At 42.3% G+C, this 57,671-nt stretch carries 50 protein-coding genes and 1 tRNA gene (2 of these 51 cut by a window edge); 25 read left to right on the top strand and 26 right to left on the bottom strand.

From position 1 onward, the window contains the following. The 3 genes from ACIGBM_RS04970 to ACIGBM_RS04960 all read left to right on the top strand — a co-directional run. Positions 1 to 334: the 3' portion of a hypothetical protein gene (locus ACIGBM_RS04970; RefSeq protein ID WP_397476955.1), read on the top strand. The gene continues 278 nt to the left of window position 1, outside the view; only the last 334 of its 612 coding nucleotides appear in the window; the start codon falls outside the window, past its left edge; the stop codon is at positions 332 to 334. 274 nt (positions 335 to 608) lie between these two features. Next, positions 609 to 2,024 carry a deoxyguanosinetriphosphate triphosphohydrolase gene (locus ACIGBM_RS04965; protein WP_397476954.1) on the top strand — a complete coding sequence of 472 codons (1,416 nt, stop codon included), beginning with the start codon at positions 609 to 611 and terminating at the stop codon, positions 2,022 to 2,024. 104 nt (positions 2,025 to 2,128) lie between these two features. Then, positions 2,129 to 2,809, top strand: a complete 681-nt coding sequence (locus ACIGBM_RS04960; protein WP_057759356.1) for a TetR family transcriptional regulator — start codon at positions 2,129 to 2,131, stop codon at positions 2,807 to 2,809. A 21-nt stretch (positions 2,810 to 2,830) separates the two neighbouring features. Here the strand turns inward: ACIGBM_RS04960 and gspK are convergent, their stop codons facing one another. From gspK to tsaA, 8 genes are all read right to left on the bottom strand, one after another. Beyond that, complete coding sequence (gene gspK, locus ACIGBM_RS04955; protein ID WP_397476953.1) at positions 2,831 to 3,898, bottom strand: type II secretion system minor pseudopilin GspK; 1,068 nt, start codon at positions 3,896 to 3,898, stop codon at positions 2,831 to 2,833. A gap of 48 nt (positions 3,899 to 3,946) precedes the next feature. Then, on the bottom strand, positions 3,947 to 4,804 hold the full coding sequence (gene gspJ, locus ACIGBM_RS04950) for a type II secretion system minor pseudopilin GspJ (RefSeq protein WP_397476952.1): 858 nt from the start codon (positions 4,802 to 4,804) through the stop codon (positions 3,947 to 3,949). Next, positions 4,801 to 5,271 (bottom strand): type II secretion system minor pseudopilin GspI, encoded by a 471-nt coding sequence (gene gspI / locus ACIGBM_RS04945; RefSeq protein ID WP_397476951.1) that lies wholly within the window; start codon positions 5,269 to 5,271, stop codon positions 4,801 to 4,803. The genes gspJ and gspI overlap by 4 nt, the downstream gene beginning before the upstream one ends. A gap of 38 nt (positions 5,272 to 5,309) precedes the next feature. After that, entirely contained in the window at positions 5,310 to 5,939 is a 630-nt protein-coding gene (locus ACIGBM_RS04940) for a prepilin-type cleavage/methylation domain-containing protein (protein WP_397476950.1), read from the bottom strand. 405 nt (positions 5,940 to 6,344) lie between these two features. Continuing rightward, positions 6,345 to 7,028, bottom strand: a complete 684-nt coding sequence (locus ACIGBM_RS04935) for a TetR/AcrR family transcriptional regulator (RefSeq protein ID WP_057759351.1) — start codon at positions 7,026 to 7,028, stop codon at positions 6,345 to 6,347. Between the two features lie 233 nt (positions 7,029 to 7,261). Continuing rightward, the gene (locus ACIGBM_RS04930; RefSeq protein ID WP_179798865.1) at positions 7,262 to 8,050 is read right to left on the bottom strand and encodes a TatD family hydrolase; all 789 of its coding nucleotides are present in this window, start codon (positions 8,048 to 8,050) and stop codon (positions 7,262 to 7,264) included. A 158-nt stretch (positions 8,051 to 8,208) separates the two neighbouring features. Next, positions 8,209 to 9,996 carry a GspE/PulE family protein gene (locus ACIGBM_RS04925; RefSeq protein ID WP_397476949.1) on the bottom strand — a complete coding sequence of 596 codons (1,788 nt, stop codon included), beginning with the start codon at positions 9,994 to 9,996 and terminating at the stop codon, positions 8,209 to 8,211. Between the two features lie 59 nt (positions 9,997 to 10,055). Next, a complete protein-coding gene (tsaA, locus tag ACIGBM_RS04920) occupies positions 10,056 to 10,925 on the bottom strand; it encodes a tRNA (N6-threonylcarbamoyladenosine(37)-N6)-methyltransferase TrmO (RefSeq protein ID WP_397476948.1) in 870 nt (289 codons plus the stop codon). 426 nt (positions 10,926 to 11,351) lie between these two features. Between tsaA and ACIGBM_RS04915 the strand changes: the two genes are divergently transcribed. Both ACIGBM_RS04915 and ACIGBM_RS04910 read left to right on the top strand, forming a co-directional pair. Beyond that, positions 11,352 to 12,125, top strand: a complete 774-nt coding sequence (locus tag ACIGBM_RS04915; RefSeq protein ID WP_101205461.1) for a ferredoxin--NADP reductase — start codon at positions 11,352 to 11,354, stop codon at positions 12,123 to 12,125. Positions 12,126 to 12,277: 152 nt separating this feature from the next. Next, a tRNA-Leu gene (locus tag ACIGBM_RS04910) sits at positions 12,278 to 12,364 on the top strand. 83 nt (positions 12,365 to 12,447) lie between these two features. Here the strand turns inward: ACIGBM_RS04910 and ACIGBM_RS04905 are convergent. Continuing rightward, complete coding sequence (locus tag ACIGBM_RS04905; protein ID WP_201572470.1) at positions 12,448 to 12,693, bottom strand: hypothetical protein; 246 nt, start codon at positions 12,691 to 12,693, stop codon at positions 12,448 to 12,450. Positions 12,694 to 13,199: 506 nt separating this feature from the next. Between ACIGBM_RS04905 and dinB the strand changes: the two genes are divergently transcribed. The 7 genes from dinB to infA all read left to right on the top strand — a co-directional run bounded on the left by dinB (position 13,200) and on the right by infA (position 21,721). After that, complete coding sequence (gene dinB, locus ACIGBM_RS04900; RefSeq protein WP_397476947.1) at positions 13,200 to 14,285, top strand: DNA polymerase IV; 1,086 nt, start codon at positions 13,200 to 13,202, stop codon at positions 14,283 to 14,285. A gap of 167 nt (positions 14,286 to 14,452) precedes the next feature. Further along, positions 14,453 to 15,655, top strand: a complete 1,203-nt coding sequence (gene queA, locus ACIGBM_RS04895; protein ID WP_397476946.1) for a tRNA preQ1(34) S-adenosylmethionine ribosyltransferase-isomerase QueA — start codon at positions 14,453 to 14,455, stop codon at positions 15,653 to 15,655. A gap of 110 nt (positions 15,656 to 15,765) precedes the next feature. After that, complete coding sequence (locus ACIGBM_RS04890; protein WP_397476945.1) at positions 15,766 to 17,529, top strand: peptigoglycan-binding protein LysM; 1,764 nt, start codon at positions 15,766 to 15,768, stop codon at positions 17,527 to 17,529. 51 nt (positions 17,530 to 17,580) lie between these two features. Next, positions 17,581 to 19,239, top strand: a complete 1,659-nt coding sequence (locus ACIGBM_RS04885) for a FimV/HubP family polar landmark protein (RefSeq protein ID WP_397476944.1) — start codon at positions 17,581 to 17,583, stop codon at positions 19,237 to 19,239. 162 nt (positions 19,240 to 19,401) lie between these two features. Next, the gene (locus ACIGBM_RS04880) at positions 19,402 to 20,502 is read left to right on the top strand and encodes an asparaginase (protein WP_397476943.1); all 1,101 of its coding nucleotides are present in this window, start codon (positions 19,402 to 19,404) and stop codon (positions 20,500 to 20,502) included. A gap of 43 nt (positions 20,503 to 20,545) precedes the next feature. Beyond that, positions 20,546 to 21,379 carry a tRNA pseudouridine(38-40) synthase TruA gene (gene truA, locus ACIGBM_RS04875; protein WP_397476942.1) on the top strand — a complete coding sequence of 278 codons (834 nt, stop codon included), beginning with the start codon at positions 20,546 to 20,548 and terminating at the stop codon, positions 21,377 to 21,379. 120 nt (positions 21,380 to 21,499) lie between these two features. Beyond that, positions 21,500 to 21,721 (top strand): translation initiation factor IF-1, encoded by a 222-nt coding sequence (gene infA, locus ACIGBM_RS04870; RefSeq protein ID WP_021814850.1) that lies wholly within the window; start codon positions 21,500 to 21,502, stop codon positions 21,719 to 21,721. A 260-nt stretch (positions 21,722 to 21,981) separates the two neighbouring features. Here infA and ACIGBM_RS04865 read toward each other — a convergent pair whose 3' ends face one another. From ACIGBM_RS04865 to leuC, 5 genes are all read right to left on the bottom strand, one after another. Beyond that, complete coding sequence (locus ACIGBM_RS04865; protein WP_397476941.1) at positions 21,982 to 23,103, bottom strand: L,D-transpeptidase family protein; 1,122 nt, start codon at positions 23,101 to 23,103, stop codon at positions 21,982 to 21,984. 363 nt (positions 23,104 to 23,466) lie between these two features. Continuing rightward, on the bottom strand, positions 23,467 to 24,570 hold the full coding sequence (gene leuB / locus ACIGBM_RS04860; protein ID WP_397476940.1) for a 3-isopropylmalate dehydrogenase: 1,104 nt from the start codon (positions 24,568 to 24,570) through the stop codon (positions 23,467 to 23,469). Between the two features lie 63 nt (positions 24,571 to 24,633). Beyond that, positions 24,634 to 25,353, bottom strand: a complete 720-nt coding sequence (locus ACIGBM_RS04855; RefSeq protein WP_397476939.1) for a hypothetical protein — start codon at positions 25,351 to 25,353, stop codon at positions 24,634 to 24,636. A 137-nt stretch (positions 25,354 to 25,490) separates the two neighbouring features. After that, complete coding sequence (gene leuD / locus ACIGBM_RS04850; RefSeq protein WP_057759322.1) at positions 25,491 to 26,141, bottom strand: 3-isopropylmalate dehydratase small subunit; 651 nt, start codon at positions 26,139 to 26,141, stop codon at positions 25,491 to 25,493. Between the two features lie 142 nt (positions 26,142 to 26,283). Then, positions 26,284 to 27,702 carry a 3-isopropylmalate dehydratase large subunit gene (gene leuC, locus ACIGBM_RS04845; protein WP_057759320.1) on the bottom strand — a complete coding sequence of 473 codons (1,419 nt, stop codon included), beginning with the start codon at positions 27,700 to 27,702 and terminating at the stop codon, positions 26,284 to 26,286. Between the two features lie 374 nt (positions 27,703 to 28,076). Between leuC and ACIGBM_RS04840 the strand changes: the two genes are divergently transcribed. Beyond that, on the top strand, positions 28,077 to 28,949 hold the full coding sequence (locus ACIGBM_RS04840; protein WP_057759318.1) for a LysR family transcriptional regulator: 873 nt from the start codon (positions 28,077 to 28,079) through the stop codon (positions 28,947 to 28,949). A 458-nt stretch (positions 28,950 to 29,407) separates the two neighbouring features. After that, complete coding sequence (putP, locus tag ACIGBM_RS04835; RefSeq protein WP_201566873.1) at positions 29,408 to 30,907, top strand: sodium/proline symporter PutP; 1,500 nt, start codon at positions 29,408 to 29,410, stop codon at positions 30,905 to 30,907. Between the two features lie 567 nt (positions 30,908 to 31,474). Here the strand turns inward: putP and ACIGBM_RS04830 are convergent. From ACIGBM_RS04830 to ACIGBM_RS04820, 3 genes are all read right to left on the bottom strand, one after another. Beyond that, positions 31,475 to 32,899 carry an outer membrane protein transport protein gene (locus ACIGBM_RS04830; RefSeq protein ID WP_397476938.1) on the bottom strand — a complete coding sequence of 475 codons (1,425 nt, stop codon included), beginning with the start codon at positions 32,897 to 32,899 and terminating at the stop codon, positions 31,475 to 31,477. Positions 32,900 to 33,275: 376 nt separating this feature from the next. Then, positions 33,276 to 34,496 (bottom strand): OmpP1/FadL family transporter, encoded by a 1,221-nt coding sequence (locus tag ACIGBM_RS04825; RefSeq protein WP_397476937.1) that lies wholly within the window; start codon positions 34,494 to 34,496, stop codon positions 33,276 to 33,278. A gap of 222 nt (positions 34,497 to 34,718) precedes the next feature. Next, positions 34,719 to 34,976, bottom strand: a complete 258-nt coding sequence (locus ACIGBM_RS04820; protein WP_394124228.1) for a SlyX family protein — start codon at positions 34,974 to 34,976, stop codon at positions 34,719 to 34,721. A 240-nt stretch (positions 34,977 to 35,216) separates the two neighbouring features. Between ACIGBM_RS04820 and ACIGBM_RS04815 the strand changes: the two genes are divergently transcribed. The 6 genes from ACIGBM_RS04815 (at position 35,217) to ACIGBM_RS04790 (ending at position 41,589) form a co-directional block, all read left to right on the top strand. Continuing rightward, entirely contained in the window at positions 35,217 to 37,160 is a 1,944-nt protein-coding gene (locus ACIGBM_RS04815) for an ATP-binding cassette domain-containing protein (RefSeq protein ID WP_397476936.1), read from the top strand. A 521-nt stretch (positions 37,161 to 37,681) separates the two neighbouring features. Beyond that, a complete protein-coding gene (gene petA, locus ACIGBM_RS04810) occupies positions 37,682 to 38,266 on the top strand; it encodes a ubiquinol-cytochrome c reductase iron-sulfur subunit (RefSeq protein WP_057759305.1) in 585 nt (194 codons plus the stop codon). A gap of 7 nt (positions 38,267 to 38,273) precedes the next feature. Beyond that, positions 38,274 to 39,494 (top strand): cytochrome bc complex cytochrome b subunit, encoded by a 1,221-nt coding sequence (locus ACIGBM_RS04805; protein ID WP_371531454.1) that lies wholly within the window; start codon positions 38,274 to 38,276, stop codon positions 39,492 to 39,494. Next, positions 39,494 to 40,210 carry a cytochrome c1 gene (locus tag ACIGBM_RS04800; RefSeq protein ID WP_298807958.1) on the top strand — a complete coding sequence of 239 codons (717 nt, stop codon included), beginning with the start codon at positions 39,494 to 39,496 and terminating at the stop codon, positions 40,208 to 40,210. Before ACIGBM_RS04805 ends, ACIGBM_RS04800 begins: the two co-directional genes overlap by 1 nt. Positions 40,211 to 40,404: 194 nt before the next feature. Further along, the gene (locus tag ACIGBM_RS04795; protein WP_397476935.1) at positions 40,405 to 41,019 is read left to right on the top strand and encodes a glutathione S-transferase N-terminal domain-containing protein; all 615 of its coding nucleotides are present in this window, start codon (positions 40,405 to 40,407) and stop codon (positions 41,017 to 41,019) included. Positions 41,020 to 41,151: 132 nt separating this feature from the next. Further along, entirely contained in the window at positions 41,152 to 41,589 is a 438-nt protein-coding gene (locus ACIGBM_RS04790) for a ClpXP protease specificity-enhancing factor (protein WP_397476934.1), read from the top strand. Between the two features lie 149 nt (positions 41,590 to 41,738). Here the strand turns inward: ACIGBM_RS04790 and dcd are convergent, their stop codons facing one another. The 8 genes from dcd to ACIGBM_RS04750 all read right to left on the bottom strand — a co-directional run bounded on the left by dcd (position 41,739) and on the right by ACIGBM_RS04750 (position 49,586). Further along, complete coding sequence (gene dcd, locus ACIGBM_RS04785; protein WP_057759295.1) at positions 41,739 to 42,314, bottom strand: dCTP deaminase; 576 nt, start codon at positions 42,312 to 42,314, stop codon at positions 41,739 to 41,741. A gap of 154 nt (positions 42,315 to 42,468) precedes the next feature. Further along, on the bottom strand, positions 42,469 to 43,629 hold the full coding sequence (locus ACIGBM_RS04780) for a DUF2804 domain-containing protein (protein ID WP_397476933.1): 1,161 nt from the start codon (positions 43,627 to 43,629) through the stop codon (positions 42,469 to 42,471). Between the two features lie 12 nt (positions 43,630 to 43,641). After that, positions 43,642 to 44,079, bottom strand: a complete 438-nt coding sequence (locus tag ACIGBM_RS04775; RefSeq protein ID WP_298807968.1) for a hypothetical protein — start codon at positions 44,077 to 44,079, stop codon at positions 43,642 to 43,644. A gap of 64 nt (positions 44,080 to 44,143) precedes the next feature. After that, on the bottom strand, positions 44,144 to 45,367 hold the full coding sequence (apbC, locus tag ACIGBM_RS04770; protein WP_397476932.1) for an iron-sulfur cluster carrier protein ApbC: 1,224 nt from the start codon (positions 45,365 to 45,367) through the stop codon (positions 44,144 to 44,146). 196 nt (positions 45,368 to 45,563) lie between these two features. Further along, a complete protein-coding gene (locus ACIGBM_RS04765; RefSeq protein WP_397476931.1) occupies positions 45,564 to 46,364 on the bottom strand; it encodes a 3-hydroxybutyrate dehydrogenase in 801 nt (266 codons plus the stop codon). Positions 46,365 to 46,505: 141 nt separating this feature from the next. After that, the gene (locus tag ACIGBM_RS04760) at positions 46,506 to 47,135 is read right to left on the bottom strand and encodes a 3-oxoacid CoA-transferase subunit B (RefSeq protein ID WP_341608942.1); all 630 of its coding nucleotides are present in this window, start codon (positions 47,133 to 47,135) and stop codon (positions 46,506 to 46,508) included. A gap of 141 nt (positions 47,136 to 47,276) precedes the next feature. Then, a complete protein-coding gene (locus tag ACIGBM_RS04755) occupies positions 47,277 to 47,990 on the bottom strand; it encodes a CoA transferase subunit A (protein WP_397476930.1) in 714 nt (237 codons plus the stop codon). A 255-nt stretch (positions 47,991 to 48,245) separates the two neighbouring features. Then, on the bottom strand, positions 48,246 to 49,586 hold the full coding sequence (locus tag ACIGBM_RS04750) for a short-chain fatty acid transporter (RefSeq protein WP_397476929.1): 1,341 nt from the start codon (positions 49,584 to 49,586) through the stop codon (positions 48,246 to 48,248). A 409-nt stretch (positions 49,587 to 49,995) separates the two neighbouring features. On the opposite strand from ACIGBM_RS04750, the gene ACIGBM_RS04745 reads away from it, so the two are divergent. Both ACIGBM_RS04745 and metG read left to right on the top strand, forming a co-directional pair. Further along, a complete protein-coding gene (locus tag ACIGBM_RS04745; RefSeq protein WP_397476928.1) occupies positions 49,996 to 51,411 on the top strand; it encodes a GntP family permease in 1,416 nt (471 codons plus the stop codon). Between the two features lie 339 nt (positions 51,412 to 51,750). Next, positions 51,751 to 53,826, top strand: a complete 2,076-nt coding sequence (gene metG / locus ACIGBM_RS04740; RefSeq protein WP_397476927.1) for a methionine--tRNA ligase — start codon at positions 51,751 to 51,753, stop codon at positions 53,824 to 53,826. A gap of 97 nt (positions 53,827 to 53,923) precedes the next feature. On the opposite strand, the gene ACIGBM_RS04735 is transcribed toward metG, so the two are convergent. Beyond that, on the bottom strand, positions 53,924 to 54,325 hold the full coding sequence (locus ACIGBM_RS04735) for a hypothetical protein (protein WP_191115023.1): 402 nt from the start codon (positions 54,323 to 54,325) through the stop codon (positions 53,924 to 53,926). A gap of 620 nt (positions 54,326 to 54,945) precedes the next feature. Between ACIGBM_RS04735 and ACIGBM_RS04730 the strand changes: the two genes are divergently transcribed. The 3 genes from ACIGBM_RS04730 to ACIGBM_RS04720 all read left to right on the top strand — a co-directional run. Then, positions 54,946 to 55,995, top strand: coding sequence for an ABC transporter substrate-binding protein (locus tag ACIGBM_RS04730; protein ID WP_397476926.1), 1,050 nt, complete (start codon positions 54,946 to 54,948; stop codon positions 55,993 to 55,995). A 77-nt stretch (positions 55,996 to 56,072) separates the two neighbouring features. Next, positions 56,073 to 57,113 (top strand): ABC transporter substrate-binding protein, encoded by a 1,041-nt coding sequence (locus ACIGBM_RS04725; RefSeq protein ID WP_160020900.1) that lies wholly within the window; start codon positions 56,073 to 56,075, stop codon positions 57,111 to 57,113. Positions 57,114 to 57,554: 441 nt separating this feature from the next. Then, positions 57,555 to 57,671 carry the beginning of an ABC transporter permease gene (locus tag ACIGBM_RS04720; RefSeq protein WP_101204314.1) on the top strand. 783 nt of this gene lie beyond the right edge of the window, so the window shows 117 of its 900 coding nt (coding positions 1-117); the start codon lies at positions 57,555 to 57,557; its stop codon lies beyond the right edge, outside the window.

Below are 57,671 nucleotides of genomic sequence, written 5' to 3'. Positions count from 1 at the left end.
ACATGCGCACGCAGGTCACGATCATGCAGCTCATGCCAGCAGCACTCCTTTCTCTTGTGAGCCTACTGCTACTATCGGCGTTTCTTATCATAGCGACAGTACACCGCAGACAGCGCATTTGCTCATCGATGGTATCGAATACGATTTAACAGCTACTGCTAATAGTGAAACTGATGCTGATAAGGGCATCTATATCAGCGATATTGGATTAGACGATACCCACGGCATCATATGGCAAGTCAATGGAGACAAAGCGACGTTGCTTAATAAGACACTGGACAGCGATGTAGCTATCGACAAGGAAGACGTACTTTTTAACTGTCAAAAGTCTTAATATAGTCGTTTCAATATAATTTGGATACAAGCAAGGCGAGTGAAATTACTACCAATAGTAGGCTAAGCAAAACTGACATCGTATCCAATTTATAGGGCATTAACTCTAGTCAAAGAAGTCTAAAACGGGTATAAAGCAGCTGATTGCAGATTGTACAAATAGTACCTCTAAGGAGGGTAACACCGTAGCCGTTTAGTAGTTCTCTGACTATATAGCTGTACCAAGGGCGCTATTTTGCTATGCTAGAGACTCCCTTGGTTCCGGATGTTTCAATATGCTAAGTACACCAACCTCTTTGCCGTCCCCTACCACACAATGGTCACATCTCCTCAACTCACAGCGTCTTGGTGCTTCCAAAAAATTTAACGCCAATACCAGTACTCGCTCTCAGTTTCACAAAGACTATGACAGACTGGTATTTTCTCACTCTTTTCGCCAGTTAAATCAGAAAACACAAGTCCATCCATTGACCAATCAGCTCGGTATTCATACGCGCCTGACTCATTCGCTAGAAGTTTCTTCTATTGGTCGCTCTTTGGGAATGATGGCCGCCGAAAAAATCCATGATGCATTAGGTAGCGGCCTACCAGCAGGAGTTTCACCAGCAGACGTCGGCGTGATCGTACAAGCAGCTTGTCTCGCTCATGACATTGGCAATCCGCCTTTTGGCCACGCTGGAGAGTATGCGATTCGTGACTGGTTCAGACAGCCTGAGCCGCAAGCAGTTTTGCGAAATTTAAGCAGCAATGAGCGATTAGACTTACTGGCATACGAGGGTAATGCTCAAGGCTTTCGCCTATTGGCACGTAATGAGCATCATCCTGATAAGGGTGGTATGCGGCTCACCTGTGCCACGCTAGGCGCCTTTATGAAGTATCCGTGGTTGGCAACTCACAGTAACGATGTCAATGACAACCATTATACCGTGCAGAAATTTGGCTGCTTTTATAGCGAGGCGTCTCAACTAGAAGAGTTAGCTGCGTGTTTGCATTTACCGCGCTCAGAGCAACACGATGGCTTTGCGCGCCATCCATTGGCTTACCTGCTAGAAGCGGCAGATGACATCTGTTATGCGCTAATCGATTTAGAAGATGGCATCAATCTGAATATGCTAACCTATAGCGAAGTTGCCACGATATTTTATGAGCTGATTGGTGAACGTCCGAGTAGCGTAAACTTGCCAGCGCATATGTCTGTCAGACAAAGCCTCGCCTCCCTGCGCGCACGAGCCATGATGCGTTTGGTCAATACAGTTACCGATGCTTTTGTAGCCAATAGTGATGCATTGCTAGCTGGTACACTTCAAGGCAGCCTATTTGCCCATTGCGATACCAGCGTACAGAATGGTATCAATCAAGCTAAGCAACTGGCACGCGAAAAAATATTTAATCATCCGAGCAAAGTAAGAATGGAGCTTATGGCTAATCAATGTTTGCATAGCCTATTGAATGCCTTTATGCCGCTCGCTTGGACTGGATCTCAAACTGCTACTATGCAGCCGCCGATGTCTTTTGAGCAACAACGTCTGTTAAGATTACTACAGCCCCATCTTGACGAACATCGCCGCATCTTGTCTGACGATATCTATCATAATGTCTTAAATATTTTGGATTTTATTACAGGTATGAATGACCATGAAGCTTATCGACTGGCGCAAGAACTGCAGGGTCATTGGGGCACAGTGGTTTAAAAGACCAGTGCAGGTTTAGTAAATTAACACGAATGGCGTATTTCAGTCGTATTTATGCGTTGAAATGAGTATGATAAACACCTACCGGACAATTTTGAAATATTATGAGCAGTCGCGAACAAAAAAAACTTCAAACTCGGCACGCCTTTTTTAATGCTGTGCTCGATTTATGTATGACAGGGCAATCTTTTAGCTCTATCAGTCTCAGACAAGTAACACGCGAGGTTGGCGTTGTGCCGACTGCGTTTTATCGCCATTTTGATGATATGGAGTCACTCGGGCGCGCTTTGGTCATTGAGGAATTGGGCGGTACGTTAGCCACGTTAAGTGATAGCTTGCAGATTGGCCGTAAACGTAGCTTTGATCGTCAAATCGCAAAAAGCATTCAGCTGTTCTTGTACATGGTCAGCGATCAGCCTTATTACTGGCAGTTCTTGGTCAGTGAGCGTTATGGTGGGTCAGAAGCAGTAAGAAAAGCCATTAATGAGTTGATTAAGATACATGCTCAAGGGTTGGCCGACGACTTAGCGTTGCAGCCAGCGTTTACCCATATCAACGCTTATGACCGTCGTCTATTGGCTGAGGCTGGTGTGAATATGTTTTTCTCTTGGATTATTGATTGGCTAGAGCTGACCTACACGGAAGATCACGATGATGAGATTGATCTCAACGAAATCGAAGAGAACAAACAGCTAATGCTACATAACTGTACTCGTCAAGCACAGATGCTTTTTTACGGGGCTTATAACTGGAAGTCTAGCGAAGAAACACGCCTCAAAGACTAAATACGATCTCAATACCATCTGCTAAAAGCTCGGACGAAATGCCCATAGTCGCTGTGTCACTACTTTGACTTCCTTGGGCATTTTACTGTCTACCTCACTACTATTACTCGCCTGATTATTATTAGCAGCCTCACTACTATTAACTACTTGATTATTATCAACGACAGTTTTACTAATCAAAACAGTAGCAAAACGCTCTTTCGCCTGACCGACAGTTGCATTATCAGTCGCTGTGATAAGCACCATAAATGCTTGGCTATCAACTGCGAGCATGGGTGTTAAGGCTTTTCGTTGCTCATCATTCACACTGCCAAATATCGGTAATTGCCATACTGCATCAATAGACGTCAGCGCCTGCTGCGCGCGCATATCTACCAGTGATTGCATCTGTTGGCTGTTAGCACCATCAACTAGTGCGGCTAACAATACGGGACTGGCAGTATTGATATTAATAGGCACATAATAAGGCACCGCAGTAAGATAAGGCCGTAATACTGATAATGTTTCAGCGCTCACCCCTTTTACTTCTAGTAGCTGATCGATACTAACAAAAGACTGATTTGGCAAAGCATTTGTTGCTACAGCGTTTGACTGCTGCGCATATACCGTACTTTCGTCACCGCCATCTTGGTATACCTCGTCGTCTGCATCTTGCCAATCAAGTATAGCAATAGCAATATCAGGCTCTAGATTTAGTTGCGTGAGTAGTCGTTGGAATACTGCTAAAGCAGTGGTATTGGCCGACCCATCTTGATACAAATTATTGATGTTAAAACGACCAGACTCATCGCGTAGCTCGATGCTGACACTGTGACTAGCCAATGTATAAGGTGGTATAGGCTGCGCCCAGATATCTTGCGCACTATCCGTATCATTGAGGTTGCCATCAGCGCGAATCATCGTCACTGCTAACTGTTGACCTGCATCGATATCTTGCAGCAACTGATTTTGATCGAATAACAGACCACTACGCCTAATTGCAATTTTTTGGCTAGCAAGCATCGATCCTGCAACCACAGTAATACTTACTACCAATAATAAGATAGTCAGCAGTGCAACACCGCGTTGAGAGTTCGCAGTCATTGACATACATAGCCTTTGTTGTTGAGCAATTGATGCATTTTAACTACTACCTTCTCAATTATTCGTTCCTAAATTGCTATTATCCGCACTACTATTATTGTCACTACCATCACTACCGCTGTTGTCATTATTAGCATTATCATTGCTGCTACTATCTGTGTTATTGACTGTGCTTTGACTATTGCTATGCGCTATCGGTTGTGGAGCAAGTGCCCATTGCCAAGTGATTGGCATGTCTTGGTATGTAAAGCTAACCGCGATTCCTTTCGGTAATAAAACAGCTGTGGGCTTAGGACTAGCTGGATTCGCTGATTGTCTCACCGCTGTATTTGTACTACTGTTCGCGTCATCGCTTGGAAATCTGGTACTTAGCTCTGGTAGATAAGCTTGCCAGCTTCCTGCTGTGACACCTTCGAGCAATACGCTGTCTAGGCTGACGCTGTCTCGCCCGCCTTCCATACTGGTATACTGGCGACGTATCAAACGCTCATCCGCAAAAATATATTCGATACGTTGGAGGCTATTGCTATTCTGATATCGTGGATCAGGATCGGCAAAGCGTACAAAGCTGATATGCTCGCCATCTAAACTCATAAAGGGCTCAGGCGCTATTTCGTTTATTTGTTCACTTGATTGGGGTTTGTTGTTCGCGTTAGTACTATCGCTTGGACTGTTATTCGCTACACTAACACTCTGGGTAGTAATCTCTTGATAAGGGATAATTTGACCCATGTCTTGCTGTAACTGTAAATAAGCGTACTGCAAGACAGCCAGATTGCCAGCATGAAATTGTGCGCGCTCACGAGCACGGTTGACCCCATCAAACACTTGCCAGCCTGCAACGGCTAGCATCGCAAATATTGCCATCGCAACCATTAGCTCAAGCAGTGTAAAACCACGCTGATGCCTCACAGACCGCCCCCTGCTTGCCCGCTATCACCTGTTGTGCTTAGAACACTTAAATCCAAACTGCCCGTATCTTGCTCAGCATTACTTAGCATCACAGTGATATCAGTGACCGATGTGCGTATCTGTCCATCTATAATAGGCGCAACTGCGATATTCACTTCTTTTAGGGCAGGTGTGATGGCGTCACCGACTGTCATTACTATTTGCCAATCATGCCCTTGAGCATTAACGGTTTGGGTGCGGTTGGCTGTCAGCCACGTCTCTTGAATACGCAAATCAGCGGCGGCATTTTGGGCGACGAAGTGAGCAAGCGTACGAGTACGCAATATATCAACCGAACCAAGGTATGCACTACTGGCACGGCTCGCCGCGACGGCTACCACTGCTAAAATAGCCAGAGCAACCATCACTTCGATAAGGGTAAAGCCGCTCTCGCGTCCACACTTGAGTGATATAGATTTTGGTGACATAGGCTGGCTTGTCATAGGAGGTTTATATAATTTAGCCACTATAACCCCTGTCCGATTCGCATGCTGCCATCTGGCATTATGGTAATCACCTCGCCTACTAAACGCGAATCGTGAAGTACTTCAATGGTAACGGGCGTTGCTTGTCCCGTACCAAACCACAATACCTGCGGTACGTTTTGATCGCTAAACCAAGGCTGTAACGTTTGGGTTCGTCCCATATTTTGTAAACCGCTAGAATCCAAATTTTGAACTCTAATACTCACGCCAGTGGGTAGTTCAGGCAAGCTAATACCCGACTCGACCTCCCAACTTGGCGTTGGTTTTTGCTCATCAGTAGAGTCTGATAAACCAGCCACCTCTGCCGACAGCTCCATAGCATTCTTAGGCTGACTGTCGATACTATCTGACGTCATATTAGTTGTCTGATACGCAACATATGGATTTGATAGGGTAACAATGACTGACTCTACTTGTCCTTGCTTATCTGCCTGCATACGCAAACCCATCGGCTTCATACGTTCAGCCGACAATAGGCGAACGTAGCTCAACGAATCGGTAAGATGCTCATAAAAAGCGCGGTTTTTGCGGGATTCACTGCTACCGACAGACAAACTCATTATGCCAGCAAATATAGATAAGATAACCACTACCACCACGATTTCTACCAATGTAAAACCAGTCTGTGTCCGACTGTTTATTGATGAGAATGATGATAAGTGATGGGTATCAGTTGATATGGAGACGCAGCTTCGACAACGGTCTGTAGGTCTTGCATCTAAGCAGTTTGACTGAGACGTTTGACTAATTAAAGTGAAAGAGCAAGTAGCCGCTGAACTGGACTGAGTCTTGACAGTGACCGGCATATTGCACCTATAAGCCCAATTTTAATTGTCGCAGAATGAGAAAGGGTTTTGAAGAATATTAGAAGATATATAAATTCATAATACAAATCGTGCTGCAATAGTACGCATTACAACACGATTTATTAAAACCAAGAAAGGTTCATAACCCAAAAATTACTTGCTAGTTTATTAATAATTACTTTACTAAGGGTTACTTTACCAATAACTACTTTAGTAGTTGGTATTGCGGTGCTCTTCTGATTCAGTATCGATTTGCTCTACCAGCTCTTGCATATCCTCATCCATGACCTCTTCATCATCAGCAGGATAATGGCTTGGCAACTCTAGCACTTGCTGAACAAAGGCGTAACGCAGCGTATCACGGCGACCTAAGTAGCGTTGGTAAAAGCTTGAGTTTAAGAGCCCTGCACCGCCCTGACCAATCGCCCAAATAGACGATAGATAATCACGAGTACTCAAATTGCTGTGCTCATCTTTTAGGTATGCACTAATAATATCAATCAAACGCTTCATGCGCTGGCGACGGATATCATATAACTCACCAAACAAACGATTGAGACCAGTTACTGATGCTGCCAGACGCTCTTCGATTTGGTTCAAAAGCATGGCTTTTTGCGGGTTGAATAACTGCTGGAAAATCATGCGGGCCACACCTGCCGAGGGGCAGTCATCAATACGGTTAATCTCAAACAATTGCTCTTCGTAACGAATAATAATACGCAGATAAAGCTCATCTTTACTGGAGAAATGCTTGTACAGGGTGCCTTTAGCCAAATCGAGCTGATCTGCCAAACTGTCTAAAGTGATATCACCATCGCCTGACTCAAGTAGCAATTGTTCTGCCATCGCTAAGATGTTCTCTTCTCGTGCCTTGAACTGGTGCTGACGACTCATAATCTCTCCTAAAACATGACAAGATTAAGCATATGACCATCAATTATGTGCGTACATTTGGCAATGAGCGTATAAAACTATACAAGAACTGCTGAAATACCATAAAAGGGATATGCTTATATTTACAAATAGTCATTGATAATCATATAGTTACATTTAGTAAATTAAATACTAAAGGGGATTGAACTATACGACTATCACATAAATGACTGACTGGTCATAGCATAACCATTTTAGCGATACTGTGCCAGTAAATTTTCAAAGTTTTTTGCGGTTAATGCTCCGACCTCGTTACTATCACAACCGTACATATCTGCGATAAAGCTGGCAACATAAGGTACGTAGGCAGGCTCATTGGGACGACCACGCTTAGGCACAGGCGCCAAATATGGACTGTCGGTCTCAATCAAGATTCTGTCTCTAGGCATGTGCCTTGCAGCATCTTGGATATTTTGGGCACTTTTAAAGCTAACAATACCTGAGAAAGAGATATAAAATCCTAAATCTAAAGCACGTTTCGCAGTCTCCCAATCTTCAGTGAAGCAATGAATAATACCATGCTCAGCGCCTTCACTTTTTAAGATATCGATCGTATCTTCTTTTGCGTCACGCATATGTATAACAAGCGGTTTTTTTAGTTGCTGACTGGCATGGATATGACGTGCAAGACTGGCTTGCTGCTCTTTTTTATTTTCTGTAGACCAGTAGTAATCTAGCCCTGTTTCGCCTATTGCCCATACATGGTCTTTATCAGCAGTCTCTATTAGACGCTCAACCGTCGCTGATTTCAGTACCTCGATATCTTCACAGGGATGAATCCCTACACTCATCCCTAGATTTAGTGTCTCGTCACCGTAGGTGCTCACAATATTGGCAATCTCGTCATACTCCGCAAAATCACACATGATCGCCATCGCACGGGTAACATTAGCAGTTTTCATGGCGTCAATCGCGCCAGATAATTTACCATCATATTTCGTCAAATCTAAACGGTTGAGGTGACAATGAGTATCTGTAAACATAAATAATCTCGTTGTTAAAACTTTCTCAATTAAAAGTCTGGGAATTAAAAATTTAAATCTTATTTGCATTGATTGCTGTGAAGGAAGCTGTTTTCAAGTGGCATCGTATTTTCTACTTTTAAAAACCTATTCACCAATCCTCGTCCTAATATATGAGACTAATTAAGAGGCACGACTCGCATTACCTCTTCTATGGTTGTCACACCTTCACTAATACGTTTTGCCCCCGATAGACGTAATGGCTGTAGACCTTCACGATAGGCTTGTTGTTTGAGCACATCTAAGTTTGTATCGGCTGCGACCAGTTTTTTTAACTCGTTAGACAATGGCATAATCTCGTATAGGCCGACTCGTCCCTGATAACCAGTGTGTCGACAATGCTCGCAACCTTGAGCCATATAAATTTGTGCTGGGGCAGGCGCGCGCCAAGGCTGTACCAACTCCTGCCATTGAATGGCAACCTCGCTGTCTGGCACAACGTCTACCGCTTTTTTGCAATGCGGGCATAGTGTACGTAACAAGCGCTGTGCCATTACGCCTAAGATAGTCGCTGATGTCAAAAATGGCTGAATACCCAAATCATGCAAGCGAGTGATTGAACTTGGCGCATCGTTAGTATGTAGTGTCGAGAGCACCAAATGTCCTGTCAATGAAGCTTGTACTGCCATATTGGCTGTTTCAGCATCACGAATCTCCCCCACCATAATAATATCAGGATCTTGACGCATCAAAGAGCGAATGCCATCAGCAAAGTTTAAATCGACACCTGGATTCACTTGCATTTGATTAAATGCAGGTTCAATCATTTCAATAGGATCTTCAATGGTACAGACATTGACTTGTTCAGTTGCTAACTGCTTGAGAGTACTATACAAGGTCGTGGTTTTACCTGAACCTGTAGGCCCAGTGACCAAAATAATCCCATTTGGATGAGCAGTCAATTCATGCCACGTTTCAAGCTGCTTGCCCGATAGACCAAGCTGAGCAAAGGAACGTACCAGTACTTCAGGGTCAAATACCCGCATGACTAGCTTTTCACCGAAGGCGGTTGGCATAGTCGACAAACGAAGCTCTGTCTCTAGTCCCTTCGGCGTTCGCGTTTTTAAACGACCATCTTGCGGCTTACGCTTTTCTGCGACATTTAGCCGTCCTAAAATTTTGATACGTGCGGTCACCGCGACGATGATTGCCAATGGCATCTCATACACCGTATGTAGCACACCATCAATACGGAAGCGTACCTTACCTGTCTCACGACGTGGCTCTAAATGGATATCACTAGCTCGTTGCTCAAAGGCATATTGCAGCAGCCAGTCAACAACTCTGACAATATGCTGGTCATTGGCATCAGGGTTGGTATTGTCACCCAATTGCAATAAGGCTTCGACATTAGTCACATCGGCAGCTGCACGCTTATGGACACTATTTGCGCCTGCAATCGCTTGGGTGACTTGATAGAACTCTTGCCGATAGCGTTTGATCTGCTCAGGATTGATATAGACCGTACGATAGCTTTTTGATTTGATCAATTTTTCAATACTCGAGTGCCAGTCAGTATAAAAAGGCTGATCCGTTCCAATAATCACTTCGTCTACAGCGACCTCAATCGGTAGAATATGCTGCGAACGTGCATATTCAAATGACATCAATTGTGTGACTGCAGGGACATCAACTTTTAGAGGGTCAATACGAACGAAAGTCATGTCTGCTTTAGCTGCCAACCATTGGTTGAGCCAAGCCAAAGTTAATTTATTTTCAGCGCTATTGTCCGTCGCATGGCCATTCGGCAAGCCAAATTCACTAATCGTGAGCAAAGGATGCTGCGCTTTGTCGCGACGGCTAGTAATGACTAGGTTATAGCCGCGTTGGTCAATCACTTTATCTGCCAATAGCTCATCTAGACACCAACGCAAATCAATCACTATCGAGTACTGTTGAGCAGACATATCTCTCTTCTTCTATTGTTTTAAAATGTGTTGTCAAAAACGCTATCGATGCAAGCCAGCTACACCGTAACCACAGCGATTATCTGTAGCTGTCCTGATTCTATCAACTGAAAACTCACATCAACGGATTTATAACGCATAACAAATGGTGTGGCTATCTCTGTTCGTCGATAAGCTGGACGCGGGTCTTGGGCAATTAGCTCTTTGATAATGCTCATATCTGAGCCTATCAATTGACTTTGTATATGATGAATCGTAGACACAACTGTCGCATTATTCAATCCAGTGTTTGCGTCATTGATGCTTGTATCATTGTTGCTTGTATCACTATGAGCATTACTAGGCTTGCCTGCGCTTACTAGCATCATAAACTGCTCGTTAGCTGCATCGGTCACGGTCACAGTTAATAATTCTGGAGCGGTTGGTGCAAATCCACTCTCTGCCTGAATCAACGCATCACTATAGGCCACATATGGCTTTATATCGATGATTGGCGTGCCATCTATCATATCAGCACCTTTGATAATCAATAATACACGACCTTGAACTATTTTGACTTGCTCGAGCTTGACGACAGATAGGCCTAACCCCGAAGGACGATACATGCTTCGACTGGCAAATACCCCTATTTTTTGATTACCGCCCAATCTCGGTGGTCGTACTTGAGCGCGAAAGTCACTACTGGTTTTATTATTGTTTTTATATCGATAATTATGATGAAACTGCCAACTCACCCATATATGGCTAAACTTATCCAAACCATCAAATGCAGCTGGCGTATCATATGGCGCTAACATCTCAATGACACTAGTCAGGGCTACTAGGTTTGGCTGGCGCGGCGCACCGAATTTTTGTGAAATCGGCGCACGGTGATAGCCAATGACAGGAGCTTGATGGTAGTTATCTAACAGGGGATTCTCATCAAGCATATACCAACTCCAGTAATACAAAACTGTCTTGATAAAGCAGTTTTGCCAAATGATACAAAATTACTCACTAACGATATTCCATTTTATCATGCTAGACAAACACTGCTAGACGGATTTTTATTTTAAAGTTTGGTATTATGAGCAAGAAATTTGATGAGAGTCATTTACATTTGGGCGATATGACCGGTAATGCTGTCATCGTTGACGCAAATTTACTATGTCTAATGACGTAATAGCTGGCTATATATAAGCTGATAAACCAACTCTATTACGCTTACTCATCATTTACTCGTTCATAAAAATAGCAGTTTCGACAACGATTAAAAGACTGATACGTTTTTATAATGTTCAATTTAACATTGAAAATTCTGATTTAATACTTATTCAAACTCAACACACAAATAACAACTTATTAACGAGGACTTTATGTCAAAACTTCGCACCGAAACGGTCACAGAGGTTCATCACTGGAATGATTCTCTATTTAGTATCAAAACCACTCGTGACGATGGCTTGCGCTTTCGTAATGGCGAATTTGCGATGATTGGACTTGTTGTTGATGGCAAGCCATTATTACGCGCTTATTCAATCGCCAGCCCTAACTATGAAGATCATTTAGAGTTTTTCTCTATTAAAGTTCAAGATGGTCCATTAACTTCGCGCTTGCAACATATCAAAGTAGGCGACGAGCTGTTAGTCAGTAAAAAACCAACGGGCACACTAGTATTGGACGATCTGCTACCAGGTAAGAATCTGTATATGCTCTCTACTGGTACTGGCCTTGCTCCGTTCTTGTCACTAGCACGTGATCCTGAAGTGTATGAGCGTTTTGACAAAATCATCTTAGTACATGGCGTACGTCATGTTCATGATTTGGCTTATCGTGAAATGTTTGAAAATGAGCTGCCTAACGATGAAATCTTTGGTGAATGGTATCGCGAAAAATTCATCTATTATCCAACCGTTACACGTGAAGAGTTTAGAAACCAAGGACGTGTCACTGATTTGATGAAATCAGGCAAATTGTTCGAAGATATTGGTTTACCGCCAATGAATAAAGATGACGACCGTGTCATGCTTTGTGGCAGTATGCCGTTTAATGCTGAGGTTTCTGCTATTTTAGATGACTTTGGCTTGACTGTTTCACCACGTATGGGTGTGCAAGCAGATTACGCAGTTGAGCGTGCCTTTGTCGGCTAGAATGATGCTATTTAGCATCATTAGAATAAATGAAAATTTGTATAAAATAATACTTGACGCATGTAAATAGGCTGCTATAATACGCAGCCTATACAGTCAACACTGTAGCCCAATTCGGTAATATTTAGTCAATAACTATTATCACCTAACATGCCAGTGTGATGGAATTGGTAGACATGACGGATTCAAAATCCGTTGCCTTTAAAAGCGTGTCGGTTCGAGTCCGACCACTGGTACCATTATTTAGTACAAATTAGCCTCCTTTATCGGAGGTTTTTTTGTGCTTATTATTTATATTTGTTTTAATAAATTCCGAGCTCGCTTATATCGATACTTCAAATGGCATGACAGCGCTTATCTTAATCGGTACCGCATAACTCCATGGCATGCCAGCACTACAATAAAAATATCCATCATTAAATGACACAATATAGGCTGTAAAATCATTACCACACTGATCCATCATCGCTTGTTCATCGCTTTCATCACACACTGCGCACCATATCTTTTTATCACCCCGCGCTAGCATTGCTCGTGTTAAATCGCTCCCTTTTAATTCATGACTCATCATCAGCTCCTTAATTATCTTGAACTTTCTCATTACTATTTTTTTAGAAAGTTAATTTACCAGTACTCAATTTATAAGTTTGGTATGAGCTATAAACAATGTCTTATCAGGTAAATACAATCCCTATAAAAGACCATTTATTACTTTCATAACTATTGATTATCGTGGTTAATATATTGTAAAACGATAGCATTAGAACTGTAACATATAACCATAATATTCATGATGGAAGGCGATAATATTCAGACAGGCGGTATAGAAAATCTAAAAAACTTAAGGTATATACAATACTGAACATCTTTTAGTGAACATATGTTAACTATATTAAATTTGCTAGTGTTTTAACGCCATATATCTCTGACTATTAACCTTACACTATATTTAATTATTGATATATAAATTATTCACATATTGCCATATTTTTATGGTTCTATATTCAAAAAATCCTTTTACCGTTTAATAATCGATACTGAAATGAAAGTATTGAGTGATGTAAAATATTAATCATGAAAACTCCTACAGCATCCAGTCCACGTAAAATCATTCATATAGATATGGATGCGTTTTATGCCAGTGTAGAACAACGTGACTTCCCAGAATTACGGGGCAAGCCACTAGTGGTTGGTGGAGATCCAAATGGTCGCGGTGTTGTAGCAGCAGCTAGCTATGAGGTACGTCAGTTTGGAGTGCGCTCAGCCATGTCTTGTTATGAGGCTCGCAAACGTTGTCCAGAAGTCATATTTGTCAGACCACGTTTTGAAGTATATCGAGCTGTGAGCAGCGATATTCGAAATATCATGTACAGCTTAACGTCTCATGTTGAGCCATTATCACTAGATGAAGCTTATCTCGATGTCACTGGTCTTACTGTACATAAAGGCTCAGCGACATTGATGGCCAACTGGTTAAGAGCACAAATATTACAACATACAGAATTGACCGCTTCTGCTGGCGTGTCCTTCAACAAAATGTTGGCCAAGATTGCCTCTGACATCAACAAGCCTAACGGCACCGCGATTATCACACCAGAAGACGCTGATGCTTTTATCAGTACACTGCCTATTGAACGATTTCATGGGATAGGTAAAGCAACGGCAAGACGATTACATGCGATGGGCGTGACTAACGGTGCTGATCTACGCCGTATGTCAGCCGAAGTATTGATTAATGAGTTTGGTAAGCGAGGACAGTTTTATCACGATATCGCTCATGGTCGGGATGAACGCGCTGTCAAATCTGAGCGCCTGTATAAGTCTGTTGGTTCGGAGACTACTTTTAGAGAAAACCTAAACGATGACACGGCGTTACGTGTACAAATCTATGAACAAAATGCGGATGCCTTCGCGCAACTGCACAAAAAAAATCTCATCGCTCATACTATAACACTCAAGGTTAAGTATGCCGATTTCACTCAGATTACCCGTACGCACACGCTGACCACCGCTTTTAGTAGTGCTGAATCTGCTCATTACTGGTTAGATAAGTTATTCTTAGATATTCCGCGCCAGCTTCCTATTCGATTAGTCGGGGTCACTTTTTCGTCATTGACACCTGCAACCCAATTATTGCCTCAATTAAATTTATTTGAGTAAAATAAGCAAAGACTAACGTAATAAACATTAGAACAGTTGAAAACTATTACTTTTGCTTAGGCTATTCAAATATGTTTTGTGCACGGTGACTACTTAGTAAAGCAACCTTTTATAGCAGTATTTCTGCTACAATTATGCCAAAATTTCTATCCATTTAAAGACTGATTATGACCAACGCTCACACTGCATCTTCCGATTCTAATACTCCGCTTGATACCAATAACAATAGTGACGTCTTAGATTATCTAAGCGTAGAAGATTACGACTATGACCTACCAGATCGTTTGATTGCGCGATATCCATTAGCACAACGTTCTGCTTCAAAACTCTTGTACTTGCCTGCTCACACTGACACAAATGCTACGCTTGTAGAAGACTGTTTGTTTTCTGAGTTGCCTGAATTGTTAGACGATGGAGACCTGATTGTCTTTAATGATACAAAGGTTATGAAGGCACGCCTATTTGGTCAAAAAGACACTGGCGGTAAACTTGAGGTTTTGATTGAGCGATTGGTTACTGTCTCAGACTTAGATATAACGACACTGCATTTAGAAGATTCAAATAATGAATCAGTCAACCAAGAACATATTGCCCTTTGCCATGTAAAAGCCAGTAAAGCACTGAAACTTGGTCAACGTTTTCAACTTTCTGATGGTCATATGAGTGGCGCGATGATTGGTCGTCAGGACAACTTGTTTATTTTAGCCTTTGATGCGCCAATTTTGCCTGATTTAGAACTCTACGGCGAGCTACCTATCCCGCCTTACTTTGAACGTCATGCTGATGACACTGATAATACTCGTTATCAAACGGTTTTTCATGATCCTGCTAAGCTTGCAAGTGTCGCTGCACCGACAGCAAGTTTGCATTTCGATGAATTGGTGCTTAATAAACTGGCAGAAAAAGGCATCAATACTGCTTTTGTGACATTGCATGTTGGCGCTGGTACCTTTGCGCCAGTTAAAACAGACAACCTGCTCAATCATACTATGCACAGTGAGTATGCACATCTGCCACAAGCAACTGCTGAACTGATTAATCAAACGCATGCAAATGGTAATAAGGTCATCGCGATTGGTACCACGGTGACTCGCGTCCTTGAAACGGCGTATCAAAAAACGGCTATTAATGGACAAGTACTCTCTAGCTGGTCAGGGGACACAGACATCTTTATTTATCCAGGATTTAAATTCGGTGTCATTGATCGACTGTTAACAAACTTTCATTTACCCAAATCGACATTGCTAATGTTGGTATCAGCTTTTTCTGGCAAAGCAGCGATTGAACAGGCCTATCAACATGCTATTCAAAAAGAATATCGATTCTTTAGTTATGGCGATGCAATGTTACTTGACAAGAAAATAAGCTGAACATTAAATAAACATTTACGCATTGGACGCAACAGTTGTGAAATAAACTGGTAAACTAAACCGTACTTTGTTATAACAGCAAAGATAACTTATTTTGTAAAGGACTGCTCATGTCTTGTCATTTATCTCGTCGCTTGACTCCTGTACATCGCGCGGTATCGATGGCATTACTTTATTCTGTAGGTTTGGCCGCTATTATTCCAAGCGCGCAAGCGGCAAATATCGGTAAGACAGTCGTTAATTCAGCTCAACATGAACCTTTAAACGCAAGTATTGTGGTTACCGACATACGAGCGGCTGACTTTTCAGCGAGCTTGGCCAATCCAGTTATCTATCAACAGATGGGATTGACGCCGACTGATTCAATGCAGGTGCGTTTTCAAGCAACTTCAGCGACCAGTGGTCAGGTATTAATCAGCACATCGCAGCCTGTGTCCAAGCCTTTTGCTGATTTGGTCTTATCGATCAATGATAATGGGCAGCAAAATGTCGTACCAAAAACATTATTAATGCCGTTAAGCGATAGTCTACCGATTAATAAGACTCCAGAAAACATTGTCAAAGGTACAAAAAAACCTAATTTACCTAGTGTTTCTGCAAGCACAGTCAAACCGTTAACCGTAAGAAAAGGTGCGCCGCCGCCACTAATATCAGTATCTAACACTGCTGAAAACCAACCAGCTCTAGCAAACATAGCAGCAGTTGATTCTTCTATTTCCAGATCAGTATCTAACATACAAGCCCCGACAGTGACAGCTACTTCGCAGACTAGCAATCTTACTTACGCACCTAGTCGGCTTGATAATGGGCGTTTAAATAGTGATTCTGATATAAAAAATACTATCAGTAATGCAAAGAATACTGATAACGGCCTTAGTTCATCAAACCGTTTAGATAGCAGTGCTTTGAGTGCGAATAACAGCACTGAACCTACGAAAGCTATTGACAACGATAGCGATAAGGCAAGTATAAAAAGCACTCCAATATTAGATAAAGTATTAATTGATAAACCACTCGACACTCTAAATATTCAAGTCATACGGCAGATACAGCCGAGTCGTAAGAAAACAGATGCTGATACATCACCCGTACCTACTCCAACTACTAGCATCATAGCAAGCAATACTGAGAACAATGATACTAGCGTCATTGCAGCTTCTATTGACAATACAACTTCGAAAACTCCTAATAGCGCTATTAATAATACCTCTTCAAATGACATAGCAATAGATAGTTCGACAGTTAATCAATACCAAGTACAACGTAACGATAGTCTATGGATCATTGCCCAACAGATAGCGCAAGAAAATAACCTAGATACTTCAACTGTGATGAAGCAAATTCAAACACAAAACCCTGATGCCTTTATCAATAGAGATGCGGACCAATTAAAAGCAGATGCTAAGCTCAGTCTACCCAGTTACGATGTCATACCGTCACAGAAAAATCTAGAAGCGGCCATCGATGCACAAAGACAATATATTCGTAGAGCAAATACAGCGGCGATGCAAAAAACCGTTCAAAAATCTATTAAGAAACCATCCAAAAGCACTCAAGCAGTCAAGGCCAAACGTCCTAAGAAAGTAGTGATTACTAAAACGCAAATGTTACCAAAAGCGCAGTTTTCTGTGCTTGCGCCTGGGCGAGACGGTAATGCAGATGGAACTCAAACGAAATCAGCTTCAAATACTGGGAATGGTTTGAGTACCGACATACTGGCAACTCTGAAAGCCACAAGGCAGAAAACTGCAGCACAAGCTCAGCGTTTATCAAGTACTAGTAACGCTCTTAATAGTTATACTAAAAAGCTTCAACTACAGAATCAAAAACTGGCTGAGCTACAAGCTCGTCTTAAAAAATTACGTAATCAATAATTGTCTGGTTGATCAACACAATAGATTGTGATCACAGGCGTAGGAGTAACTATGGACAATATGCTATATATCATCGCTGGATTGGTACTTATTTTATTAGTAGCTGGTTTTTTATTACGCAAAAATAAAGCTCAAAAATCGTCAGCACAATTGCCTACAAATTCAGAAAGAAACACAATTACTCCAACGTCAAAAGTAGATTATGGTGCTCCTACCCAAAATATTGCAATTGATGAGAATAAATTTGATCACGTTACCATTGCTCAGCGTTTTATGGATCAGCAACGTTATGATAAAGCAATTGAAACTCTCAAACGCGGTTTAAGTGACAAACCTAATGATGGAGCACTTTCTCTTAAGTTACTAAGCATATACGCTACGATAGATCAGCCAAAAGACTTTAATAATGTTTATGAGTCTATAAAGACTCATAATGATAGTCAGACTATCGCTCAAGCAGACGAGATAAGAAATCTATCTTTCGATGAATTAGAACCTGCCGCTGTGCAAACGCTAGCAACAGATAATGCTAACAATGATTTTGGTGGCATCGACTTCGATTTGCCTGTTAGTCAAACTGATAACATCGATGCAGCAAGCCATCAGTCAATTGAAGAAGGAGAAAATAATGATATTGCAATAAGTGAGCCTATCGACAGCTTAGAAGTGTCAGACGAAGTTAACAGTGTCAATCCTACTACCGAAACTTCGAATGATAGCTTTGATCTGACCCTCAGCGATTTAGAGAACGATGTCGCTGCGCCTAATACGACCAGTGAAACGCCTGTCATACCATTGGACAATGTAGATAACGACGTTTTAGAGACTTCTACTAACGATAATGTTAGTAATAACGAAGATAACGAACTCAGTGACTTTGAGTTTGACTTTGATTCATTTGATGATACTTCGAATGAATCATCTATAGACACTAACCTCTCACATAATGATAATGAGAAAGCAGCACTAGAAGAAGATTTTATCTTAGACTTCGATGATTTAGCAGACGATACAGATAATGTCGTAGCTAATGACGTCTCTACGAATTCAGAACAACACTCTATTGATACTATTCAAAACAGTGAAGATGACTTTGCTTTATCTTTGGGCAGCCTAGATACATCAGATAATATCAATACTGTCTCCAATGATGACCTATCTACGACTGAAAACGACAGTGATTTCGACAATTTTATTCTGGAAAATACTGATTTTGGAAATAATACTTCTGAGAGCATGACCCTTGAAGAAGAGAGCTTTACAGATATTAATCTCGAGGAACCATTACTCAAGGATGATATCGAGGTTAATGATGTTAGCGATGTTGAAGAATCGAATATTGCACCTGCTGCACCATTAAGATTTGATGACAATACGCTGATAGACGATGATTTTAATATTGACGATGCTGATTCTCTATTTGACGCTCCCTCGACCACTACCCCAGTCTCTACAGTTGCGCCAGTTGAGAGTGACACTTCTATCACGCCTCAAGAGACTGAATCAGCAGAAGACTTCTCATCACGGTTCGCAGCAGATTTTGATTTCGTAAAATCATTAGACAGTAATCAAGTCACGTTAGACTTGGCAGATCAATATCTACAATTGGGTGAATACGACAGTGCAAAGCGTTTACTCAATGAGGTGATAGCTCAAGGTACTAATGAGCAGAAACAGCAAGCACAGCTATTACTTGAGCGTACTGCGTAGTTAATAGTCTAGTCTCTCATCAGCAAGTACTTCCGAATCACGGGATGCTTGCTGATTTTTTTGCATTTAACTCTAATACTATCTATTATTAAACCCTTCAGCCATCGTTGGTCAATCCTCCAGCACCTCTTTTCTTCCATACTTGTTTACTGTGTTGATACTATGCCATCTTCTGTTATGCTCAAAAATCTATCCGATCCTATTCAACTGATTTATGCTGGTGGTACCTTTGGTAGCTACGGCAGACCTTTAGCGCCATTATCAGCAGAAGTGTTTTTACCTACTCTACAAAAACTTTTATCTGCACAAGATAGTACGAATAACTTACCGACAGTCTCATGGTTAGAAAACGCCCTGATCAAAGACAGCAGCCAGCTTACCCCTAGCGACTTTACGCATTTTTATCAACTACTCCTGAATGCTTATACTAAAGGTGATAGACGCTTTCTGCTCATCACTGGCACGGATACGTTGAGTTACTTAGGCGCATTTTTAGCAGAAGCTTTTGCAGGTAGTGATATCTGTATTGTTTTGACCGCAAGTATGCGCCCATTATTAGACAGTGAGATATTGCATTCCTATAACATCGATGAACATAGCGATGCTTGGGGCAATCTCAACGACTCATTAAAACTAGCCGCTGCTGGTGAATCAGGCGTGAAGGTTAGTTTTGGCGGCGAATCATGGCCTGCTCAAACGGTACAAAAAATTCACAGCCATGATCTAATGGCATTTACTGGTCATTCTCGCGCCGCTTACCCAGCCAATAGCTATATAAAAAATCTACCTGACACTCGTAGGCAACATTGGCTTGATGACCAACAAGACTTGCTATCCAGTATTCAAACACGCGCTGAAAACGCGAGTGTTCATGCGCTATATTGCCTACCTAACGATGTTTCGATGATAAACAACCAGCTACAAGCTTTATTGTCGCAGCCACCATGTGGCATCATTCTATTGGGATTTGGCGCCGGTAACATCCCTTACTCAGCTGCACTAGCAGAGACACTGACCCTTGCTCATGAGCGTGGACATATGGTGATATCAGCCAGTCAATGTCCGTTTGGTGGCGTCAGCGATAGCTATGCGGCGGGCAGTTGGCAGTACGAGCATCATGTGATTGCTGGTGGGCGTCTGACAATACCCGCTATTTATGCCCGGTTACTATGGTTGTTACTTCGCTATGATAGTCCTGCCAGACGCAGACAGCGTTGGTTGAATAATGTCAATCAAACCGGCACTAACATCAAAAAGCGATAAGCGACTTTTAATTAATTCCAATTTTATAAGTTTAGAAACCCTAATGTCTGAGACTGAAATTATTGAAACTGAACCAACCTACACTTTAGCGATTGCTATTGAGTTCTTAGGAACTCATTATCATGGCTGGCAACGACAACGAGAGGTTTTGGGTGTACAAGAAGCCTTAGAGACAGCTATCGGCAAAGTTGCCAATGAGCCTATAGAAGTCATCGCAGCTGGGCGTACTGATGCCAGCGTCCATGCGAGCAATATGATTGCCCATTTTACAACTCATGCGTATCGCCCTACTCATAACTGGTTACGCGGTGTGAACAGCCTACTTCCCGATGATATTGCTCTACGCTGGATACAACCTATGCCAGCTGATTTTCACGCGCGTTTTGGTGCTATTGCTCGTCGCTATCGTTATATTACGCTCAACCAAGCACAGCGTCCTGCCATACTAAATCATCAGGTGACTCATATCTATGAACCGCTTGATTTGAAAGCCATGCAGCAAGCAGCAGCTGATATCGTAGGTACACATGATTTTAGCAGTTACCGTGCTGCGGCCTGTCAATCCAATCAGCCAGTGCGCACGATTAGCCATGCCAACCTCTTTGCTCATGGTCAATTTATCGTTTTTGATATACAAGCAGATGGGTTTTTACATCATATGGTTCGCAATTTGATGGGCACACTATATGCCATTGGTAGACATGAGCTAGAGCCAGCAGATTTTTTAAAGATTTTGCATAAAAAAGATAGAACGATTGCACCGCCAACTGCTTCAGGTGATGGATTGTATTTTATCAATGCTTATTATCCTGAACGTTTTCAAAGCTTATTGCCAGATGCACCGCTAACACCTGTCTGGTTAAATTTGCCTGATTAAACGTTATGGTTTGGCATACATATCACTTACATGCTGTCAAGTCAAAAGCAGGTTCGTATTGCTTTAATCCACTAACTTACGTATAATATGGGCTTATTTTTTAATTGATTGATACAAATTATGGCAAAAGACGATATTATTGAATTTGAAGGCGAAGTCATTGATACCCTTCCTAATACTTTGTTCAAAGTTCGTTTAGAAAACGGGCACGAAATCATCGCGCATATCTCTGGTAAGATGCGTAAGCATTATATTCGTATCTTGACAGGTGATAAGGTTAAAGTTGAAATGACACCTTATGACCTATCTAAAGGCCGTATCACCTACCGTGGTAAAAACTAAATACTGACTGACCAATATGGTTATGAAAGTATTAGCATTGGTAAGATACAGCTAATAACTGAATAGCTACGTTATCGCTGATAGCTGATATGACGCTTGGGTAGTGAAACTGATAATAATAATGAAAATGCTAATCTGCTCATTATTGCCTATCAATATTTTAGTTATTTAGTATTGACTGTTTATACTTACCACAAAAAATACCGCTAGATTTTAGCGGTATTTTTTTGTCCATTTTTTATGATTTAGTACTGCCGTGTCTAACTAAACTCGACAGTTGCGCCATTTTTTATTACTCCAAGCAGACTAAGCGCATCCCAATTGGTCAAACGCACACAACCTGCTGATGCTTGACGACTGATACGAGCAGGATCTGGTGATCCATGAATGCCATAAGTTGGTTTACTAAGCCCAATCCATACCGAGCCTACTGGATTGTTGGGACCTGGTGGAATGATAGACTTGCTACCGTCATTGGCCGTATAAGTATAGTTGGGCTCGTGCACCTTTACCTTAACAGTATGCGTACCTGTTGGTGATGGTGTCGCTGTACTACCCACTGTCGTCGGATAGCTAGCAATCAAGTTATTGTTCTCATCATAAGCGTAGAGTGTCTCAGTGGCTTTATCAGCGACAACGCGATGCACAGGCTTAGTGTTAGGATTGCCAGGGTTGTATACCGTGATAATTTCACCCGCAGTAAAACTGGCATCAGGATTAAGCGATTTTAAATATTTCTCACTGATATGAAACTTCTCTGCCAATGCCTCAGTAATGCTTTCGTAGTACATTCCCTCAAGCTTGGATTTGGCAACAGAATCAGCAGGTATGGTTGTGGTTTTGACATTCACGTCTGCTTCAGTAAGCTGATAACTGACTAGTACTGGTTGAGTCGTAAGCTTCTCATTCTTGGTCAGCGCTTGCCACGTCTCGTTGTTCAACGTATCGGTTACGTCTAAACCATTTGCTTTTTGAAATGCCTGCATGGCTTTACGAGTATTTTTGCCCCAGTACCCATCGACAGGCCCTACTCCATTATGATGCCAGTTTAATAGAGCCTGCAGCTTTGTTCCTATATTACGATCGATCTCTGCATCCGCCGTCCAAGTGACATTGTTTACTTTTTTTGCATTGTCAGATAGGTTCTCAGTTGTGTACTTAATCGTAGGTAGTAGCTTATTCAATGAAGTCGCGACTTTACTATCTCCTGTTAACTTTTGACTTACGCCATTAGTAACCGGACTGACTTCTGCCGGAGCTTTGACGCTATTACTTGAGCTCACACTATCTGTTGTCTCTACTGCGATGCTTTGCCCCATGAATAGTAAGCTAGAGAAACTAACCACTGTCAATGCCTTACTGATTCTTGTTAATTGATACATGTAACACTCCTCATTTAAAAAATTCTATTATTATTTTCAGTTTTCAAATACTACAGTTTTTTAGATTTTAGAACTTGCCTTTGTAATCTAGTTTTTTGATATTTTACTCTGCTAAAAGCAAAAGGTTTTAAGTCTTTTACGAGTCATCAATATTGTCATATTACCTTGTGAGCATATAACAGCTTTGTGTTAAAAGGAGCTTCGTTGTACAGCGTCTCTGTTAATAAGGCGCTTATAAATAAGCTTTGCTAACAGATGAACGATAAAAAACCCATAAGCCACTTGGTAGCTTATGGGTATATAACACGCAAACTGAGACTGTGGAAAATGCTATATAAGAATAGCCTTTAAACGCAAATTAACTTATATCAGTTTGGCCAAGACCGCTTGACCCATTTCTTTACAGCCTACTCGCTTAAGTCCAGCTTCGCTGCTATCTAAAATATCCAGCGTACGTAGACCATCATCAAGCACATCACTGACTGCCTGTTCAATTGCTTGTGCCGCTTCTTCTTGCTTGAAGGTGTAACGCAGCATCATAGCAACAGACAAGATAGTCGCTAATGGGTTGGCTTTATCTTGTCCTGCGATATCAGGCGCTGAACCATGACACGGCTCATACATGCCTTTACCTGACTCATCTAAGCTCGCTGATGGCAACATCCCGATTGATCCTGTTAACATCGCAGCTTCATCAGATAGGATATCGCCAAACATATTTCCCGTCACCATGACATCGAACTGCTTAGGATCTTTAATCAACTGCATGCAAGCATTGTCAGCATACATATGTGATAGCGCCACATCGCTATAGTCAGCTTGCTGCATCTCGATCATCGTCTGTTTCCACAGCTCGGTGACTTCTAACACATTAGCTTTATCAACTGAACATACCTTAGCTGCTGTGCCTGCTGCTTGCGCACGCGTTTTTGCTAATTCAAAGGCAACTTTACCAATGCGCTGAATCTCACTTGTGCTATACACCATCGTGTTATAGCCCTGCTGCTCACCGTTTTCTAATGTGCGGATACCACGAGGCTCACCAAAATAGATACCGCCTGTTAGCTCACGAACGATCAATAGATCTAAACCTGAGATAATTTCAGGTTTGATACTTGAGGCATTAGCCAACTGTGGATAGAGCTTGGCTACGCGTAGGTTGGCAAATAAACCAAGCTCACCACGGATTTTCAATAGACCACGTTCAGGGCGTTTACTACGCTCGATTGCATCCCATTTAGGACCACCAACTGCACCTAGCAATACGGCATCTGCGGCGCGAGCACGAGCCAATGTCTCATCTGGCAAAGGCTCACCAGTTGCATCAATAGCTATACCGCCAATCAATCCAGACTCAAGCGTTAAATCAAGTGAAAACTTATCATTGACAGCCTTGAGCACGTCAATGGCTTGGGTCATAATTTCAGGGCCAATACCATCACCCGCTAATGTTAAAATCGTTGCCATACTGATCCTTTTGGAAATATTTTTATTGGTTGATTATATTTTCGAGCTTTTTATACTCATATTTTATACTGCCATTTTTTTGACTTTAGGTGCTGATGTCACTGCTTTGGCCATACCCGTCTCTACAAACTCGCCTTGATGCTCAGCGTCTAGTTGCTTACAGAATCGGCGCTGTACTTGAGTACCTTGCAATAGCTCAATACATAAAGGCTCAGGTGATGCTGTGTCCAATAGACTGCCTGATTTTTCGCTGCTCTTCTTTTGATAAGCACGTAACTGATAGGTACCTGCTTCAGTGAAATCATGAATCATCGCAAAACGCTCAACATAGCCCATGTTATTCTCTGGATAAAAATTCACATGTACCTCGTATTTGGCAGGCATGACCCGTGCATAATAGTTGGTCAATCCTGGCATACTCGAAGGTGCTAACGGCACAACTTTTATGGCATTTTTATTGACGAGTGGTGTCATATCCATATTCATCGATGTTTTTGCCATACCTTCTTGACGTGGTAAGGCTGTCATAATCTGAGGATTGATTGGCTCGTGACTGTTGGGCGCAATAATGAGCGTTTTATCTATCTGCACAATTTCGCAATGATATGTACCCACACATGCAATATTTACTTCACCAACGATAGGTTTGATTTTACCCACCCATGCTTCAGCACTCTCTGCCTCATTTATTTTTTGATAGCCCGTCAATAGCTGACAGCCTGACAATAATAAGCTTGCAGCAACAATTGTACTTGTCCATAGAGCATAACGTTTTGTATTCATAATGGCGGCTACTATTCAAGAGAGATAATAAAATGTAGTGAAAAACTACCCTTCATTTTAGACAGTTCACCGCCATAACTCAACGCTGCGTTGCGACTACTCATAGTTTTATGAGCAGTAGATTATAAAATGACCTTCTACGCTCTTACGTCGTTAAATATCCACGGTGTTTTTTGCATCATTTGTTGCTCGTAATCTTTGATAGCATCACTTTGTTGCAAGGTTAGACCAATATCATCAAGTCCGTTTAATAAGCAATGTTTGCGAAAGGCATCTACTTCAAAGGCATACTCTTCGCCAGTTGGTGTGATAACGACTTGACGCTCAAGATCCGCGGTCAACTCATAGCCTTCGTTATCGAACGTTGCTTTCATTAACGTATCTACAATCGCTTCATCCAACACAATCGGCAACATGCCATTTTTGAAACAGTTATTATAGAAAATATCTGCAAAGCTAGGCGCAATTACCGTACGGAAACCATACTCTGATAACGCCCAAGGTGCATGCTCACGACTAGAGCCACAGCCAAAGTTTCTGCGTGCCAACAAGATAGTAGCGCCTTGATAACGTGGCTTATTCAATACAAAGTCTGGATTGATGACTCGTGTACTGTTGTCTTGACCAGGATAACCTTCGTCAAGATAGCGCCAATCATCAAATAGATTTACGCCAAAACCTGTACGTTTAATAGACTTTAAAAACTGTTTTGCGATAATTTGGTCGGTATCGACGTTTGCGCGATCTAACGGGCAAACGATACCTGTTTGGGTGTTATAAGCTTGCATAAAATTTCCTATCAATTATATTTTTGCTGGCTGATGATTTTGATAAGCGTATTAAACAGTAAATAATTTTTTACCATCTTTGACACCATGTTCATATATTTATCGTTCATACAAGCATGATGTCAGCTACTTACTATCAGTCTTAAAACGTACGAACATCCACAAAATGTCCTGCCAACGCGGCGGCAGCTGCCATTGCTGGGCTTACCAAATGCGTACGACCACCATTACCCTGACGACCTTCAAAATTACGATTCGACGTTGAGGCACAGTGCTCTTGCGGCTCAAGTTTGTCTGCATTCATTGCCAGACACATTGAGCAACCCGGCTCACGCCATTCAAAACCAGCTTCGGTAAATAACGTATCCAATCCTTCAGCCTCTGCTTGCAACTTCACCTGTCCAGAACCTGCAACAACGATCGCTTCTTTTACGTTATCAGCAACTTTGCGACCTTTGATTACCGCTGCCGCATCACGTAAATCTTCGATTCGTGAATTGGTACATGAACCGATAAATATACGATCAAGTTGGATATCCGTAATTTTCTGACCAGCTTCTAGCCCCATATAAGTATAAGCGCGTAACCAGCCTTCTTCTTGAGCTTCATCAATGGCTTGATCTGGTGTCGGTACAGATTGCGTGATATCTACCACCATCTCAGGCGATGTACCCCAAGATACCTGTGGTGCGATCTGACTACCGTCGATTTCTACCACAGTATCAAATACCGCGTCATCGTCTGAATATAGTGTACGCCAGTAGGCTTCCGCTTGTTCCCATTGTGCTTCGCTTGGCGCATATGGACGACCTTTGACATAATCAATCGTCGTGTCATCGACCGCAACCATACCGACGCGCGCGCCTGCTTCAATCGCCATGTTACAGACGGTCATGCGACCTTCCATACTCATGTCTTCGAACACTTGACCTGCAAATTCAATCGCGTGTCCTGTACCACCTGCAGTACCAATCTTCGCAATGATAGCTAACACCACATCTTTTGAAGTGACGCCAGCACCAAGTTGACCAGTGACGCGAATCTGCATATTTTTTGATTTCTTTTGAATCAAACACTGCGTTGCCAATACATGCTCAACTTCAGAGGTTCCGATACCATGAGCCAAGCAACCAAGTGCTCCGTGGGTCGCTGTATGCGAGTCACCGCAAACAACTGTCATACCTGGCAAGACCAAACCTTGCTCAGGACCGACCACGTGCAAAATTCCTTGACGGGCATCATTGATAGTAAATTCAGCAATATCAAACTTGGTACAGTTATCGTCCAAAGTGACAACCTGCAAGCGTGATACCTTGTCTTTAATCCCAGGCACCCCTTCTAGGCGCTCTTTAGTAACGGTCGGCACATTATGATCTGGACTGGCAATGTTAGCCGATAAACGCCATGGCGCTCTATTTGCCAACTCCAACCCTTCAAATGCTTGTGGACTCGTCACTTCGTGCAATAGGTGGCGGTCGATATAAATCAGGCTCGAACCATCGTCGCGCTTAGTGACTTCGTGAGCGTTCCAAAGTTTGTCATATAACGTTTGACCAGCCATGTTGCTATCCTTTATAGGTTACTAATTACTTAATTTTTACTTACTTGAACATTGCCAAGCTAAGATTCTATGTAAATACTATGTCTATCTATAATGTTTAATAATTGCTGTCGTATCTATGATTTAAATATTATTTCTTTATGAGACCCAACACATGACTAAAACTAACGCTTAAAATACGTTTTAAATGGCAAATAGCCAATTTTTTAGAATAAATATGTCACAATACGCCTCGATGTCTTGTGATTATAGCAGGCAAATCCTATAATAATAATTGATGATTTTTAACCAGACGCAAACTTTTATTTCTAATACGTTGTGATTGGGTCAGCCAACTTTTATTTATAGCTCATAAAGTAGCTAAGGACATTCGTTTGAACACCACAAACTTGACGACATTCGTTACCGTTATGCACACTGGCAGTATCTCAGGTGCCGCAGAAAAGCTATTTATCACGCAGCCTGCTGTCAGTAAACGTATCAAAAACTTAGAAGACGAGTTTAACATTACCTTGTTTGATACGGTAGGACGTGGAATTGTACCTACTCAAGCTGCCAGCGAAATGCTACCTCATGCCAAGCGTTGGCTAGAAGATTATGAGAATTTTAAAATCAACTTGCAGCATTCTCAGCACATTGTCTCTGGCAAGTTAGTCATTGGTACTAGCCATCATATTGGCCTACATCATTTAGCACCTGTCCTGAAACACTTCATTCAAGCTTATCCAGCTGTTCAGTTAGAAGTACACTTCGTAGATTCTGAAAAAGCACACAAAGCAGTACTAGATGGTGATTTGTCTTTAGCCTTTGTTACGCTACCACCTGTCTATGATAAGCGGCTAACCTACCATACGCTATGGTCAGACCCTCTCTACTTCATGACTGGTACGCTATCAGCGTTGGCAACCAAATCAAACGTCACTTTAGAGCAGTTGGCCCGATACCCTGCTATTCTACCGTCTGCCAATACCTTTACCAGTCAGATTACTTTGGCCGAATTTGCCAAGCACAATCTAAAGCCTTATGCCACGATGAGCACCAACCCGCTTGAATCTATTCGTATGTTGGTATCTGTCGGTCTTGGCTGGTCAGTACTGCCTCAAACGATGGTCAGCCAAGATTTGGAACGTATTGATATGGCAGATAATATTGAGCTACAGCGTTATCTAGGTGTGGTCATCAATCCGAAGCTTACACAGTCTAGCAGTGTCACTGCGCTCTTAGATTTACTGGCTCCTATTGAATAAAACTAGCTAACTATAACAATATATAAATTCTACCTATTCGCATTTGAATCTATCATGCGTTATAATACGCTTGACGTTGTTTGTATAACAAAAATTTACCACAAGGACACTGATAGTCATATATTGAATACTTCTAGTAAGATATGATGGTTAACAGTAGGTTTAATGGTTTTGATTGATTGTGTAGGTTGCTAATACTCATATATAAATAGCAGATGCGAGCAATAACAATAGATAAGTGGAATGCGAAATTCCCATTGTTCTCTATCTCTATATGAGTGCTAGCCATAGAACGACATCAATCATATATAACTACAGAAGATACTGAAAAAAGCCATTATGTCTCAATTAATGGCTTTTTTTGTCTTTAAATATTGTTTTGGACATCGCCTTGTAGGACAGAACTTTTATAGTTAAAAAATAATTACAGCCAATTATGTTGGTTAAGGACAATTTATATGAACGGAGTTTCTAGTGGCGTGCTGATATCACTCGGCGCCTATTTCTTAGTGATGATTGGGATTGGTGTTTACGCTTATTTTAAGCAAGCCAATGATACTGAAGGCTATATGTTAGGGGGTCGTAACTTAGGCCCAGCAGTAACCGCACTTTCTGCAGGTGCATCAGATATGTCAGGTTGGTTACTACTTGGCTTACCTGGTTATATGTTTGCCGATGGTGTGGTCAGTATTTGGATCGCGCTTGGTTTGACATTAGGTGCATTACTAAATTATCTCATCGTAGCACCTCGCCTTCGTGTTTATACCGAAGTGGCTGACAACGCTATCACCCTACCCGATTATTTTGCCAACCGCTTTGAAGACAAGTCGCACATGCTACGCGTCATCTCAGCCGTGGTCATCATTCTATTCTTTACCGTCTATACCGCTGCAAGTCTTGTAGGTGGTGGTAAACTCTTCGAAAGCTCACTTAACCTATCGTATAGTACTGGCCTATGGGTTACTGCTGGTGTGGTTGTGGCTTATACGCTATTCGGTGGTTTCTTAGCAGTATCTATGACCGATTTTGTACAGGGCGTCATCATGCTGTTTGCCATGGTAATCGTACCTGTCGTTGCCTTTACTGATCTTGGTGGTATTTCAGCCACTACAGAAGCGGTTAGAAATATCGACCCTACCCTTTTAGACGTTACTAGCGGTATGAGTGTCATCGGTATTATTTCGTTAATGGCATGGGGCTTAGGTTACTTTGGCCAGCCGCATATTATCGTACGTTTCATGGCAATTCGTTCAGTGAGAGATGTACCGACCGCACGTAACATCGGTATGAGCTGGATGGTTGTTAGCCTTGTTGGTTCACTAATGACTGGTTTTGCTGGTCGTGCCTACGTACAAAAAACTGCGATGACGCTGGACGATCCTGAGACTATCTTTTTAGTATTCACTCAGTTCTTGTTCCATCCATTGGTTTCAGGTTTCCTATTAGCAGCTATTTTAGCGGCAATTATGAGTACTATCTCATCTCAGCTATTGGTTGTATCAAGCTCTCTAACCAAAGATGTGTACAAACTATTCTTTGATAAAGACGCACCAGAAGCTCGTCAGGTATTGGTTGGTCGTGTTTCTGTCGTAGTGGTTGCGCTAGTATCTATCATGCTTGCTTCTAATCCAGATAGCTCAGTATTAAACCTAGTTTCTAATGCATGGGCAGGATTTGGTGCAGCGTTTGGTCCATTGGTTATTTTCAGTCTGACATGGCGTGGTATGAACCGTAATGGTGCTGTTGCTGGTATGGTTGTTGGTGCTCTGACTGTTATCCTATGGATTTATGGGCCTTTCCAAGTAGATGGTATGGCACTAAATAGCTGGTTATACGCTATCGTTCCAGGCTTTATCTTAAGTACTATCGCTATCTTTGCCGTTAGTATCATGACTGGTGGCCCAAGACCTTCAGTTTCTGCTAAGTACAAAGAGATGGAGCTAAACTTAAACAAATAAGTTTACTTAAAATCTTAAGATTATTCTTATAAAGAAACCTCGTCACTATTGGCGAGGTTTTTTTATGAGTAACGATTTAGTATATTTAACCTACTACAGTATCGAACCAAGAAAACTTATGGCAAATGGGACAGGAGTATGGATAGCTCTGTGATGGATATACTACGCTAGATTGTCCTAGCCTTTTTGGCAGTCCAACTGCTACCCACCCTTGAATGGTAGACCTTTATTAGGACAACTACCTCTGTTCAGCGCCGTATTTAGCTACCTGCTTATACATCGTTATACACCTCAAGTGTGCTAAGTTATTAGCAACTTACTTATTAGATGTTCGATAAAGTATAAGTGCGTATCTATTCTTAAGCTAAAAGGTATTTGTTGTGTATGGTTACGGAGCTAAACTAAACAAATAAAATGTAGCCCTGCTATATGAATTAGTACTATAAAGATTATCTTTGCTGTTGTACCTATATTTGAGCACTAACAATCAAATATTTAATAGAAAACCCATAAAAAAGCGACCTATTGTAGGCCGCTTTTTTATTATTCAGCAGTTATATAGAAAGATTATTTCCCTTGATAAGAAAGCTTCACACCAGCGATATAGCCATCATTGTCTTGGAAGTCACCAACGACTTTGCCTGTTGGCAATTGACCTTGGGCATCACCGAACCATAGGTATTTACCACCCGCAGATACTGCCCAGTTTTCCGTAACGTTATATTTGGCACCAAGACCAACGCTATAGTAGCCTTCGACCGGACCTAATGAAGTTACAGGGTTGCCAGCACCACTATCCCAACCAACAGTACCGCTAATAGCAAGTGCTGGAGCGACACGTTTCGCTAAGCCAAGCTCTACCATCCACTGGTCATCTTTATATTCTACCAAGTTCAGTCCATCAGGGCCATAACTGATTTTACTAGTATCGTTATAAAGTGGTGGTGTAATAATAAAATCACTCCACGGTACCCAGCGTACTTTTGCTGTTGCTAGTGTTGTAGGGTTGATACCTGTTTGGAAATCAAAGTTGACTGATTTAGGAGTAGTAATTTCGTATTTGCTGTTTCTATTTGCTGCTGCAGCCGCTTGTTCTGGAGTAGCTCCTGCTGCTGTAGCTCTAATAGCTACTAACGGATACGACTCAGATATTTGTATATCATGATCGATTTCAGAACGATAAGTTAAAGCAGCTTTCAATGCGATTTCAGGCTTACTATAAGCAATACCTGCTATATACCCATAGTCCATATCAGGATTACTGTTTGAAGTGTAACCGCTAGCAGGTCCATAAGCTAAACCGCGTAATTTGGTTTCAGACTGAGTACGCTGTGCAACTGGACCACCATAAATTTGGAAGTTTTTGTTGGCACCAAACTTCATACCCAAAATCCCTGTGAGGCTTTGGCTACGAACTTCTACATTAGTATTTTCGCCCGCGGTACTTGCTTCAGCTTGTGCTACCGCTACTGCTCCACGCAATCCATCTAACTGAGCCTGCTGTGCTGGAGTTAAAACACCCGCTGTTTCTCCTGCAGCCAGAGCACCAATTCCAGCCTGTGCCGCTGCAAGACTTGGCGCTGCGCCATTAGTAATAGAAGCAATAGAAGCGTCGACATCTCCTTGTGAGACGAAGTTACTTTGAGTATATTCAGCAGCTGCACCGAAAGGCTCGTCATATAAGATACCAACACTAAAGGTATCGTTAATGTCTGCTTTTACGCCATAGCGGAAAAAGTCATAAGACTCAGCGATATCACCCGTCTTGTCACCACGTGCGTAATCATTTTGAGAAGGGTTAGTGTTAGCACTATCATAACCACTTACATCAGCATCAATATAAGTATAGACGGCTTCTGCATAGGTACCATCTTGAAAGAAAGCAGTGACATCTTGGCCTGAACGATCAAGACCAGCAGCATTAGTCATGCTAGCGACAGAGAGAGTAGCGATTGCTACTGCAAGGGTTTTCAAGTGAAAGGTAGTGCGCATTGTGTATCTCCAACGGTCCTTGTTGTATTACTACTTTAATAATCAATATATAGCATTGCTGCGCTTAACATTGAGAGTATCAAAGTCGTGTCCTAAGTTGAATACTAATAGCTTTTTGACACTAAAACAACAATTAAAGTGCTTTATTTCTCAATTATGACTGAACAGTACAAATAAGATATAAATTAAACAATGCCGTTTACTTCTACTTTTAAATGTGAATTTTCTAAAAAAGTATTTGTTCATAGGAGAGTTTTCCCTCGGGATAAAACGGGTTCACTATGACTATAATACTGCCTACAAAAAAAGCGACCCTTAAAGGATCGCTTTTTTATCAATAACATTTAAAATATTTGCTGTATAACTAAGCTATGAATTACTGAGCTTGGTAAGAAACTTTTACACCAAGTACAAATCCGTCGTTGCTCTCAAAATCACTCACAACTGTTTTACTTGGAATTTGACCATCAGCATCACCAAGCCATAAATATTTACCACCAGCTGAGATTGCCCAGTTTTCAGTAACGTTATATTTAGCGCCTAAGCCTGCACTGTAGTAGCCTTCCGTAGGCCCAAGTGAGGTAACAGGATTACCAGCACCACTATCCCAACCAACAGTTCCACTTACTGCTAGTGCTGGCGCTAGGCGCTTAGCAAGACCTAGCTCTACTTGCCATTGGTCATCATCATAGCTAACCAAATCTAAGCCTTCAGCAGGAATACCAGCGCCTTGAGGTAATGTTGCCAATACTTGACTAACATTGTTGTACGATGATGGAGTAATCGCAAAGTCACTCCATGGTACCCAACGTACTTTGGCAGTCGCTAAGGTTGTTGAGTTGATACCTGTCTGGAAATCGAAGTTTACTGACTTGGGTGTAGTAACCTCAATACTTTCACCGCTATTTGTTGGAAGTCCAAAAAGAACAGCGTTTGGATAAACTTCAGCTGATTGCGCATTATGTTCAATTTCTGAGCGGTAAGTTAAAGCAGCTTTCAATGCGATCTCAGGCTTGCTATATGCAATACCAGCAAGGTAACCATATTCTTGATCAGCACTGATGTGAGCGGTATAACCATTAGCAATACTATAAGCTGGACCACGTAGCTTTACATCAGCTTCAACGCGCTGAGCGACTGGGCCGCCATATACTTGGAAGTTCTTATTCTCGCCAAATTTAGCGCCTAGGATACCTGTAATGCTTTCAGTGCGTACTTCTACATTAGTACCTTCACCATTTCTAGGTGAAGCAGGATTTTGATCTACGAAATTGTTTTCGCCAACGTAGTCAGCGGCAGCACCAAAAGGCTCATCATATAAAACACCAATGCTAAAGGTTTCGTTGATATCTGCTTTTACACCGTAACGGAAAAAATCATAAGACTCTGCGATGTCATCGATTTTATTGCCTGAGGTATCTTTACCAGTAACATCAGCATCGATATAAGTGTAGACAGCTTCTGCATAAGTGCCGTCTTGTAGGAATGCGGTGATATCTTGGCCTGAGCGATCAAGACCAGCAGCACTAGCGATGCTAGCAACAGAAAGAGTAGCAACAGCTACTGCAAGAGTTTTTAAATGAAAGGTGTGGCGCATTTTATATCTCCAAACATCCGCATTGTTTTACTGTTTTACCAAGTATTAATTAATAGGTAATCAGCATCCGAGGTGGAAGATAGTAAAGACTTTTTAACACTAAAACAACTACAAAAACACATTATTTCTATGTTATGACCACATAGTCATCAGACAGTATCTATATATAAAAATACGTATATATTTTCCGCTATTAGATGCTTTCTTTCCAAATTCTACTTATTAATAATGTGGCGGTCTGTCTGCCATTACATCGAATGGTGCAATACCACTTTCTGTATCTTGACCTTCAATCTGTTTATAGATTAGCTGTAGTTGACGTTGCAGCGTATGAATATCTCTGTCTTGTCGCGTAATAACGTCATCCAGTCGTTCGACAGTTACTTCAAGATGCGCGAGGCTCATTTGCAAATCGACTACTTGGGTTTGCAAATCATTTTGAATATCAGAAGTATCATCTGTAATTTTAGGTTGGTTCATATTTTTCTCTAAATTATAGTAAGTATTAAATTAAAAGGATGGATCACTAAGGAGTTTGAAGAGTGCCGTAGATTAGCGATAAATCTACGAACATAGTCATGGAATAGGAGCAGTTAGTAAAAGCAATAAATAGTACTGATAAAACTATTTACTCGCACTACAGTGACGCGGTGGCATGTTATACTGCAGGCAATTTTGCAACAACCCCTACCTCACTATTATATAAGCTTAAGATACTCTATGGCACTGATTCATTTAAAAGACATTCACTTAGCCTTTGGCGTCGCGCCTGTTCTTGATGGTATTGATTTTTCTATCAATACAGGCGAGCGTGTGTGCTTGATTGGCCGCAACGGCGAAGGTAAATCCACTTTGTTTAAACTGATCAATGGCTCATTGCAGCCTGACAGTGGCGAAATTATTACCAACAGTAGCATGCGTGTAGCGATGCTAGAGCAAGACGTTCCCGAGACCAGTGGTCGCATATTAGACATCGTTATGGGCGGTAGTCGTCGTACGGCTGATTTGCTCATTAACTATAATAAGCAAGTCGATATGTGCGCGAATGGTGATATGGATGCCTGTGAGCATATGGCGACCCTACAGCATGATATCGATGCGGTACATGGTTGGGACTTAGAACGCGATGCCATGCGTCTAATTACGACCATGGGCCTTAATCCAGAAGACGACTTATCATCACTATCTGGTGGTCGTAAACGCCGCGTGTTACTTGCTCGTGCGCTAGTTACCAAGCCTGATGTACTACTACTAGATGAGCCAACCAACCATTTGGATGTCGAAAGTATCGAATGGTTAGAGCGCTTTTTGCTTGATTGGCAAGGTTTGACGTTGTTGTTCGTGACTCATGATAGAGCATTCGTAAATAAGCTATCGACTCGCATTATTGAGCTTGACCGTGGCCAATTGACCAGCTATGACGTGACGCAAGGCGAAGGTGGTTACGCGCGCTATCAAGAGCTAAAAGAACTACAGTTACAGGCTGAAGAAAAGAACAATGCCAACTTTGATAAAAAACTGGCACAAGAAGAAGTTTGGATTCGCCAAGGTATCAAAGCACGTCGTACCCGTAACGAAGGCCGTGTCCGTGAATTAAAAGCCTTACGTGAAGAGCGTAGCGATCGCCGTGAGCAAGTGGGCAATGTAAACATCACCATGGGTCAAGGCGAGAAAAGCGGCAAGCTTGTCTGCAAAGTTAAAAACTTACATCTTGAATATGACGGCAACGTCTTGGTAGATGATTTTACGACCACTATTATGCGTGGCGATAAGATTGGTATTGTCGGCCCTAACGGTGCGGGTAAAACTACGCTTATCAAAGCTCTACTCGACATGTCTGATGATGAAGTCACTAAGTCTGGTAGTGTCGAATTAGGTACTAATCTGAAAATCGCATTCTTTGATCAGTTGCGTGATCAGTTAGATCTTGAGGCGAGCGTTGCGCAAAACGTTTCGGAAGGCTCTGACTTTGTCGAAGTTGGTGGCCGTAAGACGCACATCATGAGCTACTTGCAAGACTTTTTATTTGCCCCAGAGCGCGCACGTACACCTGTCAAAGCACTGTCTGGTGGTGAGCGTAACCGAGTACTACTGGCCAAGCAGTTATTAAAACCTGCCAATATTTTGGTACTCGATGAGCCTACCAACGATTTGGATATGGCAACACTTGAGCTATTAGAAGAGTCAGTCGCCAGCTTTGGTGGTACGATTTTGCTAATTAGTCATGATCGCTCATTCATGGACAACGTCGTTACCTCTACATGGGTGTTTGGCGAAGATGAAGATGGCAAGGGCACTGTTAGTGAGTATGTAGGTGGTTATCAAGAGTACCTCGTACAAAAGAACCGCGAAGAAGCATCCCGTGCTGCCAAAGCACCTGCCAACAATGCAGCAACCAATAAAGCGACAAATAAGTCTGGCGCAGCAGCGAAACCAAATAAGGCAGCCAAAAAGCTAAATTATAATGATCAACGCGAACTGGATAACTTGCCAAAAGAAATCGCTGCACTCGAAGCCGAACAAGCTCAATTGCAAGAAAAGCTGGCCGATGGCTCTTGGTTTAATACTGACTTTGATGCGGCGACAGCTGCTAGTGAGCGTCTCTTAACCATCGAAGATGAGATGATGCATAAGCTTGAACGTTGGAGTGAGCTTGAAGGCTAGTATTAGCAACTCTCTAGCTGAGTTTATTGGAATATCGCACATGTACTATGCATTGCGTATTTCGATAAATAAGTTTCTGATAGCCTGACAAAACATTATTAATCATTGTGAAGACATCACCACTTTATTATATAGAGTGGTGATATTTGTTTTACAGCAACTTACAAAGTAGTTAGATGGTGAAAGTTAGTGAACATTACCTTAATTTCAAGTATCATTCGCTATTGCTGAAAATCCTTATTATTTATAAGGTCATCACATCATAATCCTTGTTAAAGCAAAGTTAGCGTTAGACGTTGATAATCCAACTGTTTTGGTTTGATTGTCATATTCAACCTTCTAATATGTCCTATTGAGGTTGCTTTATTTTTAACGCAATAATTTATTTTATCACCGAAATAGCTTAGAATAGCAACAATTAGCAAAATTAGGCACAGCTAAAGTGGCTTGATATTGTATATTTTCTAAGCCACAAACCCAGTGTGGGATAATCCCATTTCATTCACCTGGAGGAAGTATTAATGAGCCAAGCCGAAGGCGTTAATGTACAACGCCGTAGAGTTCTTATTGCCTCAACTGCCGCGATTGGTGCAGCTGGGGTAGCTGCCGTGGCGACACCTTTTGTCCGTTCTTGGTACCCAAGCGCTAAAGCTGAGGCTGCAGGGGCTGCAGTGACCCAAGATATTGGTTCTATCGAAGATGGACAAATGATCGTCGTCAAATACCGTGGTAAACCTATTTATGTGGTTAAGCGCACCGAAGACATGGTTGCAGGACTAGAGTCAGTCAAACCTCTATTATCCGATCCTGAGTCTGATGCGTCTCTACAACCTGAATATTGCAAAAATCCTACTCGCTCTTTAGATCCAACCGTATTGGTGGTCGAAGGCGTTTGCACACATTTGGGCTGTGCACCAAACTACCGTCCTGATGTGGGCGCGGTGGATTTAGGTGGTAATGATTGGTACGGCGGATTTTTCTGTCCGTGTCACGGGTCAAAATATGACTTAGCAGGTCGCGTGTATAGCGGCGTCCCTGCACCACTTAATTTACCCGTTCCAGAATATGGTATGGATGGTACCATCTTGACGGTTGGGGAGGCTTAATATGAGTATGGGTAAAAAGTTAATGCATTGGGTGGACGCGCGTTTTCCAGCGACCGAAACCTATGAATACCATATGTCAAAGTACTACGCACCGAAGAACTTTAACTTCTGGTACTTCTTTGGCGTGCTATCAATGATTGTACTAGTCAACCAATTGGTGACTGGTATATGGCTTACGATGATGTACAACCCAAGTGCCGAAGGGGCATTTGCGTCTGTTGAATACATCATGCGTGACGTAAAAGGTGGTTGGCTCATTCGCTATATGCACTCAACCGGCGCCTCTGCGTTTTTCGTCGTTGTATATCTGCATATGTTTAGAGCCTTGCTATACGGTTCATACCAAAAACCTCGTGAGCTTATCTGGCTCATAGGTATGGGTATCTACCTAGCACTTATGGCAGAAGGTTTCTTCGGTTACCTACTACCTTGGGGCAATATGTCGTTCTGGGGTGCACAGGTTATCTTGAACTTACCTGCAGCGCTACCTGTTATTGGTGATGGCCTTGCTGAATGGGTACGTGGTGACTATATCATCTCTGGTATTACCCTAAACCGTTTCTTCGCTCTACACGTTGTTGCTATTCCATTAGTACTCGTGGGCCTAGTATTTATGCATATTGTGGCGTTGCACCATGTGGGTTCGAACAACCCTGATGGTATCGACATCAAAAAGCTAAAAGACAAAAATGGTGTGCCTTTAGACGGTATCGAATTCCATCCGTACTACACTGTGCATGACATGGTTGGTATCGTAGTATTCTTTATCTGTTTCTTTGCAGTGGTATTCTTCTTCCCAGAAGGCGGCGGTTTCTTCCTTGAGCCACCAAACTTTGAGACAGCGAACTCACTGAAAACCCCAGCGCATATTGCACCAGTATGGTACTACACGCCTTTCTACGCTATCTTGCGTGCTGTTCCTGATAAGCTTGGTGGTGTTATCGCAATGGGTGCTGCAATTGCTGTATTGTTCTTGATTCCATGGCTTGATAGATCGCCTGTACGCTCTATGCGTTATAAAGGTATCTTGTCTAAAATCGCGCTTACTGTATTTGCTATTAGCTTTGTTGTATTGGGCTACTTAGGTGCGACGCCTGCGACACCAACGGCAACTATCATGGCTCGTGTATTCACGATTCTATATTTCTTGTTCTTCTTACTGATGCCGTTCTACACTGCCATCGAGAAGTGTAAACAGCCACCAGAACGCGTTACCGGAGGTCACTAATGAGCACGCTAATTAAATCCCTAGCTGGTCTAGGCTTAGGCGCGGCATTGACGTTGACTGCTGGTACGGCAATGGCGGCTGGTGGTCACGGATGTGGTACATTTACTAACGCTGAAGGTGTTGAAGAGCATTTGGCTTGTAGTACTGCTCCTATTGATTTTACCAATAAGGGCTCGCTACAAAACGGTGCAAAAATCTTTATGAACTACTGTGCTGGGTGTCACTCAGCTAAGTATGTTCGTCACTCACGCATTGCCAAAGATTTAGAGATACCGCCTGAGTTGGTTGAAAAGTATCTGATGGTTACCACCGATCAAATCGGTGACCACATTACTGCTGAGATCGATCCTGAGATTCAAGCGTCTTGGTTTGGCGCAGCGCCGCCTGATCTATCACTTGAGACACGTCTACGTGGCGATGATTGGGTATATACTTACCTACTATCGTTCTATGAAGATCCAAGCCGTCCTTGGGGTGCAAACAACTTAGTACTGGCCAATGCAGCGATGCCTCACGTATTGCATAATATGCAAGAAGAGTTGAGCCAAGAAGAGTTTGAATCTGAGGTTGGTGACTTGGTTAACTTTATGGCATGGATGGGTGAACCTGCTCGTCACGACCGTCAAGTAATTGGTTTCTTTGTAATTCTATTCTTATTAGTACTGCTCATCCCAGTTTACTTATTGAATAAAGAATTCTGGAAAGATGTCAAATAAGTCATAGTCAGCAGTTAGTTTTTAGAATTAAAAAAGCACTACTTCGGTAGTGCTTTTTTGTGCCTTAATATAGAGCATAAATACTAGATATGCCGTAAAATAAGTCGCTCAGCGCTAATGTTTACGTACACTACCTTGATAAACGTTGCGAGTTTGTTTACGATGACAACCTTCACTATTAACATTAGGCTTTCATGATTGATGCGAATGACATTCCAAGTAGTCAGCTAATTTTGTATGCTGATGACGGCTACGACAGTCATGTGGTACGCCTATTACTTGAAGAAAAAAAGCTCGCTTACTATTTGTCTCGCTTACATTCTGAGCGCCCTGAAGATTTGACTGAGCTAAACCCTTATCATACCTTGCCTGTTTTGCAGCAGCGTGAGATTGCGCTTTATGAGGTTAACGTCATTTTTGAGTATCTTGAAGAGCGTTATCACACAAATAAATTGCTCCCTGAGACACCGCAAGAGCGTGCACAGTTTCGCCAATTGGCTTGGCGCATTCAGCGTGATTGGTTAGTACTTGGCAAACGTCTGCTGACGCATCCAGATAGCTTTAATAAAGCACAAGCCGCCATTGCCAAAAAACAGCTTAGTGATTCGTTGATTACTCTGTCACCCCTGTTCGCTCATAAGCCTTATTTTATGGCTGATGAGTTCGGTTGGTGTGACGTGTTATTAGCACCACTATTATGGCGATTAGATGAGATGGGTATTGAGCTGCCACGTGCCATTAGCCGTCCATTGTTTGAATACCAAACGAGAGTGTTTGAGCGTAGTAGCTTCCAAAAAAGCGTGCGTTGATTAGACAAGTATCGAAAGCTGTCCTAAAATAAAGTATAAATAAGATAGACGTTAATTAGCATCTGTCATTTGATAAATTGCTGAAAGAGATATTTTTCATTATTAAAAATTATTAGTATAGGAAATCATTAGATGAGCGAAACCACCTCTATTACACCTACCCGTCCTTATATGGTACGCGCACTATATCAATGGATAGAAGACAACGCTCTGACACCATACTTGATGGTCGATGCCACGGCTGACAATGTGCAAATACCAACCGAACATGTGCAAGACGGTCGTATCGTATTAAATATCGCCAGCCGTGCTACTGGTAACATGAGTATGGAAAATGACTATATTCATTTTAGCGCGCGCTTCGGCGGCGTCTCACAAGAAATCTGGGTACCGCTTACTGCGGTGATGGGGATTTATGCTAAAGAGAACTCGCAAGGAATGTTTTTTGATCCAAAAGAGTATGACAACTATCAGCCAGAAGACGACTCAGCACCAATGTCTAACAACAGTCCTGCCAAAGCGTCTAAACCAAAGCGCGATAATAAAGCTGGTTTAAAGGTATTAAAGTAGAAAGTCTTGAAATTAATAGACCCTTAGACCAGTTCTATTTAACCCAATAAAAAAGCTAGCCATATTTAATATGACTAGCTTTTTTATTAACTATTTAAAGGCTTATTAACTTTCTATAACTGATAAGCTTTTAAACGGACGCTTACTGCCTACGTGCGCGGCAACGTCACACCGCGTTGACCTTGGTATTTACCACCGCGATCTTTATAACTGGTCTCACAGACATCATCAGCATCGCTTTGGAAAAACAGCATTTGCGCAACGCCTTCGCCAGCATAGATACGGGCTGGCAGATTGGTCGTATTACTAAATTCTAAAGTGACGTGCCCTTCCCACTCTGGCTCAAGCGGCGTCACGTTGACAATAATACCGCAACGCGCATACGTTGATTTGCCAAGACAAATAGTCAATACATCACGCGGAATACGGAAATATTCCATAGTACGGGCTAAAGCAAACGAGTTCGGTGGAATGATGCACTCATCACCAACGATATCGATAAAGCTTTTATCATCGAAGTTTTTAGGATCAACGACCACTGAATGTACGTTGGTAAAAACTTTAAACTCAGGAGCACAGCGCACGTCATAACCATAGCTTGAGGTGCCGTAGCTCACCAAGCGCTCGCCAGCATCGTTAAAGCGTACTTGACCCGCTTCAAATGGCTCAATCATGCCATGCTCTTCGGCCATTTTACGAATCCAGCGGTCAGACTTGATAGACATTGTTGTTCCTTAGCAAATATTTAATAGCGGTTATGATAACAGTATTTTGATAGCGACGATTATACGGAATTGATGGCAAAATTTATAGAGGAGCGGCTACTTAAAACTGAATACAGCCAATAATCTCATTTATCCCCATCTTATATTTTAGAAGCTACCATTTGGCAAAATGATCTTCTGCGAGCCCCATAACATTATCAAGCCTAATGACTTCATCTCTTATTCGAATTTCACCACTATAAAAACCTATCCATTGCTCAAAGATACTGGCTATCACACCAAAATTATCAGTCTTTTTATAGACGGTAATCGGTGTAAAGCTTAAATCAATATCGACATTGCTCCACCCTAGATTTTGATGATAAATACGCCACGGCTTTGTGGCGCTAGCATCACTTTCTACACTTTCAACACTTGGCTTAAGACTGTCTGGCTGACTTGATCGAATATTTGAACCCTCACGAGCAAACATAACGGGTGGCAAATAGAATATCTGCCCATCAAGCCAGCAAGCATTTTCACTGGCTCCTGTCTCATTGACACCCATAGACAGATTGAGCAAAAAGCGACGGCCATCTGACAAATAGCTAGTGATACAGCTCCAAAACCAATTGGTCTCATGACGCATATAGCCGAGCGTCCAATCTAGATTGGCAATAGTGGCATCGGTGAAAGTTATTTTTTGAGGTTGAGCGTCAGGAGCATCAGTATAAAATTTTGACTTGGTTTTAATAAGTAAATGCCCAGATAGTGCGGTCAATGGTTCTTTTTGCGTAAACGTCCAGCCACGCCTACCAGTCGGCGTACATATGGCTAACGGTTGTGCGCTTCGTGCTAACGCTGCCGTGACTGCAACATACTGACTGTCGAGCGCAATAGTCATCTGAGCAGGACTAAAATCTAAGGTGACGCTAAGCTTTGTATGTGTAAATGCCATCTGCCCTTGATAACCATCACCGTCTAAGTGCGTATGATGCGTCAAAGGCTGTAGCGCCTCACAGACTTCCAGCTGCTGCGTATCCTCATTATAAATGTAAACGAAAGCACTAGTCGCAAGCTTAATCGTTGCGAGCGCGAGGCACACTCGATACGGGGGCTGGAGTATCTGAATGAAACAGAATTGGTTGGCTTTTAGTTCTTTACGCCAGTTAGGTAAGGATTTTTGTGAAATGAGATGACTATAATAGTCTAAGTAGTTGATACTTTTGACTTGGGAGAAAACACCAAAAACAGGCTGACCATTTTGGATAAGATATTCGAGATTTGCCAGTTTTAAGTTGGCGGCAATATACGGTTTGTCGTGGCTTTTATTCATGATATCGGCATCCTAGCCAAATTTTTCTAAAGGTACTATCTGTCCTTGATAGCTCACGGTGCTATGTGAAACTCTTCTTTTTGCCTGTACAGCACCCACAAAAAACGCTTCAGTTATCACCTTAACTTCGATATTGGTTAATCCATCTACTAGTGTTTCTGTAACATCTATTGATGCAAGCGCACTCACCCATAAAAAGTGACTTGGAAACTTTTTTAACAGCTCAGCGAGAGCCTTTGTGAATTTGTTAAAATCGGCAATTACCATTCGGCGATTGCTAAAGTCAGCATTAATCTGATAGCGTTTGCTACTGCCATCTTTATAGTAGCAAACGGCAATCAACTGATTGTTTGAGAGTTCAATGATGTATATCGGCGGACGAAATAATCGTACGACTCTATACTGCTTAGGAGTATTGTCTAAATGGCTTTGATAAATAGATAAGTTCAAGATATCCTCTTTTTAGACAATACATTCACTTTAAAAGTCGCCAGCTTAGGCTACTTCTCCAACATCAAAAAATCCGCTTATCATCGACAGGCTTTGCGAATTTATTGATATTGGTTTCGATGTTTTTGGCAATATCTAGGTAATACTGTGCAAACTCATCATCAGCTAAGACGCTTGGCACGCCTTTATCCACTTGTGCACGAATGCCACTGGCAAGGGGGAGCTGCCCTAACAGCGGCACTTGATACTGTTCAGCGATTTTTTCACCGCCACCCGTACCAAAGATCGCTTCGGTATGATTACAGTTACTACACGTATGTAGCGCCATATTTTCAACCACCCCAAGCACAGGAATGTTGGTTTTATTAAACATCTCAACGCCTTTTTGCGCATCAAGCAGTGCAACATGCTGCGGTGTCGTGACAATGACAGCACCTGTGACTGGAATACGCTGCGCCAATGTCAGCTGTATATCACCCGTACCTGGTGGCATATCAATTACTAGATAGTCTAGCTGCGGCCAGTTGGTTTGATTGTATAGCTGCATCAATGCACCCGTGGCTTTTGGTCCACGCCATGCAACCGGGGTATTATCTCCATCGAGCAAACTACCGATAGAGAGCATTGCCATACCATGCGCATCAACTGGCACGAACTGCTCGTTTTCTAGTTGCGGCTTCACATCAGCAACGCCTAGCATCGTTGGCATACTAGGACCATAGATATCTGCATCCAGTACACCAACACGATTGCCAAGCTTCTGTAGTGCTAGTGCGATATTGACCGTGGTGGTTGATTTGCCAACACCGCCCTTACCTGATGCCACAACAATAATATGACGGATACGAGGATGCGCGGCCAATGAAGCTTGGGTAGGTGCAGCTTTTGTAATCGGTGGCTCAGCGTTAGTGCTACTAGTATTGTTATTAGCGCCAGATGAAGGCTGGGATTCCATCGCATTGGTTGTCTTTGGCATCTGCTTTGGTAAGCTTGAACCTGAACCTTTTTCTGGCGCAGGCAGACGCACATTCATATGAATCGTGGTAATACCATGCGGATGTAGCAACTGCCCAAGCTCCTGCTGGATAACTTCAGGGTTACTATCTTTTGGCAAACGCAGGTCTAAAGTAAGTGCTTCACCATCACGCTCAAGTCCTGTGACCATTGTGGCAATACTGACAGCACCTATCTCATATCCAAGTAGGACTTTGTCGACGGCACTATCACGCTCTGCCTGCTGCTGAGGCGTTTCGGTTTTTGTGGTTTTTTTCTTCATAAAGTTAAACATAGCTACTATTATGGCCTATACAAGTGGGTAGATCTGGCAAATCGCTCAAGTCGTCTCGTTGCATACCTCGCAATCGATAGCGTTCATGAGTACATTAGCCAAACCTTCTATCGTGACAGTGTAGCTGAATTGGACTCATAAAAAAACCACAACGCCAGTAGGTCTGACGTTGTGGTATATGCAAATTGTATATATATTAATTCATAAACCAACCATGACTGGCCACGATAGATTGTCCAGTAAACACATTGGTTGGGAAAGCCGCTAAAAATAGCGCCAATTGGGCAATGTCTTCTACTGTCGTAAACTCTTTATCTACGGTATTGACCAGCATAATATCGTTAATAACCGACTCTTCACTGATACCTTTTTCAGCTGCTTGCTCTGGAATTTGTTTTTCGACCAATGGTGTTTTGACAAATCCTGGGCAAATTACATGCGAGCGTACCTTATGCGCGGCACCTTCTTTGGCTAACACACGACACAGTCCTAGTAATCCGTGCTTCGCGGTTACGTAAGGGGCTTTATACAATGAAGCCTCATGCGAATGAGCAGAGCCCATATAAATAACTGTGCCGCCCTTATCGCCTTTATACATGTGCTTAATCGCAGCTTTAGTGGTCAAAAAAGCGCCATCTAAGTGGATATTAAGCATTTTCTTCCAATCACTAAACGCCATTTTATCAATAGGGTCAATAATCTGAATGCCGGCATTAGAAACCAAAATATCAATACTGCCAAAAGTATCAACCAGCTGCTGTACACCATCGTTTACTGCCTCTTCTGAGGTAACATCCATGGCAATCGCCAGAGCACGTCCACCAGCAGATTCAATAGCATCAACGGTTTTTTGTGCTGCTTCGAGATTAATATCGGCAATACCAACCGCTGCGCCTGCTTTTGCATAAGTTTCAGCGATGTCACGTCCGATACCACTTGCAGAGCCAGTGACTAATGCTACTTTGCCTGTCAAATCTTGTTGTAATTGGGTCGCCATACATATTCCTTATCATGGTCTAAAATATTATTAGTTTTTATAAAATTGAACTGAACAAATACGCCACTATAATCATAGTGGCGTATTTATTTGCGGGATAAAACATATTAATCTTACGACAATCACTTTACTGTACAAAGTTTACTGAATAATACTTACTGGTGTTTTTTCTTGTAGCTCGTCAAAGCTTACACCATCTGCTAACTCAACCAGTTTCAGACCCTTGTCAGTAACATCTAATACAGCAAGCTCAGTAATGATACGATCAACCACGCCTTTACCCGTCAATGGCAGTTCACAGTTTGCCAAGATTTTAGGTTCGCCATGCTTATTGACCTGCTCCATCAATACAATCACACGCTGCACGCCTGCGACCAAATCCATCGCCCCGCCCATGCCTTTAACCATCTTTTTGGGAATCATCCAATTGGCCAAATCGCCTTTTTCTGAGACTTCCATTGCACCCAATATTGCCAAGTTGACATGACCGCCACGAATCATTGAAAAAGACTCTGAGCTACTAAAATAGCTAGCACCAGCTTCTGCGGTTACTGTTTGCTTGCCCGCATTAATCAAGTCGGCATCTACGTTTTCTGCTGTAGGGAACTCACCAATACCTAGCAAGCCATTCTCTGATTGTAGCCATACGTCTACGCCTTCAGGAATGTAGTTGGCGACCAACGTTGGGAGACCGATGCCTAGGTTCACATAGTAGCCATCTTGTAGCTCTTTTGCAGCGCGTTGCGCCATTTGCTCTCTTGTCCATGCCATGCTGATTTCCTTATTTTTTGCGATATTCTATTTTTATTCATTTAGACAGCCAGTTATCGAATCAATTGACTGTCTAAACTATTATTAATCTAAAATTGACTATTAATGTCACGTACGATTAAGCGTCGACCACATTTTTATTTACGCGTCTTCTACAGCTTTAGTCGTGGTCTTTTCGATACGTTTTTCAGGGCTAGCATTCAATACAATACGTTGAACAAAAATACCTGGTAGATGCACTTCGTCTGGATCAAATGTACCCGTTTCAACGATTTCTTCGACTTCGACGATCGTGGTTTTACCGGCCATCGCACAATCTGGGTTAAAGTTACGAGCGGTTTTGTTAAATATTAGGTTGCCCGCTTTGTCAGCTTTTTGCGCTTTAATTAGAGCGACATCAGCGCGTAAGGAATGCTCAAGCACATACGTACGCCCATCAAAGTCACGAGTCTCTTTGCCTTCAGCGACCAGAGTACCTACACCTGTTGCGGTATAAAACGCAGGGATACCTGCACCACCTGAACGCAATTTTTCAGCCAATGTACCTTGCGGGGTCAACTCAACTTCTAACTCGCCTGCCAAGTACTGGCGCTCAAACTCTTTGTTCTCGCCCACATAAGATGAAATCATTTTTTTGATTTGGCGCGTCTGTAGCAATAGCCCTAGACCGAAGTCATCGACACCAGCGTTATTACTGATACAAGTCAGCTCTTTAACTTTGCTATCGCGCAGCGCTTCGATTAATGCTTCTGGAATACCGCATAGACCGAATCCACCAATCGCGAGCGTTTGCCCGTCACTGACGACGCCTTTTAGCGCTTCTTCGGCACTGTTATATACTTTTGACTGACTCATGCTTGTCTCCTATGACTGTTATTTATATTTTTAATCCGTGCATAAACTAATGCTGAATTAAGTATCTCAATTATCCGTTTGATTGTTGCTTTTAATAAAACCTAACAGTGAAAATTCATCATGCTTATTTTTCTTTTAAGCGTTATAACGCCATATAGTCGATTCAATTTAAAAATAGTACAAGGCAACCGAGTGTAGATGTATATCTAATACTTCAAGCGAGGTTAACGCAGTAATACTTTTATAGTGAAATGACTATACCAATAGCCAAAACACACTCATGATAATGGCACCCGATACTGCCAGTACTATCAGACAGTAGCCCATGATAGCGCGTGCATCCAAACCTGCGATACCCAATAATGGCAAAGCCCAAAACGGCTGAATCATATTAGTCCATGCATCACCCCACGCGATTGCCATGGCAGTAATGGCTGGACTAACGCCTAGCTCAATACCAGCAGGAATCATAACAGGGCCCTGTACTGCAAACTGTCCACCGCCAGACGGCACAAAGACGTTGACCAAGCCAGCACTTAAAAATGCAAAGATCGGAAAGCTGTCTGCGGAAGCGGAATTGACAAAAAACTCGGTCACTTGCGTACTGATAGAGATACCACCTGCATTGGCACCCGTCATAATGCCCATGATGCCACCGTAGAACGGGAACAATAGCACAATACCCGTGATGCCACCTATCCCTGAGTGTACGGCACGATAATAACGCTCTAGCGTGCCATGCGATAGCAAACCTATGAACAAGAATAGCCCAATGACGATGTTTAGCCCTAGGTTAAAACCGTTACTACCAAACTCGCTGATATAGTACATCAGTGCTAAGGCCAATAAGATGACAGCGATAATACGGCTATCATCTAGCTTTTGTGCAGGCGTGTCTCTTTGGGGCGCGACGTAGATATCTTCTTTGATCAGCTTAGGATCAATAACCGTAGGGTTTTTAGGATGCATAAAGCGATTTAGCAGAGGCAAAATAACGATAAGCAAACCTACTAGCAGCATGTTGTAGCCTGCAAATACCGTCTGCGATAAAGGTACTGCTTCGGTCATGGTATTGCCTGACAGCGTCAGTAGCGTATCACCGCCCGAGCTAAGTGTCAGCGGTATCGAACCTGAAAAGCCACCATGCCAAATTACAAAGCCTGAATAGGCGGCAGCGACCAATAGCGGATAGTCGACGTTAGCCACTTTTCTGGCCAGTGCCTTTGCAAAGATTGCCCCGATGATTAAACCAAAACCCCAGTTTATCCATGAACCAACCAGTCCAACTAAGGTTGATACGATAATGGCGGTCGTAGGAGAGTGGACTCTACTAGCGAGATTGTCCAATAAGCGCTGAATAAATGGTGCGCTAGCAAATGCATAACCAGTCACTAGGACCAACGCCATTTGCATGGCAAAGCTATGCAATGACCACAGTCCATTGCCCCAGTGCCCTGCCATAGCAATCATGTCCTGGCCAGTAGTAGCCAGTCCTACAGCAAACGCGATAAGGGTCAAAACGATCGAAAATACGAATGGGGATGGTAGATAGCGATTGACTAACTGCACGCTCATATTAGTGATGGCACTAAACATATTCACATTCCTTGTAAATTTGATGTTTGGTTTTAAGAGTTGTTATTAGCGCTTTGTTAAACGCTTATCAGATTTAAGTGCGGTTACTGCCACTACGTCTGATAAAGGGCAAGCATTATATTTTACATTGGCATTCATAACAATACATTCTATCTCGCTATATCATGCGTGAAACACTTGTGCTAACTTAACATATTATTTTCGTAGCGACTAGAAAATAACCATCAGCGCATGTGAGTCAACGCTGTGCAGGAGTTAAATTGTCGAGATATTAATGATTAGCAGTCTATGAGTCTAGATTTATGTTTGATAAAACAGACCGAATAGGCTTATTTTGATTAATTTTATTGACCTATATCGACAGGCACGGCATACTCGCTGCCTTATTTTTTTGCCAAGGAGGGCCGTCATGTTTAGTACACTTGCTATTGTCATTACCCTATTATTACTCATGTTCTTTGCTTATCGCGGTTATTCTGTGTTGATCCTAGCACCGATTATGGCGACATTAGCAGTCTTACTGTCAGGTGACTTCTTAAGCACCATTCCCGCTTATACCGATGTCTTTATGGGCGCGTTGAGTGGATTCTTACTCAAATTCTTCCCGATATTCTTGCTAGGCGCACTATTTGGACGCTTAATGGCAGACTCTGGTGCAGCAACCGCCATTGCCAATACGGTCGTCGAAAAGCTCGGTGCCAGCAAAGCCATTCTTGCGGTGATTTTGGTCTGTGCTATTTTGACCTATGGCGGCGTATCGTTGTTCGTTGTGGCTTTTGCTATCTATCCAATCGCCAAAGACTTGTTTAGAGCAGCAGATATTCCAAAACGCTTGATTCCAGCAGCGATTGCGTTAGGATCGTTTACGTTTACGATGACCGCATTACCAGGCACGCCAGCTATCCAAAACGCTATTCCAATTCCTTACTACAACACCAACGTATTTGCCGCACCTATTTTGGGTATCATCGGTGGTACGATCATGTTTATTTGTGGTTGGATGTGGCTTCAGTCACGCGCCAGAAAAGCCAATGCAGCAGGCGAAGGTTATGGTCAGCATGACGAAGAAGATGTAGGCGGCGTTGGCGCAACGGCAAAAGAAGCTGAGGTATTAAATACTCACCATACTTCTTTTACCATTGCGATGATTCCACTTGTATTGGTCATTGGCTTGAACGCTCTATTGACCTATATGGTATTCCCGTCGATAGATTTCAGTAGTCTACAAACTCAGTTCCCAGACTTAAATGTCGCAGGCTCACTTGGGTTGTGGTCAATTATTATCTCGTTGGTCGTGGCTTGTGTGGTGTTAATTCTGCTCCGTATCGGACATTGGAATAATCTACAAAAAACCATTAACCGTGGTACTTATGATTCTATGTTGCCGATTTTTAATACCGCATCAGAAGTTGGTTACGGTGCGGTTATCGCGTCGCTCGCAGGCTTCCTTATCATTCGTGATAGCATTCTAAACCTAAACCCTGACAACCCTCTGATCTCAGAAGCGGTCGCTATGACTACGCTTGCTGGTATCACAGGTTCATCGTCTGGCGGTTTGAGTATTGCGCTGTCGACATTGGGTGAAGACTATCTCAGAATGGCAGTCAATGCCGGTATCGACCCTGAGCTAATGCACCGCGTAGCCGTTATGGCGGCAGGTGGTCTTGATACGCTTCCGCACAGTGGCGCTGTCATTACCTTGCTCGCCATTTGTGGTCTGACCCATAAGCAGTCTTATTTGAACTTGGCGATGGTTACGATGGTCATTCCATTGGTCGCTGTGGTCGCTGTTATTATCTTAGGTACGATGTTTGGTTCATTCTAAATTGATCGGGATTTGCTACTAATACCTGAGCTAGTAATACATAAACAAAAACCCACTGGGCATACTGCTTAGTGGGTTTTTTCATGGTCGATTGATGATCATTCTATAACTATCAAATACGATGCAAGGCTATTGTTTATGGTTACTAAGTACTTGCCAAATGAGAAGTAATTACCAAGGAATATCACAAATTTATTTGATTTACGGTATCATAGGCACACTTTTTGAATTTTTATTATTTTTAGAAGTTTTTAGCATTAACGATGTCGCATCGATGAGCGATGAACCGCTTAAGATGTTCGATAACTAACCCGTTTATATAAAAATATAGGTGATTTTGTGCGTGAGATTCTAGTAACCAGTGCGCTGCCCTACGCCAATGGCTATATCCATTTGGGGCATCTTGTAGAATATATTCAGACTGACATTTGGGTACGTGCGATGAAAGCGCAAGGCCATCAGGTCACCTATGTCTGCGCGGATGATGCACACGGTACGGCAATCATGCTCAAAGCAGAAGCCAATGGCGTAACACCAGAAGAGCAAATTGCCTCAGTTAAAGCCTCACATGAAGCGGATTTTTCAAAGTTCCTTATCAACTTTGATAATTACCACAGCACCCATTCAGAAGAAAACAAACAGTTCTCTGAGTTGATTTATCGTCGTCTCAATGATGCTGGTCATATCAGCACAAAAGACGTCGAGCAGCTATTTGATCCTGAAAAGCAATTATTTCTAGCCGATCGCTTTGTTAAAGGTACTTGTCCAGAGTGTGATTCACCAGACCAGTACGGCGATAACTGCGAAGTATGTGGCACCACTTACGATGCAACGGATCTAAAAGACCCGCATTCGACACTGTCTAATGCAACGCCTGTACTCAAAACCTCTAAGCATTATTTCTTTGATTTGCCAGAGTTTGAGCAATTCTTACAGGACTGGACACGTAGTGATAATCGCTTGCAAACGTCAGTCGCCAACAAACTTCAAGAATGGTTTGAGGCAGGACTTGCCAGCTGGGATATCTCACGCGATGCGCCCTACTTCGGCTTCCAAATTCCAGATACCCCAAGCGATGAACCAGACAAATACTTTTACGTATGGCTAGATGCGCCAGTCGGCTACATGGCAAGCTTTAAAAACCTATGTGATAAGCGTGCTGGTACAGACCAAGCACTTGATTTTGACCGCTACTGGGCACAAGAAAACGAGCATAAAACCGAGGTCTATCACTTTATCGGTAAAGACATCGTGTATTTCCATGCCTTGTTTTGGCCAGCCATGCTAGCTGGTAGCGAATACCGTACACCGACTGGTGTTTTTGCCCATGGCTTCTTGATGGTCAATGGCGAAAAAATGAGTAAGTCACGCGGTACTTTTATCAAAGCCGAGACGTATGCTGAGCACTTACATCCTGAATACCTGCGTTATTATTTCGCCAGTAAATTATCTGACAAAGTTGAAGACATTAATTTAGATTTAGAAGACTTTATGCAAAAGGTCAACTCTGACTTGGTTGGTAAAGTTGTCAATATCGCCAGTCGTAGTGCAGGGTTCTTGGTTAAGAAGTACGACGGTATGCTGTCAGAAGTTTGCGTCGAGTCAGAGCTATTAGAAGACATCACCAAAACGGGCGATGAGATTGCTGCTGCTTATGAGAATCGTGAATTCTCGCGTGCTATGCGCCTAATCATGCAATGTGCGGACAAAGCCAACGAATATATCGATGCCAAAAAACCATGGTCACTCGCGAAATTGGAGGGTACTGAGCAAGAAGTTCAAGACGTCTGCTCGGTCGCTATCAATATTTTCCGTCAACTGATGGTTTATCTCGCGCCAGTATTACCTGAGCTGACTAATAATGCCAAAGAGTTTTTGAACCTTGATGACTTAAGTTTTGCCAGTCGTAATGAGTGGTTACTAGGTCATAAAATCAATAAGTTCAAACCACTGATGCAACGTATCGAAGAAAAAGATATTGAAGCAATGGTAGAAGATTCTAAAGCATCCTTAACTCAAGCAGACGCTCCTGCCGCAAAAGACAAAGCATCTGCAACAGCTGCTAGTACTGATGCCGAGCAAATTGATTATATTGGTATCGAAGACTTTGCCAAAGTTGAGATGAAAGTCGCACACGTCTTAGAGTGTAACCATGTCGAAGGTGCTGATAAGTTACTACAGTTCACGCTAGATGTTGGTGAAGACAAACCACGCAATGTGTTTAGCGGTATTCGTAAGTTCTATGAGCCTGAGCAATTGGTTAATAAAAAGGTTATTTGCGTGACCAACCTTGCCCCGCGCAAGATGAAATTTGGCGTATCAGAAGGTATGGTACTGTCAACTGGCGAACCAAAGACGGGCTTAACTGTCGTTACCTTACCGGATGCTTGTGTTGTTGGTGATGTATTGGCTTAGCTATTATTTTTAACATTAAAAAATAAAAAAAGATGCCCTAAGTGGCATCTTTTTTTTATGGCTGATTTGTCAAATTCATAAAAACCAAACCTGATACTTATCTACTCAAAATATCGATAATCTGCAACGTGTCATTAATCACCGTCACAATGTTATTTTCTGGCGTACGAATACGAACGTAACGGTCATCATAACGGTCTAAAACGACAGAGCGATCATAATCCCTTCTATCAATCTTCCCGACTACTCTATAACCGTATCTATCAAGATCACGCTTAAATGAAGCATTTGGGCTAGCATTGCGATAAGCGTTAATACTTGGGTGGGCGTTGCCACTATGCTTATAGTTTTTACTAACATGGGCAGAGTTACCTTTGCTGTTACCATGTCCATTACCGTGCCCGTTTCCATGACCATCTTTTGCCATAGCAGGCAATCCAATCAAAGAAGTAGCAGTGATACCAGCGATGGTTAATAATTTAAGATTAGCAGTGTTCATAATATTACCTTAAAATAGTCATTCGAAAAATTTAGATAAATAAAAAAATTAGATAAATAGTAAAGTCTATTTCACATCCACTATGGCAGCACAATGTCACCAAAATGACTGGATTATCTTTAGAATTATCATGTTTCTCGTATGAAAATTAGCTTACGTTAATTATGAAGTGAGTACGTAATAGATGCGTTGCTAGGATGTAAGCGTTTTGCATATGGTTTGAGCAAACAAAAGTACCCTAGCGGCATCCGTTATATTCAGATCTAGATAAGAGCTTCAATGCCTCACGCGTCTTAATAAGATAAAAAGAAGTGATGATTTTTTTATTATCTATCACCATGACCGCTACACATTAATTTCTTATTGCGATAACTTACATTACTGTCATAATATGAACATAATAATCGATGGAACGATTACTTTATTTAATTGTTAGCCTGCTATCTCAGCATCAACATAGCATTGACTTGGCTAATCTGCATTCTTCAATATCATGGCAAAAAACCAAAGTACACCAAACAGATGAGTAAAATGACTACTATATAATTTAGTAGGCTCAATCAGTCTGGCAGTATCTACTTGGTTTTTGCGATTGATATAACCTATGAGTTAACCTAATAATGACTATCGCTTCTACTCTACGCTTAAGCCTATATGGCGTTGCTCTTAGTGCCATTAGCACACTTGGACTAATCGGCTGCTCAAACTCCTCTACCGATACCGCAGCGACTGCTGAAAATAGCACGGCTACAGACAAACCTGCCAAATCAATTGCCATTACTCAAATCGTTGAGCATCCATCACTAGATGATATGCGCCGCGGTATTATTGATGAATTAGCAGATAACGGCTATGTCGAAGGTCAAAACCTAACTGTTAACTTTCAAAGTGCGCAAGGGAATACAGCGACTGCGGGACAGATTGCCAAGCAATTTGCAGGAGACAATCCTGATGCGATCGTAGCAATCTCAACGCCTTCTGCGCAGTCAGTGGTAGCCGCGACCACCACTATCCCTATTATCTACACCGCTGTATCAGATCCATTGGGTGCCAAGCTCATTACGGCAGATGGCACGCCTTTTCAAAGCAATTTGACTGGACTATCAAGCCAGCTGCCATTAGAGCCGCAGTTGGATTTGTTACAGCAGATAAAACCTGATTTAAAGACCATTGGTTATGTCTATAGCCCAGGTGAAGCAAACTCAGTGTCATTGCGTGAAAATCTCAAACAAGCTCTGCCAGCTCGAGGTCTGTCACTATTAGACATTCCTGCCAATCGTCCAACGGATATCGGTATGGCGACACGCAGTTTGCAAGGACGTGCAGATATCATCTATACCTCATTTGACAACAATGTTGCCTCTGCCTTTGAGGCCATGACCCAAGCAGCAAATGAGCTCAAGTTACCGATTATCGCGTCTGATGAATTCAGTGTAAAACGCGGCGCGACTGCTGCGCTTGGTGTTAATGACTATGATTTTGGTCGTACTACTGGCAAGATGGTATATCGCGTGTTAAATGGCGAAGCGGTTAACACCATCAAACCTGAAGTCATGAATGATCTGACCTTATATGTCAGTCCTAAGCATGCCAAAACACAAGGTGTCAGCTTGCCAGCAGAGTTACTAAAAAACGCCATCAATGTTGATATTGATGCTGAAACCAAATAAAAAGTAGTAAGCTATCTATTAGCTCGTCAATTATTTATATAGTGTACGGACACACTATTATTTTAGGAGTAAGACCCATGTTGTCTCAAAATCGTTTTGGTCGTTTTAATTTCGGTAAGGCTTTATTATTAGGCGGTGTATGTACGGCTATCTTGACTGGTTGTAACCAATCAGCACAAGATGATGGCTCCACTGATGCTGCCGCTAGCGGTGATGCAGCGACGGCTATGAAGACCGTTGCGATTACCGCTATCGTCGAACATCCAGCGCTTGATGATGTACGTAAAGGTGTCATCGACGAGCTAAACGAAGCAGGCTTCAAGGACGGTGAAAACTTAACCGTTAACTTCCAAAGCGCGCAAGGAAACACTGCTACTGCTGGTCAGATTGCTAAGCAATTTGTCGCTGATGCGCCGGATGTTATCGTCGCTATTGCAACACCGTCTGCGCAGTCTGTTGCCGCTTCTACTAGCAGCATTCCATTGGTATTCTCAGCAGTTACTGATCCAGTAGCAGCCAAACTGGTACCTAAGCTAGATGGCTCAGGCACCAACGTTACAGGCGCATCAGATGCCCTACCGTATGAGCCACAGATTGATTTGATGCGTCAAATCATTCCATCATTAAAGAACGTCGGTTATGTCTATAGCCCAGGTGAAGTCAACTCAACGATTATCTTAAAAAATCTAAAAGAGAAGCTAACACCACTCGGTATCAATGTATTAGAAGCGCCTGCACAGCGTAGTAATGACATTGCGATGGCGGCACGTAGTCTCGAAGGTAAGGTCGATATGATCTACACTTCAACTGACAACAACGTGGTATCAGCGTACGAGTCACTTTATCAAATCGCTAAACAAAGTAAGATTCCTCTTATTGCCTCAGACACTAGCTCAGTTGAGCGCGGTGCTGTTGCTGCCTTAGGCGTGAACTACTATGAGCTTGGCCGCGAAACTGGTAAAATTGTCGTACGTATCTTAAACGGTGAAAAAGCAGGTGCTATCCCTGTTTACACTCCACAAGCGCTTGATCTATATGTCAGTCCAAAACACGCTAAAGAAGAAGGCATTACGTTGCCACAAGCGGTTATCGATAAAGCTAAAGAAGTGGTAGAATAACGCACCTTTGTATTTGGCTCAAAATAGCAGGTATAAATAGGAAAGCGACACTACTTAATACTGTGTTGTATACCTTAAATATACGGCTAATGATTAAATAAGAAACCCAGCTATGAGTCATTAGGCTGGGCTTCTTGTCTAAACAGAGTCTTTTTTGCAAGCGTGCTTAATAGTGCTGTATTTGTCTGAGAATTTATCTGATACTTGTTAAGTAGAGGATAGGTCTATTGATTGCATTGCAGTGCCCTGAACCATTGCTTCAAACCAAGGTAGCTTATGATCGTTGTTAATCGTGATATGTTTTGGTTTACCCTAACCGCAGATTGCTTAATCTGTTAAATTCACCGCTTAGCTGTTTAGCAGGTAGATGATTTTGGCAATTGCCATTTACTTATCTTGGTACCATACGCTAGACACTTGGTTATGACTTACTGATCTCTTATGTCTTTAATTGCTTTTTTTGGTGCGCTTGAAAGTGGTCTGATTTATGGCCTAGTAGCACTCGGTGTGCTTATCTCATTTCGTACGCTCGACTTTCCAGATTTGACCGCTGACGGT

The organism is Psychrobacter sp. NPDC077938, assembly GCF_044542635.1.
Taxonomy (GTDB): Bacteria; Pseudomonadota; Gammaproteobacteria; order Pseudomonadales; family Moraxellaceae; genus Psychrobacter.
The sequence above is the reverse complement of the archived record's forward strand: the minus strand, read 5'-3'. Positions and strand labels throughout refer to the sequence as shown.

Excerpts from the sequence above, each read along its gene's own strand:
- ACIGBM_RS04905 (WP_201572470.1), bottom strand. The coding sequence starts at position 12,693 with ATGAGTCATGAATTAAAAGGGAGCGATTTAACACGAGCAATGCTAGCG.
- infA (WP_021814850.1), top strand. The coding sequence starts at position 21,500 with ATGGCAAAAGACGATATTATTGAATTTGAAGGCGAAGTCATTGATACC.
- tsaA (WP_397476948.1), bottom strand. The coding sequence starts at position 10,925 with ATGCTTGATGAGAATCCCCTGTTAGATAACTACCATCAAGCTCCTGTC.
- ACIGBM_RS04795 (WP_397476935.1), top strand. The coding sequence starts at position 40,405 with ATGATTGATGCGAATGACATTCCAAGTAGTCAGCTAATTTTGTATGCT.
- ACIGBM_RS04765 (WP_397476931.1), bottom strand. The coding sequence starts at position 46,364 with ATGGCGACCCAATTACAACAAGATTTGACAGGCAAAGTAGCATTAGTC.
- ACIGBM_RS04815 (WP_397476936.1), top strand. The coding sequence starts at position 35,217 with ATGGCACTGATTCATTTAAAAGACATTCACTTAGCCTTTGGCGTCGCG.
- ACIGBM_RS04830 (WP_397476938.1), bottom strand. The coding sequence starts at position 32,899 with ATGCGCACTACCTTTCACTTGAAAACCCTTGCAGTAGCAATCGCTACT.
- ACIGBM_RS04800 (WP_298807958.1), top strand. The coding sequence starts at position 39,494 with ATGAGCACGCTAATTAAATCCCTAGCTGGTCTAGGCTTAGGCGCGGCA.
- ACIGBM_RS04730 (WP_397476926.1), top strand. The coding sequence starts at position 54,946 with ATGACTATCGCTTCTACTCTACGCTTAAGCCTATATGGCGTTGCTCTT.
- ACIGBM_RS04805 (WP_371531454.1), top strand. The coding sequence starts at position 38,274 with ATGGGTAAAAAGTTAATGCATTGGGTGGACGCGCGTTTTCCAGCGACC.
- ACIGBM_RS04965 (WP_397476954.1), top strand. The coding sequence starts at position 609 with ATGCTAAGTACACCAACCTCTTTGCCGTCCCCTACCACACAATGGTCA.
- ACIGBM_RS04880 (WP_397476943.1), top strand. The coding sequence starts at position 19,402 with ATGCCATCTTCTGTTATGCTCAAAAATCTATCCGATCCTATTCAACTG.
- leuB (WP_397476940.1), bottom strand. The coding sequence starts at position 24,570 with ATGGCAACGATTTTAACATTAGCGGGTGATGGTATTGGCCCTGAAATT.
- ACIGBM_RS04725 (WP_160020900.1), top strand. The coding sequence starts at position 56,073 with ATGTTGTCTCAAAATCGTTTTGGTCGTTTTAATTTCGGTAAGGCTTTA.
- ACIGBM_RS04750 (WP_397476929.1), bottom strand. The coding sequence starts at position 49,586 with ATGTTTAGTGCCATCACTAATATGAGCGTGCAGTTAGTCAATCGCTAT.
- ACIGBM_RS04735 (WP_191115023.1), bottom strand. The coding sequence starts at position 54,325 with ATGAACACTGCTAATCTTAAATTATTAACCATCGCTGGTATCACTGCT.
- ACIGBM_RS04780 (WP_397476933.1), bottom strand. The coding sequence starts at position 43,629 with ATGAATAAAAGCCACGACAAACCGTATATTGCCGCCAACTTAAAACTG.
- ACIGBM_RS04890 (WP_397476945.1), top strand. The coding sequence starts at position 15,766 with ATGTCTTGTCATTTATCTCGTCGCTTGACTCCTGTACATCGCGCGGTA.
- ACIGBM_RS04820 (WP_394124228.1), bottom strand. The coding sequence starts at position 34,976 with ATGAACCAACCTAAAATTACAGATGATACTTCTGATATTCAAAATGAT.
- ACIGBM_RS04960 (WP_057759356.1), top strand. The coding sequence starts at position 2,129 with ATGAGCAGTCGCGAACAAAAAAAACTTCAAACTCGGCACGCCTTTTTT.
- ACIGBM_RS04935 (WP_057759351.1), bottom strand. The coding sequence starts at position 7,028 with ATGAGTCGTCAGCACCAGTTCAAGGCACGAGAAGAGAACATCTTAGCG.
- putP (WP_201566873.1), top strand. The coding sequence starts at position 29,408 with ATGAACGGAGTTTCTAGTGGCGTGCTGATATCACTCGGCGCCTATTTC.
- apbC (WP_397476932.1), bottom strand. The coding sequence starts at position 45,367 with ATGTTTAACTTTATGAAGAAAAAAACCACAAAAACCGAAACGCCTCAG.
- ACIGBM_RS04885 (WP_397476944.1), top strand. The coding sequence starts at position 17,581 with ATGGACAATATGCTATATATCATCGCTGGATTGGTACTTATTTTATTA.
- gspI (WP_397476951.1), bottom strand. The coding sequence starts at position 5,271 with ATGTCACCAAAATCTATATCACTCAAGTGTGGACGCGAGAGCGGCTTT.
- ACIGBM_RS04915 (WP_101205461.1), top strand. The coding sequence starts at position 11,352 with ATGTCAAAACTTCGCACCGAAACGGTCACAGAGGTTCATCACTGGAAT.
- ACIGBM_RS04825 (WP_397476937.1), bottom strand. The coding sequence starts at position 34,496 with ATGCGCCACACCTTTCATTTAAAAACTCTTGCAGTAGCTGTTGCTACT.
- gspK (WP_397476953.1), bottom strand. The coding sequence starts at position 3,898 with ATGTCAATGACTGCGAACTCTCAACGCGGTGTTGCACTGCTGACTATC.
- ACIGBM_RS04930 (WP_179798865.1), bottom strand. The coding sequence starts at position 8,050 with ATGTTTACAGATACTCATTGTCACCTCAACCGTTTAGATTTGACGAAA.
- ACIGBM_RS04925 (WP_397476949.1), bottom strand. The coding sequence starts at position 9,996 with ATGTCTGCTCAACAGTACTCGATAGTGATTGATTTGCGTTGGTGTCTA.
- dcd (WP_057759295.1), bottom strand. The coding sequence starts at position 42,314 with ATGTCTATCAAGTCTGACCGCTGGATTCGTAAAATGGCCGAAGAGCAT.
- leuC (WP_057759320.1), bottom strand. The coding sequence starts at position 27,702 with ATGGCTGGTCAAACGTTATATGACAAACTTTGGAACGCTCACGAAGTC.
- leuD (WP_057759322.1), bottom strand. The coding sequence starts at position 26,141 with ATGCAAGCTTATAACACCCAAACAGGTATCGTTTGCCCGTTAGATCGC.
- ACIGBM_RS04745 (WP_397476928.1), top strand. The coding sequence starts at position 49,996 with ATGTTTAGTACACTTGCTATTGTCATTACCCTATTATTACTCATGTTC.
- truA (WP_397476942.1), top strand. The coding sequence starts at position 20,546 with ATGTCTGAGACTGAAATTATTGAAACTGAACCAACCTACACTTTAGCG.
- ACIGBM_RS04755 (WP_397476930.1), bottom strand. The coding sequence starts at position 47,990 with ATGAGTCAGTCAAAAGTATATAACAGTGCCGAAGAAGCGCTAAAAGGC.
- ACIGBM_RS04855 (WP_397476939.1), bottom strand. The coding sequence starts at position 25,353 with ATGAATACAAAACGTTATGCTCTATGGACAAGTACAATTGTTGCTGCA.
- petA (WP_057759305.1), top strand. The coding sequence starts at position 37,682 with ATGAGCCAAGCCGAAGGCGTTAATGTACAACGCCGTAGAGTTCTTATT.
- ACIGBM_RS04865 (WP_397476941.1), bottom strand. The coding sequence starts at position 23,103 with ATGTATCAATTAACAAGAATCAGTAAGGCATTGACAGTGGTTAGTTTC.
- dinB (WP_397476947.1), top strand. The coding sequence starts at position 13,200 with ATGAAAACTCCTACAGCATCCAGTCCACGTAAAATCATTCATATAGAT.
- ACIGBM_RS04760 (WP_341608942.1), bottom strand. The coding sequence starts at position 47,135 with ATGGCATGGACAAGAGAGCAAATGGCGCAACGCGCTGCAAAAGAGCTA.
- queA (WP_397476946.1), top strand. The coding sequence starts at position 14,453 with ATGACCAACGCTCACACTGCATCTTCCGATTCTAATACTCCGCTTGAT.
- ACIGBM_RS04790 (WP_397476934.1), top strand. The coding sequence starts at position 41,152 with ATGAGCGAAACCACCTCTATTACACCTACCCGTCCTTATATGGTACGC.